Annotated in this window: 55 protein-coding genes (2 of these 55 running past the window's edge); 33 read left to right on the top strand and 22 right to left on the bottom strand. The window is 70.1% G+C overall.

Annotation, left to right across the window (positions count from 1 at the left end; genetic code table 11):
* On the bottom strand, positions 1 to 673 hold the 5' portion of the coding sequence (locus ABZW60_RS23875; protein ID WP_355480196.1) for an alpha/beta fold hydrolase. It extends 98 nt beyond the left edge of the window; 673 of the gene's 771 nt are visible here — the first part of the coding sequence; it begins with the start codon at positions 671 to 673; the stop codon falls past the left edge of the window.
* 390 nt (positions 674 to 1,063) lie between these two features.
* Here ABZW60_RS23875 and ABZW60_RS23870 point away from each other — a divergent pair, with 390 nt between their 5' ends.
* The 5 genes from ABZW60_RS23870 to ABZW60_RS23850 are packed head-to-tail and all read left to right on the top strand — an operon-like array spanning position 1,064 to position 5,621.
* Positions 1,064 to 1,762 carry a lysophospholipid acyltransferase family protein gene (locus ABZW60_RS23870; protein WP_355480194.1) on the top strand — a complete coding sequence of 233 codons (699 nt, stop codon included), beginning with the start codon at positions 1,064 to 1,066 and terminating at the stop codon, positions 1,760 to 1,762.
* 12 nt (positions 1,763 to 1,774) lie between these two features.
* Complete coding sequence (locus tag ABZW60_RS23865; RefSeq protein ID WP_355480192.1) at positions 1,775 to 2,167, top strand: DUF2237 domain-containing protein; 393 nt, start codon at positions 1,775 to 1,777, stop codon at positions 2,165 to 2,167.
* A 43-nt stretch (positions 2,168 to 2,210) separates the two neighbouring features.
* On the top strand, positions 2,211 to 3,584 hold the full coding sequence (locus tag ABZW60_RS23860; RefSeq protein ID WP_355480190.1) for a class II 3-deoxy-7-phosphoheptulonate synthase: 1,374 nt from the start codon (positions 2,211 to 2,213) through the stop codon (positions 3,582 to 3,584).
* Complete coding sequence (locus tag ABZW60_RS23855; protein ID WP_355480188.1) at positions 3,581 to 4,606, top strand: GntG family PLP-dependent aldolase; 1,026 nt, start codon at positions 3,581 to 3,583, stop codon at positions 4,604 to 4,606. Before ABZW60_RS23860 ends, ABZW60_RS23855 begins: the two co-directional genes overlap by 4 nt.
* 37 nt (positions 4,607 to 4,643) lie before the next feature.
* Positions 4,644 to 5,621, top strand: a complete 978-nt coding sequence (locus ABZW60_RS23850; protein WP_355480186.1) for a ribose-phosphate diphosphokinase — start codon at positions 4,644 to 4,646, stop codon at positions 5,619 to 5,621.
* A gap of 365 nt (positions 5,622 to 5,986) precedes the next feature.
* On the opposite strand, the gene ABZW60_RS23845 is transcribed toward ABZW60_RS23850, so the two are convergent.
* The gene (locus tag ABZW60_RS23845; RefSeq protein WP_355480184.1) at positions 5,987 to 6,337 is read right to left on the bottom strand and encodes a hypothetical protein; all 351 of its coding nucleotides are present in this window, start codon (positions 6,335 to 6,337) and stop codon (positions 5,987 to 5,989) included.
* Positions 6,338 to 6,445: 108 nt separating this feature from the next.
* Here ABZW60_RS23845 and ABZW60_RS23840 point away from each other — a divergent pair, with 108 nt between their 5' ends.
* Complete coding sequence (locus ABZW60_RS23840; RefSeq protein WP_355480182.1) at positions 6,446 to 7,129, top strand: hypothetical protein; 684 nt, start codon at positions 6,446 to 6,448, stop codon at positions 7,127 to 7,129.
* 114 nt (positions 7,130 to 7,243) lie between these two features.
* Here ABZW60_RS23840 and ABZW60_RS23835 read toward each other — a convergent pair whose 3' ends face one another.
* From ABZW60_RS23835 to ABZW60_RS23825, 3 genes are read right to left on the bottom strand one after another with little or no spacing between them, the layout of a single operon-like run.
* Entirely contained in the window at positions 7,244 to 8,047 is an 804-nt protein-coding gene (locus ABZW60_RS23835) for an ABC-2 family transporter protein (protein ID WP_355480180.1), read from the bottom strand.
* Positions 8,040 to 8,810: an ABC-2 family transporter protein gene (locus ABZW60_RS23830; protein WP_355480178.1), complete on the bottom strand. Its 771-nt coding sequence runs from the start codon at positions 8,808 to 8,810 to the stop codon at positions 8,040 to 8,042. The genes ABZW60_RS23835 and ABZW60_RS23830 overlap by 8 nt, the downstream gene beginning before the upstream one ends.
* Positions 8,811 to 8,866: 56 nt before the next feature.
* On the bottom strand, positions 8,867 to 9,847 hold the full coding sequence (locus tag ABZW60_RS23825; protein WP_355480508.1) for an ATP-binding cassette domain-containing protein: 981 nt from the start codon (positions 9,845 to 9,847) through the stop codon (positions 8,867 to 8,869).
* Between the two features lie 238 nt (positions 9,848 to 10,085).
* Between ABZW60_RS23825 and ABZW60_RS23820 the strand changes: the two genes are divergently transcribed.
* The gene (locus ABZW60_RS23820) at positions 10,086 to 10,250 is read left to right on the top strand and encodes a hypothetical protein (RefSeq protein WP_355480176.1); all 165 of its coding nucleotides are present in this window, start codon (positions 10,086 to 10,088) and stop codon (positions 10,248 to 10,250) included.
* A 110-nt stretch (positions 10,251 to 10,360) separates the two neighbouring features.
* Positions 10,361 to 11,470: a Gfo/Idh/MocA family oxidoreductase gene (locus ABZW60_RS23815; RefSeq protein WP_355480174.1), complete on the top strand. Its 1,110-nt coding sequence runs from the start codon at positions 10,361 to 10,363 to the stop codon at positions 11,468 to 11,470.
* A 21-nt stretch (positions 11,471 to 11,491) separates the two neighbouring features.
* Here the strand turns inward: ABZW60_RS23815 and ABZW60_RS23810 are convergent, their stop codons facing one another.
* On the bottom strand, positions 11,492 to 14,626 hold the full coding sequence (locus ABZW60_RS23810) for an amidohydrolase family protein (RefSeq protein WP_355480172.1): 3,135 nt from the start codon (positions 14,624 to 14,626) through the stop codon (positions 11,492 to 11,494).
* A gap of 235 nt (positions 14,627 to 14,861) precedes the next feature.
* Between ABZW60_RS23810 and ABZW60_RS23805 the strand changes: the two genes are divergently transcribed.
* Positions 14,862 to 15,335 carry a hypothetical protein gene (locus tag ABZW60_RS23805; RefSeq protein WP_355480170.1) on the top strand — a complete coding sequence of 158 codons (474 nt, stop codon included), beginning with the start codon at positions 14,862 to 14,864 and terminating at the stop codon, positions 15,333 to 15,335.
* Positions 15,336 to 15,500: 165 nt separating this feature from the next.
* Positions 15,501 to 16,571, top strand: a complete 1,071-nt coding sequence (locus ABZW60_RS23800) for a glycoside hydrolase family 172 protein (RefSeq protein ID WP_355480169.1) — start codon at positions 15,501 to 15,503, stop codon at positions 16,569 to 16,571.
* Here ABZW60_RS23800 and ABZW60_RS23795 read toward each other — a convergent pair whose 3' ends face one another.
* From ABZW60_RS23795 to thiO, 5 genes are all read right to left on the bottom strand, one after another.
* Entirely contained in the window at positions 16,572 to 17,762 is a 1,191-nt protein-coding gene (locus tag ABZW60_RS23795; RefSeq protein WP_355480167.1) for a glucoamylase, read from the bottom strand.
* 22 nt (positions 17,763 to 17,784) lie between these two features.
* Positions 17,785 to 18,675 (bottom strand): DMT family transporter, encoded by an 891-nt coding sequence (locus ABZW60_RS23790; protein WP_355480165.1) that lies wholly within the window; start codon positions 18,673 to 18,675, stop codon positions 17,785 to 17,787.
* A 34-nt stretch (positions 18,676 to 18,709) separates the two neighbouring features.
* On the bottom strand, positions 18,710 to 20,662 hold the full coding sequence (pknB, locus tag ABZW60_RS23785) for a Stk1 family PASTA domain-containing Ser/Thr kinase (protein WP_355480163.1): 1,953 nt from the start codon (positions 20,660 to 20,662) through the stop codon (positions 18,710 to 18,712).
* Between the two features lie 73 nt (positions 20,663 to 20,735).
* Positions 20,736 to 21,695 carry a LysM peptidoglycan-binding domain-containing protein gene (locus ABZW60_RS23780; protein WP_355480161.1) on the bottom strand — a complete coding sequence of 320 codons (960 nt, stop codon included), beginning with the start codon at positions 21,693 to 21,695 and terminating at the stop codon, positions 20,736 to 20,738.
* A gap of 168 nt (positions 21,696 to 21,863) precedes the next feature.
* The gene (gene thiO / locus ABZW60_RS23775; protein WP_355480159.1) at positions 21,864 to 22,991 is read right to left on the bottom strand and encodes a glycine oxidase ThiO; all 1,128 of its coding nucleotides are present in this window, start codon (positions 22,989 to 22,991) and stop codon (positions 21,864 to 21,866) included.
* A 43-nt stretch (positions 22,992 to 23,034) separates the two neighbouring features.
* Here thiO and thiE point away from each other — a divergent pair, with 43 nt between their 5' ends.
* From thiE to ABZW60_RS23760, 3 genes are read left to right on the top strand one after another with little or no spacing between them, the layout of a single operon-like run.
* Positions 23,035 to 23,682, top strand: a complete 648-nt coding sequence (thiE, locus tag ABZW60_RS23770) for a thiamine phosphate synthase (protein ID WP_355480157.1) — start codon at positions 23,035 to 23,037, stop codon at positions 23,680 to 23,682.
* Positions 23,679 to 24,107 carry a ribonuclease gene (locus tag ABZW60_RS23765; RefSeq protein WP_355480155.1) on the top strand — a complete coding sequence of 143 codons (429 nt, stop codon included), beginning with the start codon at positions 23,679 to 23,681 and terminating at the stop codon, positions 24,105 to 24,107. Before thiE ends, ABZW60_RS23765 begins: the two co-directional genes overlap by 4 nt.
* Complete coding sequence (locus ABZW60_RS23760) at positions 24,104 to 24,529, top strand: barstar family protein (RefSeq protein ID WP_355480153.1); 426 nt, start codon at positions 24,104 to 24,106, stop codon at positions 24,527 to 24,529. Before ABZW60_RS23765 ends, ABZW60_RS23760 begins: the two co-directional genes overlap by 4 nt.
* Here ABZW60_RS23760 and ABZW60_RS23755 read toward each other — a convergent pair.
* Complete coding sequence (locus ABZW60_RS23755) at positions 24,515 to 24,850, bottom strand: DUF4180 domain-containing protein (RefSeq protein WP_355480151.1); 336 nt, start codon at positions 24,848 to 24,850, stop codon at positions 24,515 to 24,517. The genes ABZW60_RS23760 and ABZW60_RS23755 overlap by 15 nt on opposite strands.
* Positions 24,851 to 24,926: 76 nt before the next feature.
* On the opposite strand from ABZW60_RS23755, the gene ABZW60_RS23750 reads away from it, so the two are divergent.
* On the top strand, positions 24,927 to 25,346 hold the full coding sequence (locus ABZW60_RS23750) for a helix-turn-helix domain-containing protein (protein WP_355480149.1): 420 nt from the start codon (positions 24,927 to 24,929) through the stop codon (positions 25,344 to 25,346).
* On the opposite strand, the gene ABZW60_RS23745 is transcribed toward ABZW60_RS23750, so the two are convergent.
* The gene (locus ABZW60_RS23745; RefSeq protein ID WP_355480147.1) at positions 25,347 to 26,417 is read right to left on the bottom strand and encodes a polyprenyl synthetase family protein; all 1,071 of its coding nucleotides are present in this window, start codon (positions 26,415 to 26,417) and stop codon (positions 25,347 to 25,349) included. It abuts the gene before it with no gap.
* 58 nt (positions 26,418 to 26,475) lie between these two features.
* Between ABZW60_RS23745 and metF the strand changes: the two genes are divergently transcribed.
* Entirely contained in the window at positions 26,476 to 27,393 is a 918-nt protein-coding gene (gene metF, locus ABZW60_RS23740; protein ID WP_355480146.1) for a methylenetetrahydrofolate reductase [NAD(P)H], read from the top strand.
* Positions 27,394 to 27,397: 4 nt separating this feature from the next.
* Positions 27,398 to 27,937 carry a histidine phosphatase family protein gene (locus ABZW60_RS23735; RefSeq protein WP_355480144.1) on the top strand — a complete coding sequence of 180 codons (540 nt, stop codon included), beginning with the start codon at positions 27,398 to 27,400 and terminating at the stop codon, positions 27,935 to 27,937.
* Here ABZW60_RS23735 and ABZW60_RS23730 read toward each other — a convergent pair.
* The 3 genes from ABZW60_RS23730 to ABZW60_RS23720 form a co-directional block, all read right to left on the bottom strand.
* On the bottom strand, positions 27,934 to 30,156 hold the full coding sequence (locus ABZW60_RS23730; protein WP_355480142.1) for a UvrD-helicase domain-containing protein: 2,223 nt from the start codon (positions 30,154 to 30,156) through the stop codon (positions 27,934 to 27,936). The two genes, ABZW60_RS23735 and ABZW60_RS23730, sit on opposite strands and share 4 nt — an antisense overlap.
* Before the next feature lie 91 nt (positions 30,157 to 30,247).
* Positions 30,248 to 31,555, bottom strand: coding sequence for an NAD(P)/FAD-dependent oxidoreductase (locus ABZW60_RS23725; RefSeq protein WP_355480140.1), 1,308 nt, complete (start codon positions 31,553 to 31,555; stop codon positions 30,248 to 30,250).
* Complete coding sequence (locus tag ABZW60_RS23720) at positions 31,555 to 32,163, bottom strand: DUF4126 domain-containing protein (protein WP_355480138.1); 609 nt, start codon at positions 32,161 to 32,163, stop codon at positions 31,555 to 31,557. The genes ABZW60_RS23725 and ABZW60_RS23720 overlap by 1 nt, the downstream gene beginning before the upstream one ends.
* 147 nt (positions 32,164 to 32,310) lie before the next feature.
* Here ABZW60_RS23720 and ABZW60_RS23715 point away from each other — a divergent pair, with 147 nt between their 5' ends.
* Together ABZW60_RS23715 and ABZW60_RS23710 are read left to right on the top strand one after the other, a co-directional pair.
* Positions 32,311 to 34,239 carry an N-acetylmuramoyl-L-alanine amidase gene (locus ABZW60_RS23715; RefSeq protein ID WP_355480136.1) on the top strand — a complete coding sequence of 643 codons (1,929 nt, stop codon included), beginning with the start codon at positions 32,311 to 32,313 and terminating at the stop codon, positions 34,237 to 34,239.
* Positions 34,240 to 34,249: 10 nt separating this feature from the next.
* On the top strand, positions 34,250 to 34,984 hold the full coding sequence (locus ABZW60_RS23710) for a nucleotidyltransferase domain-containing protein (protein WP_355480134.1): 735 nt from the start codon (positions 34,250 to 34,252) through the stop codon (positions 34,982 to 34,984).
* Positions 34,985 to 34,988: 4 nt separating this feature from the next.
* Here the strand turns inward: ABZW60_RS23710 and ABZW60_RS23705 are convergent, their stop codons facing one another.
* Positions 34,989 to 35,459: a YbaK/EbsC family protein gene (locus ABZW60_RS23705; protein ID WP_355480133.1), complete on the bottom strand. Its 471-nt coding sequence runs from the start codon at positions 35,457 to 35,459 to the stop codon at positions 34,989 to 34,991.
* 9 nt (positions 35,460 to 35,468) lie between these two features.
* On the bottom strand, positions 35,469 to 36,068 hold the full coding sequence (locus tag ABZW60_RS23700) for a DM13 domain-containing protein (RefSeq protein ID WP_355480131.1): 600 nt from the start codon (positions 36,066 to 36,068) through the stop codon (positions 35,469 to 35,471).
* A 328-nt stretch (positions 36,069 to 36,396) separates the two neighbouring features.
* Between ABZW60_RS23700 and ABZW60_RS23695 the strand changes: the two genes are divergently transcribed.
* The 4 genes from ABZW60_RS23695 to ABZW60_RS23680 are packed head-to-tail and all read left to right on the top strand — an operon-like array spanning position 36,397 to position 39,102.
* Positions 36,397 to 37,080, top strand: a complete 684-nt coding sequence (locus ABZW60_RS23695; protein ID WP_355480129.1) for a DUF6504 family protein — start codon at positions 36,397 to 36,399, stop codon at positions 37,078 to 37,080.
* The gene (locus tag ABZW60_RS23690; protein WP_355480127.1) at positions 37,077 to 37,550 is read left to right on the top strand and encodes an SAV_6107 family HEPN domain-containing protein; all 474 of its coding nucleotides are present in this window, start codon (positions 37,077 to 37,079) and stop codon (positions 37,548 to 37,550) included. The genes ABZW60_RS23695 and ABZW60_RS23690 overlap by 4 nt, the downstream gene beginning before the upstream one ends.
* A gap of 36 nt (positions 37,551 to 37,586) precedes the next feature.
* Positions 37,587 to 37,835 (top strand): hypothetical protein, encoded by a 249-nt coding sequence (locus ABZW60_RS23685; protein ID WP_355480126.1) that lies wholly within the window; start codon positions 37,587 to 37,589, stop codon positions 37,833 to 37,835.
* Between the two features lie 52 nt (positions 37,836 to 37,887).
* The gene (locus ABZW60_RS23680) at positions 37,888 to 39,102 is read left to right on the top strand and encodes a DUF480 domain-containing protein (RefSeq protein WP_355480124.1); all 1,215 of its coding nucleotides are present in this window, start codon (positions 37,888 to 37,890) and stop codon (positions 39,100 to 39,102) included.
* Between the two features lie 85 nt (positions 39,103 to 39,187).
* Here ABZW60_RS23680 and ABZW60_RS23675 read toward each other — a convergent pair whose 3' ends face one another.
* The gene (locus ABZW60_RS23675; protein WP_355480122.1) at positions 39,188 to 39,547 is read right to left on the bottom strand and encodes a cupin domain-containing protein; all 360 of its coding nucleotides are present in this window, start codon (positions 39,545 to 39,547) and stop codon (positions 39,188 to 39,190) included.
* A gap of 174 nt (positions 39,548 to 39,721) precedes the next feature.
* Here ABZW60_RS23675 and ABZW60_RS23670 point away from each other — a divergent pair, with 174 nt between their 5' ends.
* The 3 genes from ABZW60_RS23670 (at position 39,722) to ABZW60_RS23660 (ending at position 41,641) form a co-directional block, all read left to right on the top strand.
* Complete coding sequence (locus tag ABZW60_RS23670) at positions 39,722 to 40,468, top strand: methyltransferase domain-containing protein (RefSeq protein WP_355480120.1); 747 nt, start codon at positions 39,722 to 39,724, stop codon at positions 40,466 to 40,468.
* 230 nt (positions 40,469 to 40,698) lie between these two features.
* The gene (locus tag ABZW60_RS23665) at positions 40,699 to 41,100 is read left to right on the top strand and encodes a DUF3040 domain-containing protein (RefSeq protein WP_355480119.1); all 402 of its coding nucleotides are present in this window, start codon (positions 40,699 to 40,701) and stop codon (positions 41,098 to 41,100) included.
* Positions 41,101 to 41,206: 106 nt separating this feature from the next.
* On the top strand, positions 41,207 to 41,641 hold the full coding sequence (locus ABZW60_RS23660) for a GNAT family N-acetyltransferase (RefSeq protein WP_355480117.1): 435 nt from the start codon (positions 41,207 to 41,209) through the stop codon (positions 41,639 to 41,641).
* A gap of 9 nt (positions 41,642 to 41,650) precedes the next feature.
* On the opposite strand, the gene ABZW60_RS23655 is transcribed toward ABZW60_RS23660, so the two are convergent.
* From ABZW60_RS23655 to ABZW60_RS23645, 3 genes are read right to left on the bottom strand one after another with little or no spacing between them, the layout of a single operon-like run.
* Positions 41,651 to 44,014 carry a DUF3488 and transglutaminase-like domain-containing protein gene (locus ABZW60_RS23655; RefSeq protein WP_355480115.1) on the bottom strand — a complete coding sequence of 788 codons (2,364 nt, stop codon included), beginning with the start codon at positions 44,012 to 44,014 and terminating at the stop codon, positions 41,651 to 41,653.
* Positions 44,011 to 45,297 carry a DUF58 domain-containing protein gene (locus tag ABZW60_RS23650; protein ID WP_355480113.1) on the bottom strand — a complete coding sequence of 429 codons (1,287 nt, stop codon included), beginning with the start codon at positions 45,295 to 45,297 and terminating at the stop codon, positions 44,011 to 44,013. Before ABZW60_RS23650 ends, ABZW60_RS23655 begins: the two co-directional genes overlap by 4 nt.
* A 3-nt stretch (positions 45,298 to 45,300) precedes the next feature.
* Positions 45,301 to 46,206, bottom strand: coding sequence for an AAA family ATPase (locus ABZW60_RS23645; protein ID WP_355480506.1), 906 nt, complete (start codon positions 46,204 to 46,206; stop codon positions 45,301 to 45,303).
* 600 nt (positions 46,207 to 46,806) lie between these two features.
* On the opposite strand from ABZW60_RS23645, the gene mraZ reads away from it, so the two are divergent.
* The 8 genes from mraZ to murD form a co-directional block, all read left to right on the top strand.
* Positions 46,807 to 47,238, top strand: a complete 432-nt coding sequence (gene mraZ / locus ABZW60_RS23640; protein ID WP_355480111.1) for a division/cell wall cluster transcriptional repressor MraZ — start codon at positions 46,807 to 46,809, stop codon at positions 47,236 to 47,238.
* Between the two features lie 230 nt (positions 47,239 to 47,468).
* Complete coding sequence (gene rsmH, locus ABZW60_RS23635; RefSeq protein ID WP_355480109.1) at positions 47,469 to 48,434, top strand: 16S rRNA (cytosine(1402)-N(4))-methyltransferase RsmH; 966 nt, start codon at positions 47,469 to 47,471, stop codon at positions 48,432 to 48,434.
* On the top strand, positions 48,434 to 49,087 hold the full coding sequence (locus ABZW60_RS23630) for a hypothetical protein (protein ID WP_355480107.1): 654 nt from the start codon (positions 48,434 to 48,436) through the stop codon (positions 49,085 to 49,087). Before rsmH ends, ABZW60_RS23630 begins: the two co-directional genes overlap by 1 nt.
* A gap of 202 nt (positions 49,088 to 49,289) precedes the next feature.
* Positions 49,290 to 51,326 (top strand): penicillin-binding protein 2, encoded by a 2,037-nt coding sequence (locus ABZW60_RS23625; RefSeq protein ID WP_355480105.1) that lies wholly within the window; start codon positions 49,290 to 49,292, stop codon positions 51,324 to 51,326.
* 137 nt (positions 51,327 to 51,463) lie between these two features.
* Positions 51,464 to 52,933 carry a UDP-N-acetylmuramoyl-L-alanyl-D-glutamate--2,6-diaminopimelate ligase gene (locus tag ABZW60_RS23620; protein ID WP_355480504.1) on the top strand — a complete coding sequence of 490 codons (1,470 nt, stop codon included), beginning with the start codon at positions 51,464 to 51,466 and terminating at the stop codon, positions 52,931 to 52,933.
* Positions 52,930 to 54,321, top strand: coding sequence for a UDP-N-acetylmuramoyl-tripeptide--D-alanyl-D-alanine ligase (murF, locus tag ABZW60_RS23615; protein ID WP_355480103.1), 1,392 nt, complete (start codon positions 52,930 to 52,932; stop codon positions 54,319 to 54,321). The genes ABZW60_RS23620 and murF overlap by 4 nt, the downstream gene beginning before the upstream one ends.
* Positions 54,318 to 55,400: a phospho-N-acetylmuramoyl-pentapeptide-transferase gene (mraY, locus tag ABZW60_RS23610; protein WP_355480101.1), complete on the top strand. Its 1,083-nt coding sequence runs from the start codon at positions 54,318 to 54,320 to the stop codon at positions 55,398 to 55,400. The genes murF and mraY overlap by 4 nt, the downstream gene beginning before the upstream one ends.
* Positions 55,397 to 55,533: the 5' end (the start) of a UDP-N-acetylmuramoyl-L-alanine--D-glutamate ligase gene (murD, locus tag ABZW60_RS23605; protein ID WP_355480099.1), read on the top strand. 1,300 nt of this gene lie beyond the right edge of the window; the window shows 137 of its 1,437 coding nt (coding positions 1-137); the start codon lies at positions 55,397 to 55,399; its stop codon lies off the right edge, out of view. The genes mraY and murD overlap by 4 nt, the downstream gene beginning before the upstream one ends.

Genomic DNA, 55,533 nt, shown 5'->3' with positions numbered 1-55,533 from the left:
CCTCGAGCAGGGTCTCGGTCACGTCGCGGGACGAGATCGAGGACAACACGGTCCGCCCCGAGCTCGGCTCCACCACATGATCGACAGTACTGCGGAACAGCAGGACCGGCTGCGTGATCTTCGCCAGATCATTCCGGGTGACCGTCCACAGCTGTGACAGTGAGTGCAGCGCCCGGAGCGGCATCCGGTCGTAGGCGCCCTCCTCGACGCCGGGCTTCTTGATGTCGTTCGAGATGCCCGGGAACGACGGGACCAGCCGGGCGAGCACCGGCAGCAGCGCCAGCCGCTTGTCGTCGGTCCGCACCGACGGGTTGATCAGGACCAGACCGGAAACGTCGGCGCCGCGCTGCTCGGCGAGCCGCAGCACCAGACAGCCGCCCATCGACAGGCCGGCCAGGAACACCTGGTCGTGCTCCTTGCGCAGCCGGTCGAACTCGTTGTCGAGTACGGCGTACCAGTCCGGCCAGGAGGTCTTGTTCATCTCCTGCCAACTGGTCCCGTGACCGGGCAGCCGCGGAACCGCGACGCCGTACCCCTCGGCGGCCAGGTGCGCGGCGAACGGCCGCATGGACCGCGGCGAGCCGGTGAACCCATGGCTCAGGAGCACGCCGACGGCGGCGTTCTTCCCGGTGCCGGGACTGCGAAACTCCTCCGCGTGGGCTTGCACTGGCACGCTCGACTCCTCGCCGCTCACGGTCCTCACAACCGCGCCCCGAAGGCGCGTGACAATCGTCGCATCTGGGCTGCGTCCAGTCTGCATCCAGGTGACAACACGGTGAGCAACACCCGCATTCCTGGCGGTGACATTGCCTGAGAGGGAAGCTGGAACGTAGTGTCCGCACCGGAAGGTGGCGCGCCGGAGTTGTCGCGTGACCGCCACCGGCGTGCACTGGTGCCGGAAGTGGGTACGGTCCGACCATGGCTGGAAAGGCCGTGGCGGGTCCAGCGTGAGTGCTGTCGGGTGAGTGTGTCGGGCGAGTGACGGAGGTCGAGGCGGATGCTGTACCTGTTCCTCAGACGGTTCATAGTCGCACCACTGGTCAAGCTGCTCTTCCGTCCCAAAGTGAGCGGGCTGGAGCACGTGCCGACCGAGGGTCCGGCGCTCCTGGTCTCCAACCACCTCGCGTTCTGCGACTCGATCTTCCTGCCGGTGTCGGTGCCGCGGCAGATCGTCTTCCCGGCCAAGTCGGAGTACTTCACCGGCCCCGGCCTGAAGGGCAAGCTGGTCGCGACCTTCTTCCGGTCCGTGGGCCAGATCCCGATCGACCGCTCCGGCGGCCGCGCCTCGCTGGCGGCGCTGAACACCGGTCTCGGGATCCTCGAGAAGGGCGGCCTGTTCGGGATCTACCCCGAGGGCACCCGCTCGCCCGACGGCCGGCTGTACAAGGGCAAGACCGGCGTCGCCCGGATGGCGATCGTGGCCGGCGTCCCGGTGATCCCGGTCGCGATGATCGACACCGAGAAGCTGCAGCCGCCGGGCCGGATCTGGCCGAACTGGTTCTACCGCGAGAAGGGCCGGCTGCTGCCGCGGCTGGTGCGTCCCGGTGTGGCGTTCGGCACGCCGCTGGACTTCTCCCGGTACGAAGGCATGGAGCGGGACCGTTTCGTGCTGCGCTCGGTGACCGACGAGATCATGTACGCGCTGATGGACCTGTCCGGCCAGGAGTACGTCGACATGTACGCCGACAAGGCCAAGGAGCTGATCAAGGCCGGCGAGTCCGTCGACGAGCACATTCGCCTCGGCGACACGAAGGCCAGCTGAGCGCCTGCCCCGATGGACAGCGACCTGAACGTGCTCGGTGAGCCGCTCGAGGAATGTGGGACCGATCCCGTCACCGGGTTCTACCGCGACGGCTGCTGCACGAGCGGTCCCGAGGACCTCGGCAGCCACACAGTGTGTGCGGTGATGACCACGGAGTTCCTGACTCATCAGTCGTCGGTCGGCAACGACCTGGTCACACCCCGCCCGGAGTACAGCTTCACCGGGCTCCGGCCGGGCGACCGCTGGTGCGTCGTGGCGGCCCGCTGGCTCCAGGCGTACCACGACGGCGCGGCCGCTCCCGTCGTCCTGGCGTCCACGCATGCGCGGGCGCTGGAGACGATCCCGCTGTCGGTGCTGCGCGCGCACGCGGTCGACGTACCGCCGGACCCGCGCTCGCTGGCCTGAGACGTTCACGCTGCGTTCGGCCGGTTCGCCTAGAGTTGGCTCCATGCAATTCGCGACGTTGACGGCTGGGCAGGTTCCCGGGGTTCCCACGCTGGACGAGCTGCGCGGGCTGAAGCCGCTGCAGCAGCCGGAATGGCCGGATCGAGAGGTGCTGGAGCAGGTGATCGCCGAGCTCCGGACGCTGCCGCCGCTGGTGTTCGCCGGCGAGTGCGACGACCTGACCGCGAAGATCGGGGCGGTCGCCCGCGGTGAGGCGTTCATCCTCCAGGGCGGCGACTGCGCCGAGACGTTCGCGGGCGTGACCGCGGAGAACATCCGGGCCAAGCTGCGGGTGCTGCTGCAGATGTCCGTCGTCCTGCAGTACGCCGCCAGCGTCCCGGTCGTGAAGATCGGCCGGATCGCGGGGCAGTACGCGAAGCCGCGGTCGTCCGGCGAGGAGACCCGCGAGGGCGTGACGCTGCCGTCGTACCGTGGTGACGCCGTGAACGGCTTCGACTTCACCCCGGCGTCGCGGATCCCGGACCCCAACCGCCTGCGCGGCGTCTACAACGCGGCCGCCGCCACGCTGAACCTGACCCGCGCGTTCACCACCGGCGGGTACGCCGACCTGCACCAGGTGCACGCCTGGAACACCGACTTCGTGAAGTCGTCGCCGGTCGGTGTGCGCTACGAGCAGCTGGCGTCCGAGATCGAGCGCGCGCTCGCCTTCATGCGGGCCTGCGGCGCGACGTCCGACGAGTTCAAGACCGTCGACTTCTACGCGTCGCACGAGGCGCTGATCCTCGAGTACGAGCACGCCCTGACCCGGATCGACTCGCGCACCGAGCAGCCGTACGACGTGTCCGGCCACCTGCTCTGGGTGGGGGAGCGGACCCGGCAGCTGGACGGCGCGCACGTCGAGTTCCTCGCCTCGCTGTCGAACCCGCTCGGCGTGAAGATCGGCCCGACCACCACCCCGGAGTACATCCGGGCCCTGATCGACAAGCTGAACCCGAAGGGCGTCGAGGGCCGGCTCACCTTCATCACCCGGATGGGCGCAGGCAAGATCCGGTCGGCGCTGCCGCCGCTGCTGGAGGCCGTCCGCGACCACGGCTCGCCGATCGCGTGGGTGTGCGACCCGATGCACGGCAACACCTTCGAGACCCCGAACGGGTACAAGACCCGCAACTTCGACGACGTGATGGACGAGGTGCAGGGCTTCTTCGACGCGCACGAGCAGGTCGGGACCTGGCCGGGCGGCGTCCACATGGAGCTGACCGGCGACGACGTCACCGAATGTCTCGGCGGCGGCGAGGAACTGGTCGCGGAGGACCTCGTCAACCGGTACGAGACCGCCTGCGACCCGCGCCTGAACCGGCACCAGTCGCTCGAGCTCGCGTTCCTGGTCGCGGAGCGGTTGCGGGGCGCGCAGGCATGACCATCGATCTGCGGTCGGACACCGTCACACGTCCGTCGGCGGAGATGCTGGCCGCGATGACGTCGGCCCCGGTCGGCGACGACGTGTACGGCGAGGACCCGACCGTCAACGCGCTGGAGGAGCGGGTCGCCGGGCTGCTCGGGCACGAGGCCGGGCTGTTCACCGTCACGGGCTCGCTGGCGAACATGCTCGGCGTCCGGGCGCTGGTCCCGCGCGGCGGCGAGGTGCTGTGCGAGGCCAGTGCGCACATCGTCCGCGCCGAGCTCGGGTCGCACGCCGTGTCCGCCGGAGTCACCACGCGGACCTGGAGCGCTCCGTCCGGGCAGATCGACCTGGAGCAGATCCGGGCGTTGATCGCGCCCGACCTCGGCCCGTACTTCGTCGTCACGTCGGCGGTCTCGGTCGAGAACACGCACAACTTCGGCGGCGGCGCGATCCAGCACGGGTACGACGCCCTCGCCGACGAGCTGGACGCCGCCGGGCTGCCGCTGCACCTCGACGGCGCCCGGCTGTGGAACGCCGCGGTCGCCACCGGGCGTACCGTCGCGTCCTTCGCCTCCCGGGCCGCCGCCGCGAGCGTCTGCCTGTCGAAGGGCCTGGGCGCGCCGGTCGGCTCCGTGCTGGTCGGGTCGACCGAGCTGATCCACGAGGCGCGGATCTGGCGGAAGCGTCTCGGCGCGGGCTGGCGGCAGGCCGGCGTACTGGCCGCGGCCGGGCTGTACGCCGTCGAGCACAACGTCGAGCGCCTCGCAGAGGACCACGCGAACGCCCGCGCGATCGCCGCCCTGATCGCGGACGCCGCGCCCGGCTCGGTGAAGCCCGACCAGGTCGAGACCAACATCGTCGTGGTCGACCTCGCCGGCACCGGCCACACCGTGCCCGAGGTGGTGGCCGGCGCGCGCGAGGCCGGCGTACTCGTCGGCGGGGTCGGGGCGACGCAACTGCGGATCGTGACGCACCTCGACGCGTCGGCGGCCGACTGCCGGACGGCCGCGGAAACCCTGGCGGGACTGATCGGTTAGGGTTCTGCTGTCGGGGTCGCAGCGTTCGGGGAGAGCCGTGCGAGAGATCGTCGTGTTCAGCGGAAGTGCCCACATCGAGTTGGCGGAGCAGATCTGCAAGGATCTCGGCGTACCGCTTTCTCCGGTCGAGATCCATCGTTTCAGCAACGACTGCCTGCAGGTCCAACTGCAGACGAACTGCCGGCAACGCGACGTGTACATCGTGCAGCCGCTGGTGCCGCCGACGCAGGAGCACCTGATGGAGCTGCTGCTGATGATCGACGCCGCACGCGGCGCGTCGGCGCAGCAGATCACCGCGGTCATCCCGCACTACGCGTACGCGCGGTCCGACAAGAAGGACGCGTCCCGGATCTCGATCGGCGGCCGGCTCGTCGCCGACATGCTGACCACCGCCGGCGCCCACCGGGTGCTGACGATGGCCCTGCACGCGCCGCAGGTCCACGGCTTCTTCTCGGTCCCGGTCGACCACCTGACCGCGATCGGCGTCCTCGCCGACCACTTCCGCGGCCGCGACCTGTCCGACACCGTCGTCGTCAGCCCCGACCTCGGCAACGCGAAGACCGCGACCCAGTTCGCCCGGCTGCTCGGCGTACCCGTCGCCGCGGGCAGCAAGCAACGCCTGGCCGACGACCGCGTCGTCATCGACGCCATCGTCGGCGACGTGGCCGGCAAACGGGCCATCATCCTCGACGACGAGATCGCCACCGGTGGCTCCATCATCGAACTCCTCGACCGCCTGAAGGACCGCGGCTGCACCGCCGCCGCCGTCGCCTGCACCCACGGCCTGTTCGCGGGCGCCGCCGTCGAGCGCCTCCGCAACCACCCCTCCATCACCGAAGTCATCAGCACCGACACCGTCCCCCGCCCCGACGGTTTCCCCGAACTCCAGATCACCTCGGTAGCAGGCCTCTTCGCCGAAGCCATCACCCGAATCCACGACGGCGAATCCGTCAGCAGCCTCTTCGACGGCGTAGACCCCACCCACGCCCCACCCCAACCCAAACTCCCGTTCTAGTACCAGTACTCGGGGACTTGTAGAGCTGGGGAGTTGTGGCGACTGGTGGGGTGGTCTGACCCACGCGTGCTACGCGGCCGCTCCGTCGCTCCGCTCCTCCCGCGACCGCTACGCGCGCTCCCACCCACCCCCGGCTCAGCGCCGGAGCATCAGCTTCCGGCTACCGCCGGGAGTTCCGGCTTGCGCCGGGGGTTCCGGCTTGCGCCGGGGGTTCCGGCTTGCGCCGGGGGTTCCGGCTTGCGCCGGGGGTTCCGGCTTGCGCCGGGGGTTCCGGCTTGCGCCGGCCAGCTGCGGGCTGGCGCCCGTGGTGACCGCCGGCTCAGGTGGCCGCGACGACGCGAACCGTGCCGTCGGGCTCGCCGGGGCTAGCCGGTCAGTTGCCCGACCTCGATGCCGTTGCCTGCGAGCGTGGCGAGAATCCACCGTCGTTGCAACGGGCTTGCTGTGGCGAGGAGGTACTGCACGGCGTCAGTTGCCCGTTGTTTCCGCCCTCCCGCCACGGACGGCCGTAAGGACGGCGGCAGGTTGTGACAGGCGTCCGCCACCGATCGCATCCATTCCATGACATCTACGTCCACGGGGCCCACATCGGATGCTGACCGCACCTGCCCCGTGTAGGCGCTGCCCCGGATGGCCAAGAATGCTTCGTAGCAGAGGACGGTCACGGCTTCGACGGCGAGACGTTCACGCCGTCGCCGAGCGAAAGGCAGCGACATGGCTGACATTGTGCCTGTCCGGACCCCCTGACATGGATGCCAGCACGACAGCCTGGGCGCCCGACACAACGCGCCCGCTGATCAATTGCCCGGTGCAAGAATGTTGGTGTGGCACGTGACGGGGCTGGTGTGCGAAAGCTTGTTGAGGTGGGGGAGTACTCGGGCGAGTCTTCCGTGGTGATTGCCGCGACTCAGCTCGGCACGGCCTACTCGGAGCGGCGTAAGCGGCAGGTTGTGGACGAGTGGGTCGAGTTCCTGGCCGCGGGGCCGAGTCCGATCCGTTCGCTGTGTTTCACGACCAGGACGCCCAAGCGGCTCTTCGATGCGTTGGGCGCGCAGAGCCAGTTGACCTCGCTCGACGTGAAGTGGGGCGACTACGAGGACCTTTCCGTGCTGAGCGGCATGTCCGGCTTGCGAACGTTGCTCCTCAGAGGGGCATCCAAGGTGCGGGACTTAGCTCCTCTCACAACCCTCCAGCACGTCGAAGCACTTCAGGTCGAAGGCCTGCGGGGGCTCGTCGACGCGAGTCCGGTCGGGGAGATGCGGGCCGTCAGAGATCTGGAGCTCGGCGGCAACTGGATGACTCCGCGCAACGTACGCCTCACGTCGATCGCCTTCCTCGCCCGGATGCCCCAACTCGAGCACCTCCTGCTCCATACCTTGATCGTCGACGACCTGGACTACCGTCCGCTGCTGTCCCTTCCGAACCTGAAGCAGGTCCGCGTCATGGCGGCCCGGGGAATGACGCCGACGCACGAGGAGCTCAAGCACCAACTGCCCTGGAGCGGTTGAGCAGCATGTACACCGGTCTGCACATCGCCACCACCCCTCCGTCATCGAAGTCATCAGCACCGACACCGTCCCCCCGCCAACGCCCAACCCCAGCCAAACTCGCGTTCTGATGATTCAGGAGCCGGGGCTGGAGTAGTGGCGGGACTGGTGGGTGAAGAAGGCGATGCTCGCTGCCATGCAAGCGACTCCTACCGCTGGGCTCAGCCAACCCAGCCACGCCGGGAACCACAGCGAGTCCTCCCGCCCGGTAACCATGGCGGCTGGGATCCAGGCGACGAAAGCCAACGGCAGGGGGATGGTGAACAGGACGGATCCGACCGGGCCGAAGATCTGCAGCGGGAAGTTGCCGTAGGTTCCGAAGACGGCGTCGATCAGACCGGTCAGCGACTGGGTGTTCCGCAAGCGGAACGCCAGGGCGCCGCGTGCCAGCTGGAGCCCGCCCTCGAGCATGCCGCCGGCGGCGATCGCGATGATCAGCCACAGCACGAGGAGCGGATGCCAGGTGATCGAGGCTTGGGGCAGGGCCAGCGCCAGGATCGCACCGGCGATGATCACGTCGCCGATCTGCTGCAGGTTGAAGCGGCGCGTCAGTAGTTGCAGGAACGGATTCGCCGGACGCAACAGGTAGCGATCGAACTCGCCCGTGTGCACGATGAGGTCGACATCGACCGTCCTGCGGAAGAAGAAGGCGTACGTGCTGTGACTCGCCATCCGGATGCCGAACAGCACCATCACCTCGGCCTGGGTCCAGCCGCCGATCGATCCGAAGGCGTGCAGCAGCACGCCGATGAAGAGAAGCTGTCCGGCGTTGAAGGCCAGCGCGCCGAGGACGGAGATGAAGAGATTGGCCTTGTGCTCGAGCTCGGTCAGCCACGCCACGCGCAGCAGGATGCGGAAGTCCCGGATCAGTTCAGCCACCGTTGATCACGACCTTTCGCAAGGCACGCCACGTGACGAGGGCAACGATGGCCGCGACCGCCACGAGCCAACCGGCCTGGAGCGCGAGGACACCGCCGAGCCCGCCGAGCGGCTCCTGTCCCTGCCAGAGTTGCAGCGGTGCGAAGACCTGTAACCCGAACGGCAGCGCATCGAGAATCGGGCGCAGCGAAGCAGGGACGAACCACAGCGGGACGAGAGCGCCGGAGGCGAAACTGGCGATGGCTCGGTAGACGTAGAACGGTCCGCGCGTATCGGTGGTCCAGAACGTCACCATCGAGACGGCGAGATTCAGCAGCGTGGCGAGCAACCAGCCGAGCACGGCAGTGAGGAGGAAGCCGAGGAGTGCACTCGTTGTCGCCGGCGGCGTCAGGCCTCCCACCGCAAGGGCGATCGCGATGCCTACCACGACTCCCGGGATCGCGCCGACGATTCCTCCGACGGACTGCAGGAGGCTCTGACCCACCACCCCGATGGGACGGATGAGGTCTGTCGCGATCGTTCCTTCGCGCACCCGTTCGGGGATCGACGACAGCTGCCACGGCAGCGCGACATGCCACAGCAGCATCGCGATCACCGCGTAGCTGACCGCGTCGGACTCGCTGATACCTGCGACCGCGGTGCGGTCGGTGTAGACGGCACGCCAGACCGTCACGAGCAGGATCGTCTGCAAGGCGACCGAGACCATCGACAGCGCGACGTTCGCCCGGAAGAACAACGCGTTCCTGGAACCGAGCCGAACCATCGACCACGGCGTGACCCAAGCAGGGCGTTCGGAGCGCGCGACCCGGGACGCCCCGCTCACCGCTCTGCCTCGGCGTAGATCAGCCGAACGACGTCCTCCAGCTTGGGCTCCTTGACGTGCAGGTCGGCGATCTCCGCGGCCAAGGTGGCCTGGGCGATCACGGCGGCGGCGCTGGTCCGTTCGGGATCGAAACGAAGTGAGATCGTGCCGTCGGAGTTCTCCAGCCGATCGACGTGCTCGGCTCGGATGGACGTCGCGTCCGCACCCTCTGCCGGAGTGATCACCACCTCGCGGAACGGCAGGTACCGGCGCTTCAAGGTCTCGAGGTCGCCGTCGTAGACCACCCGCCCGTCGTCGATCATCACGATGCGTCGGCAGAGTTGCTCGATGTCGTCCATGTCGTGCGTGGTGATCATCACCGTGGTGGCGTGAACCCGGTTCTGCTCGGCGATGAAGTCACGCAGAGCTTGTTTCGCGACCACGTCCAGGCCCACGGTGGGTTCGTCCAGGTACAGCACCCGCGGGCGATGCAGCATGGCTCCGGCCAGGTCGCCCCGCATCCGTTGTCCCAGCGACAGGGACCGGATCGGCGTGTCCAGGAAGTCCTTGATCTGAAGGACCTCGTCGAACTCGTCGATCCGTGCGGCGTACTCGGCCGGGCTGACCCTGTAGAGGTCACGAATGGTCTCCAGTGAGACGCGCAGCGGCAGGTCGAACCAGAGCTGGGTCTTCTGCCCGAAGACGACGCCGATGTTGTGCGCATGTTTGCGGCGATCCGCCCATGGCACCAGACCGTCGACCCGCACCGTGCCCGAAGTGGGTACCACGATCCCGGTGAGCATCTTGATGGTGGTGGACTTGCCGGCACCGTTGGCGCCGAGGTAGCCGACCATCTCGCCCCGGTCGACGGCGAAACTGACCTGGTCGACCGCACGTACGACGCGTCTGGGGGCCCACAGTTGCCTGAGACCGGCGAGCCGGCCGGCCGTCGGTTGCGGTTTGCTGAACTCCTTGATCAGACCAGAGACCTCGATCATCGGCACGCAGTCCAACTTAGAGCAAGCATCTTGCTAGTGTCTGCGTATGGCGACTCACAATATGGTCCTGGCCGTAATGTGCCGGCACTGCTGAGGAACGAGCGGTATCCGCGGTCGGCCGGGTACTCGGCCCGGTGGATGATCGACGGGGCGATGGGGCCCAACCCGGTGTGGCAGGCCGAGGCGTTGAGTGGTGGCATGCGGCTCGAGCCGGGTATGCGGGTGCTCGACCTGGGGTGTGGGTGTCGCCGACCGGCTGCCTGACGGATGGCGCGACTGGCTGCAGTGGAACGAAGCCTGCGACCAGGACAGCGGTACGCCGGGAGTCGAAGCAGAGATGCTCCGCACCGACGCCGGCCGCGCCCTCGGCTTCACCCGGGTCATCGCCCGCCGCAACGACTAGTCGATCCGTACGGCAGCGCACCAGCCGCGCGCAGGGCCCGCGTGGGACGACGCACGCCAAGAGACGCGCAGGCCCGGCAGGGGACGACGTACGCCAATAGAATTGTGGGCATGGCCGATACCGTGCGGATGGGTGTTGTCGGGGCGGGGAGTATTTCGGTGCGGGGGCTGCTGCCGCATCTGTCGCAGCCCGATCTGGCCGATCGGGTGGTGCTCGGGGCGGTGTGTGATCCGGTGCCGGGCCGGGCGGACGCGGCGGCGGACAAGTTCGGCGTCGGCCAGGCGTTCACGGCGTACGAGGACCTGCTGGCGCACGGCGACGTCGACGCGGTGACGATCGCGTCGCCGATCGGCCTGCACTACGAGCAGGGGAAGCTCGCGTTGCGGGCCGGGAAGCACGTGCACTTCAACAAGACGATGACGGTGACCGTCGCGGAAGCCACCGAGCTGATCGAGCTCGCGGCGGCGAACGACCTGCGGATCGTCGCGTCGCCGGGCGAGATGCTGCGGCCGCATCATGTCCGCACGCGGGAGTTGATCCGCGACGGCGCGATCGGGACGCTGTCGTGGGTGAGCTGCGGCGCCGCGTTCGGCACCTACCACGAGGACGAGTCCGTCCGCGGCGGCAACGACGTACTGAGCAACATCGATCCGTCGTGGTACTTCCGCAAACCCGGCGGCGGGCCGCTGTACGACATGACGGTGTACGCGCTGCATTCGGTGACCGGCATCCTCGGGCCGGCGCGACGTGTCACCGCGATGTCCGGCGTACGCATCCCGGTGCGGGGCGACGTACAGACCGAGGCCGACGACAACACCGTGATCCTGATCGATTTCGGCGACAACCTGTTCTGTGTCGCGACCGGTACCGCCGCGGGCGGCATGCGCGGTGGCTTCGGCGGCGCCTACTACGGTACGGCGGGAACGATCGACGGACTGCTGCTCAACGACGAACCGTTCGACTTCCCCGGCCGCAACCCGGCGGAGCTCTCACCGCGCGGACCGGGCAACCAGGCGCTGCTTCCGCATGTCACCGGCGTCCACCGGGAGATCGAAGAGCAACACGTCTACGAAGACGTCATGCAACTCGTCGACTGGGTCCGCGACGGCAAGCCCTCGATCGTCACCGCCGAGCACGCGCGCCACGTCATCGACATCATCGAATCCGCCTACCGCGCATCCGCGACCGGCCAGACCCAGGACCTGACGACGACGTTCTAGCTGTACTGCTTGATCGTCACGTCAGCCCTCGCAGCAGGCTCGGTGGAGCCACTCCGGCTCGTGCCACCAGTAGTCGAGGTTGTCAGCGTGGGCCTGGGCGCGGGTCAGGGGTTGTGGGGCGTTCGGGGTGTGGACGGCGGGTTGGGTGCGGGCGCCGGATGCGTACGGTGCCAGCAGGTCGTCGATCGTGTGGAGGTGGCCGGCGATCATGACCTGTTCGACGGCGGCGGCCGCGCGGATGTCGGCCAGCGGGTCGCCGGTGACGAAGGACAGGTCGGCCTGGGCTCCCGGGTGCACGACGCCGAGCTTGTCCTCGAGGTTGAGCCACTTCGCCGGATTGTGCGTCGCCGTGGTGAGCGCCTCGTACGGCGTGAAGCCGCCCGCGACCATCGAGCGGAGGTTCGCGTGCAGTGACACGGCCATGTTGTCGAGCGGGGTGTCGGTGCCGGAGATGACCAGGCCGCCGCCGCGGTGGATCCGGAGCACCATGTCGACGTTGCCGCGGAGCAGTTCGCGGGTGGTGACGCCGGCCGGGCCGCGCGCGGTGTTCACCTCGGTGATCAGGGCGTTGTACTCCCAGGACGGGTAGAGCGTCGTCGTCCGGCGGTCGGTCAGCAGCGACGGATCGTCGACGTGCGCCATCGTCGAGTTGAACAGCGTCGGCGTCACCGACAGCCCGGCCCGCGTGAACAGCGTCACCACGTCGGCGTACGCGCGTCCGAGTCGGCTGACCGTGTGTGAGTACCCGAGCCGGTTCGTCGCGCCGGTGTGTTCCATTCCGTCCATCCCGAGATGCTCCGCGGGATACAGGTAATGCGACGACAGTTGCAGCCCGAGCTGGTGGACGAGCGCGATCGCCCGGCGCTGGTACTCGATGGGCAGGCGCACGTACGTCTTCACCAGGTCGTACGCGAGCCCTTCCACCCGATCGATCTCCAGCCCGAGCTGCCGCAGCGACAGCGTCGGCCGCATGAAGTTGTAGTACACGCGCGACCCGTCGATCGCCTCGCCGGTCGCGAAGTACCGCGGTCCGCGCAGCGCCCCGCTGACGAGCGCCTCCCGCGTCTCCTGCATCTGGTACACCGGATCACCCGGCGAGCGGGTCGACGTGATGCCGTACGCGAGCCAGAGGTTCCCCTGCCGCGCACCCCACGCCCGCCCGCGCAGATGCCAGTGGTTGTGCGCATCGATCAACCCTGGCATCACGGTCAGCGTGGACGCGTCGATGTCGGCACGGCCGGTGTGCGGGCGTACGGCGGCGATGCGCGCGCCGTCGATCACCACGTCGACGTCCCGGCGCAGCGTGGTCGCGCGTCCGTCCCACAACGCACCGGCGTGGATCGTCACGTGCTGGTTGACGGTCGCGCGGCGGTACCGCAGGTCGAGCTTGACCGTCTCGGGCCGGCCACCGGTTGTCCGGCGCAACGTTCCGTTGTGCAGGTACAGCAACGTGTCGTTGTCCTGCCAGACGGGGGAGTCCGTCACTTCGTCGGTGACCGCGCGCGGCTCGGCGGTGAAGCGGCCTCGGGCGTCGACCGGTACGACGTACAGCAGGCTCTCCACGACGAAGGCCAGGTGTGCACCGTCGGGCGAGAACACCGGGCCGTCGTCGCCGCGGGTCGCGAGCGAGCGGAACGGCATCGGCTGGACGTACTCGAGCGCGGCGGTGGCGACGTCGACGTACAGCAGTTGGCTCGTGCCCTCGCGGAACCGCTTCGAGAACGGCTTCACCGCGGCCAGGACGAGCGTCTTGCCGTCGCGCGACCAGCTGACCCGGCCGGGCTGGAACAGCGTCGGCGTGACCTGGCGGACCTCGCCCGACGCGACATCGAGAAGCCAGGCGATCCCGTCCTGGTCCTGGTACGCGATCCGCTGCCCGTCGGGTGCGAAGCGCGGCGCGGTCTGTGCGCCGGGGAGACCTGACAGCTTGGTGTCCGTACCGGTCGCCAGGTCGTGCAGCCACAGGTCCGCCGTGCCGTTGCGATCGCTTGCATAGAGCAACTTCCGGCCGTCCGGCGAGAAGTCCGGGTCCGAGTTGAAGTAGCCGTCGGCAACCACCTTGCGGGGCTCGGCCTTGCCGTCGGTCGACGCCAGCCAGAGCGCGTTGAGTGCGCGGAACGCGAGCCACTTCCCGTCCTGCGAGACCGTCGGACTCGCGATCCCACGCACCGTCCGCCGGCTCGTCGACTCCAGGTCGGGCGCCTTCGGCCGCGGCCGTCGCGACGTGATGGGGACAGCGGCGGCGAACGGTACGACGGTGTGCTCGCCGCCGGCGCGATACCGGCGGACGGTTCCGTCGGCCGTGTAGAACAGGTCGGCCCCGGCCCAGGACGGTGGGACCGCGAAGACGTCCTGTCCATTGGTCACTTGTTGACTGTCGACAATCAGATCGCAGGTCGGTCCGGTCAGGCGGACGTACGCGAGCGTGCCGGTCGGGGCGTACGACGGCCCGAAGAGGCTGATGCCTGGTTGATTGTCGACAATCGTCGTGCGGACCTTCGACGTGAGGTCGAGCTCGACGATCGAGCTGGTGTCGACGGTGAACGCGATCTTCCGGCCATCGGGCGAGACGGTCGGCTCGGCCTCCTCGCCGGCGTCGTCGGTGAGCGCAACGATCGCGCCGGTCGCGAGATCGAGGCGGTGGATGCCGTAGCTGCCCGCGACGCCGCCGGGACCGTGCAGGTCACCGCGGTCGGACGAGAAGACGATCGAGCGGCCGTCGGGGGTGACGTGCGGCTCGCGGTGGTCGTACCGTCCGCTGGTCAGCTGCCGGAGACCGCTGCCGTCGGGGCGGATCGACCACAGGTGGAAGTTGCCGTCGCGGTACGACTGGAACACGATCGACCGGCCGTCCGGAGACCAGCGCGGGCGGGTCGCGTCCTGCAGGTCGTCGGTGAGGCGGCGCGACGTACCGCCCGCGGCCGGCGTCACCCAGATCGCCGTCGCCAGGTCGAACGCCAGCCACTTCCCGTCCGGCGACACAGACACCATCAGGTTCGTGCCCTCCCGCAGCACGGCCTGACTGCCGCCGGCGGTGTCGGTGCCGGCCTCGGACGGCAGGACGGGAAGCTGTACGGCGCCGACGGACGCGACACCGCCGCCGAGTTGCAGCGCGCGCCGCCGCGAGATGCTCCAGGAACCAGGGTTCTCGGTCACGTCATCGGGTCCAATCCCTAGGGGGCGGTGGGACCCTTAAGAATCTGCCAGCACCGTCCGCCACACACGATCCTGACCGGCGCGCCCCGCGCCCAACGGCCACTCTCGTGCGACGAACGGCCAGGTGTGCGCGTCAGGCCATGTGGTCGGCGAGCATCGGCGGGCGTCTATCGTCTGCGGCATGCAATCTCTGTCTCCACGGGTTCAGGCGTTGGGTGCGGCTGGGCTCTGTCTGGTGGTCGCTGTCGGGGCCGGGTTGGCGGTTGACGTGCGGCTGGATCGGCATTGGATCCTGCGGGCGGTCACGCTCGTGCTCGCGGTCTGCTGCGCTGCCCTGCTGCTGACCGACCAGTCCCGGCGGCTTCGGCAGATCGTCACGGGGGTCGGGCTGGTGATGTTCGGGCTGGTCATCCCGGTGACGCAGACGATCTGGTCGAAGCCGCCGGAGATCGACTTCGCGCTGCAGGTCGCGACTGATGCGAAGGGCGCGGCGCAGAAGAACGGAGGGAGCGCGGTGACGGTCGCGGATGTGAAGGCCGCGGCCGAGGCGCGCGGGGGAGCGGTCGGCTCGTTCCCGACCGAGAAGGCGCCGCAGGTGCGCGGCGCGGACGCGTACCCGCTGATCGTCCGAGCCCACCGCGACCAGGGCCGCCCCTGGGCCTGCCTCACCTTCGTCCACGGCCTCGACGCCGAGGTCCGCCCCTGCTGATCGCCGAGGGGTTGACCCCTCAGATGGTGGCTTGCCCCCTCGGATTCTGAGCGGGCAACCCTCCAGCCGAGGGGTTGACCCCTCAGATGGCGAGGTCGTGGGATGGGGTCCATTTGATGGGCAATCGATTTCTTACCGGACCTGGGCGGGCCTAAGGTCGCGGGTATGACTCTTGGGAACCTCACCGGCATCAGCGCGCTCGCCGACGTCGAGACGCGCTCCATCAGTGCGGAGAACCCCACCGGCGAGCCCGGTCAGGGTGGGCGGCGGACCGAGGGGACCGGTGCACGCGCGGCCCGCGACCTCGGCCAGGGGTGGAAGGTTTCGCCGTCGATCGAGATCGCGGCGGGGGAGACCGTGACGCTGGCGGACATCACCGGCTCCGGCTGCATCACGCACATCTGGCTGACCACCCACGTCGACCACTGGCGCCGTCTGGTGCTGCGCGCCCACTGGGACGGCGACCAGGCGCCGGCGATCGAGACGCCGGTCGGTGACTTCTTCTGCTCCGGCTGGGGCAAGTTCGCGCAGGTGAACTCGCTGCCGGTCGCGGTGAACCCGAACGGCGGGTTCAACTGCTACTGGGAGATGCCGTTCCAGTCGCAGGCGCAGCTGACCCTGGAGAACACCCACGACGAGCCCGTGGTCGTGTACTTCCAGGTGGACTACTGGCTGGGCGCAGTACCGGACAAGTCGGCGTACCTGCATGCACAGTGGCGTCGCAGCAACCCCCTGCCCTCCAAGACAGTGCACACGCTGCTGGACGGCGTTGAAGGACCGGGCCACTACGTCGGCACCTACTTGGCCTGGGGCGTCAACAGCACCGGCTGGTGGGGTGAGGGGGAGGTCAAGTTCTACCTGGACGGTGACGACGAGTTCCCGACCATCTGCGGCACCGGGACCGAGGACTACTTCGGCGGCGCGTGGAACTTCGACGTACCCCATCTGGGCGGCTACACCGAGTTCAGTACGCCGTACCTCGGGATGCCGCAGGTGATCCGCCCGGACGGGCAGTACCAGAGCCAGCAGCGCTTCGGGATGTACCGCTTCCACCTGCCGGACCCGATCCGCTTCAAGGAGCGGCTGCGCGTCGACGTCCAGGCGCTCGGTTGGCGCTCCGGCGGACGCTACCTGCCGCTCCAGGACGACATCTCGTCGACAGCGTTCTTCTACTCGGGCAAGACGAGCACCGCGCGCCCGGACGCGCCGACGCATGACGTGATGGAGATCTGCTAGCTACGGGATCGGTAGCGGGTTCTGGAGAGCTGTGTCGGTGAGGACGACCAGTGCGGCGGTCCACGCGAGTGGGGCCTCACCGGCCGGCTCCAGGTCCCGGTTGACCTTCTCGGGGAGCGCGCCGGTGCTGGTCCGGTGCTGGTCCAGCCAGGTGATCAGCGCCTCGGCGCCGGTACGGTCCCCGCGCGCGGCGGCACTCAACGCGAACAGCGCGGTCTGCGGTGTCCAGGACACGCCGTCCGCGCGCCATGACTCGCCAGGCGTCACACCACCGTTGGGCTGCGTGAGTACGCCGTGCGCCCGGTCGATCGCCGTCGACACGACGTCCCGCGCCGGAGCGAACGGCGGCCCCAGCACGGCCACGAAGGCGTCCGCTCCACCGCCAAGACTGACCGGTGCGACACCGGGCTCGACGAAGCTCGTGGCGCGCGCCGGGGTCCGCGGGTAGTCCGGCCCGAAGACCCGATCGGTTGCTGCGGACAACTTGTCGAGCGCCGCCTGCCACCGCGTCGCAGCCTCCGGGCGGTTGTGTTCGGTGGCCATCCGGACGGCGGATCGCAGCCCGGTCACCAGCGGTGCGACCGTTCCGATCGTGAGCTGCTTCTCGGACCGTTCCCAGTAGTCAGGTGAAGGCGCGGGCAGCCCGTCCGGACCGAGCTCGCGGACGATCTGGTCAGCGGACTCCTCGACGAGGTCCCAGTACCGGTCGCCGGAGCGGCAGAACCAGGTCGCCCAGAGGACCCAGCCGGACGCGTCCAGCTGCGGCTCGCGCCCGTCGTCGACCCGGCCGCCCGTCTCGGTGTACCGCGCTTGCCAGCGTCCCGTCGACGGCCGGACCCGGTCCAGGAACGACAGTACGTCGAGGGCCTTGTCGTGTTGGCCGACCGCACACCGGGCGACGGCGACGAACGAGGCGTCGCGCGGCCACACGTACCGCCAGGGGCCGTTCCAGCCGGCCAGGGTCGCGCCGTTGGACAGCGTGAGCCCGTCGAGATCGGCCAGCGCGTGGCGGACCAGATCGTTGTGTTCCAGCGAGGACTGGGCGTGCGGCCGGCCGGGGAGTCCGTCGGCGACCAGCCGCGGCTGCGGGTTGCGGACCAGGTTGCTGATCGTCCCGGCAGCCAGGGTGGCGAGCAGGACAGCGATCACGACATACGGGAACCACGCGTCCCGTCGCCGGTTCTCTCGCATGATCCCCCTCACCGGAATGAAACTACTGGGCCAGATGCTGCACTTCCGCCTCGAACTTACGCCGCGGCGCCAGCTCGACCAGGTACATGGCCGACACGACCAGTGCGCCGCCGACCAGCATCCGCCACGTCAGGTCGTCCGAGCCGAACAGCACCGCGAACCCCGAGGCGAACACCGGCTCCATTGTCATCGCGATCGCGGCCCGGGTCGGCGTCAGGTGCGCCTGCGCCCAGGTCTGGACGATCAGCGCCAGGGCCCCGGCGACGAGCGCCATGTAGACGACGCTGATCCAGTCGCCGCCGGTGGACGGCACCGAGAACCCGCCCGGGATCGCGCCGACCGCGCACACGCAGGTGATCACGATCATCTGCAGCGACGACAGCCCGAACGCGTTCCGCGACGTCGACCAGGCGCCGAGGCCGATGATGTGCAGCGCGTAGAGCCCGGCGGACGCGAGCGTCAGCAGCTCCCCGGTGCCGAGGCTGAGGCCGCGCAGCGACAGGACGCCGAGGCCGGCCGTGGCGAGGATCACGGCGAACCACGCCCACCGGCCGATCTTGTGCCGCAGGATCACCGCGCCGAGCAGCGGCGTGAACACGACGTACATGCCGGTGACGAAACCGGAGACGCTCGCCGAGGTGTGCCGCAGCCCCTCGGTCTGCAGCAGCTGCGCGATGCCGTAGGTGATGCCGAGGGCGACCGCGCGGCCGCGGTCCAGACGGCTCAGCCGGGCGATCGCGGGCGGGTGGACGAGCACCAGCGCGACCGACGCGATCAGGAACCGCAACGCCAGGTAGTCGGCGACGTCCATCCTGGTGAGCAGGTCCTTGGTCAGGAAGAACGTCGATCCCCAGGCCGCCGCGACCGACAGCAGGGCGAGCACGGCAAGGCGGGGGTGGTTCACGCCGGACATCAGATCAGACGCGTTCCCTGCAAGGCAAAACAGCTCAGAGCACGGTGATCACGATCGTGCTGCCGGGTTTGACCTTCTTGCCCGCGCCCGGGCTCTGCGCGGCGACGATGTTGAGCCCCAGGTTGAACGGGGCCTTCTCGACCCGGACGACGAAGCCGGCGTCGCCGAGGATCTTCTGCGCCTCGGCGGTGGTCTTCCGCTTCACGTCCGGCACCTCGCGCAGCGGCGGGCCGAGCGAGACGACCAGCGAGACCTTGTCCTTGGCGAACAGCGTGCCGCTGTTCGGGCTCTGGCTGATCACGTTGCCCTCGGCGACCTTCTCGTCGTACTGCGTGCTGCGCCCGACGACGAACCCGAGCTTGCGCAGCGTCTTGTTCGCCTCCTTGTACGACTTGCCGGTCAGGTCCGGCACGGTGATCGGCCGCTTCCCCTTGCTGACCGCGAAGTTCACCGCGGTGCCCGGCTTCACGACCGTGTTGAACCTCGGGCTGATCGCGATCACCCGGCCCTGCGGCACGGTCTCGCTGTACTGCTCGTTGATCTGCCCGGTGATCAGCTTGATCGGCGACAGTGCCTGCTGGGCGGCGTCGAGCTGCAGGCCGACGAGCTGCGGCACCTGGTACCGCTCCGGTCCCTTGGAGACGGTGAGACCGATCTCACCGTTCTTCCGGATCCGGTCGCCCGCCTTCGGGTCGGTGCTCAGGACGTGACCTGCCTTCACGTCCTCCGAGTAGTCCTGGTTGTCCAGGACCGTGCGCAGGCCGGACTCCTCCGCCTTCGCCGTCGCGGCGGCGGGCTCCAGGTTCACGAGGTCGGGCGCGGTGGTGTAGCGCTGAATGCCGTAGTACCAGGCTCCGGTGCCGATCGCGATCGCGGCGGCGATGATCGCGATCAGTGCGATCGGGCCGCGCGCCTTGCGCGGTGGTGGCGCCTTGACCGGAGGTGGCGTCTTGGCCGGCGCACCGGTCGGCCGTCCGTGCTGCACCGGTACGACGATGGTGTCGTGGCGGATCTCACCTGACGGCTCTCCCCGCGTGTAGCCGTCGTCGTACCCGCTGTCCTGCCGGATCTGCTGGATCGGCACGGTCAGGTCGCCGGTCAGCTCCGGGTCGTCCGGCAGCCCTTCGTCGAGCGCGCTGCGCACCCGGTGCACCTGCCGGCTGAACACCCGCGCGTCGGTCGGCCGCAGGTCCCGGTCCCGGGCGGTCGCGCGCTGCACCAGCGCGTCGACGTACGGCGGGATACTCGGCTGCTCGAGCGACGGAGGGGGTACGTCGGCGTGCACGTGGGCGTACGCGACCTGGATCGGGGTGTCGCCGGAGTGCGGCTTGTTGCCGGTGAGCATCTCGTACAGCAGGATGCCCGCCGAGTACACGTCCGAGCGGGCGTCGGCGCTGCCGTCGGTGACCAGCTCCGGTGCCAGGTACGACACCGTGCCCATCAGGAGGCCCTGGGTGGCGGTGTTGCCGCTGGCACTGACCGCCCGGGCCAGACCGAAGTCGGCGACCTTCACTACGCCCTTGTCGGAGATCAGCACGTTCTCGGGCTTGATGTCACGGTGCACGATGCCGGCGTCGTGCGCTGCCGACAGTGCGGACAGGACCGGGGTGAGCAGATCGAGCGCGCGGGCGGGGGACAGCGGCGCCTCGTCGCGGATGACGTCGCGGAGTGTGCGGCCGCGCACATACTCCATCGCCAGGAACAGGGTGCCGTTGTCGTCGCCCTGGTCGAAGACGGCCACCACGTTCGGGTTCGACAGGCGGGCCGCGGCGCGGGCCTCGGCCACGAACCGGCGGGTGAACTGGGCGTCGTCACCGAGCCCGTCGTGCATCACCTTGAGCGCGACGGTCCGGTCCAGGCGCATGTCGAGCGCCTGGTACACGGTGGCCATGCCACCCTTCGCGACACGCGCGCCCACGCGGTACCGGCCGTCGAGCACTCGCCCGACGAGGCGGTCGCTGACCTGCGTGTCCACGTCGTCCGTCACCTGCCGTGAGCCGCCTCTCCCCAAATCGTTCTGCAGAGAGTGTAGATAACAGCTCAGCGTCACTGGCTCAGGCTCACCGCAGGGGGTCCCACCCGCGTTCGAGCTGGGCCTTGATGCGCAGGACGTTCTTCACGTAGAGCTTCGTGTCGGGGTACATGCCGTTCTTCTTCACGCCGCCGAGGCCCTGGTAGTAGCCGGCCACCGCGATGTCGAGCCGGGCGGCGCCGGTCAGGCGGCTCAGCAGGACGACGCCCGCGGTCACGTTGTCACGGGGCTTCAGCAGGTCCAGCTCGCGGCCGACCAGCCGGGACGCGAACCGGCCGGTCGACGGGATCACCTGCATCGCGCCGATCGCGTTCGCGGGGGAGACCACGCGCTGCTTCCAGCCGGACTCCTGCCAGCTGACCGCCAGGGCGAGCTCCGGGTCGACGCCGTACCGCTTCGAGGTGCTCACGATCAGTGACCGCATCTGGGCGCGGGTCGGCAGCTTGCGCTGCTTCAGGACGGCCCGGTTGCGGTTGGCCTGCGCGACGATGTGGTCGGCGTACGTCCGGCCGGCGAAGGTGTTGTCGGTCCGGGCCTTCGGGCGGATCTTCACCGGGACCTGCAACGGCTTGCCCGCGTAGATGCGGGCGCCGGACTTCAGCCCGTTCGCGGCGAGCAGGTTCGCCTGTGAGCACTTGAAGCGCTTCGCGATCCCGGACACGGTGTCGCCGGGCTTCACGACGTACGTCACCCGGCCGAGCTGGGAGCGTTTCGCGGGCGTCTTCGCGGTGCTCTTCGACGAGCCCTGCCTCGAGCCCTTGGCGGGAACCTTGAGGACCTCGCCCGCGTAGATGGCGTTGCCGTTGCCGGGCAGGTGGTTCAGCGCGACCAGTGTCGAGACCGTCGTGCCGTAGCGCCCGGCGATGTGGCTCAAGGTGTCGCCCTGCTTGACCTTGTAGGCACCCCAGCCCGGCGAGCCCGCCGTGATCACCGCCGCGGTCAGCACCGGTACGGCCAGTCCGCTCAGAATCCGTACGACGTTGCGCATCGCAACCAACTCCCCGTGTGAACGTCACTTGACCGTATGTGCTGGTACGGATGTGACAACAGGGGCGAATGGGGTTGGTGTTACGCCTGTAACGCAAAGGTTACAATTCAAGGCTGAACTACATTGTTGTCGTTCACAATCTTTCCGGTTGCTGCGGGCAACCGTGAGTCAGTGCCGGAAGCGGTCGGCGAGGAAGGGTTTCCCGAGATCCGGCAGCGTTCCGGTGCGGACGGTCTCGGCCAGCACCTGCGCGGTGACCGGCGTCAGCAGTACCCCGTTGCGGTAGTGCCCGGTTGCCCAGAGCAACCGATCCAGGCCGGACGGTCCGAGCACCGGTGCGTTGTCCGGCGTCGCCGGCCGCAGCCCGGCGATCGCCTCCACGAGCTCGAGCTCGTCGGTGACCGGCAGCACGGTCCGCGCATCGCGGAGCAGTGCGAACACGCCACCCGCCAGGACGCGGGTGTCGTAGCCGAGCTCGGTGCTCGTCGCGCCGACGACCAGTTCGCCGCCGGGCCGGGGGACCAGATAGACGGAGAAGCCGCGAGCTGTTGCGCGCACGGTGTGGTGCAGCGCCGGCCGGTACGCCTCCGGTACCCGCAGCCGCAGTACCTCGCCCTTCACCGGGCGCACCGGCGGACGGAGCTCTTCAGGTACGCCGCCCAGCTGCGACGACCACGGCCCTGCTGCCGCGATGATCTGCCCCGCATGCACCGTGTCGCCGTTGTCGAGCTGTACGCCGGTTGCCGTCGTACCGGAGGTGATGACGCGCGTGACGCGTTGCCGGATCAGCTCGACGCCGGACAGCTCCACTGCGCGCAGCAGTGTGGCCACGGCCTGCCGGTTGTCGACGGAGTGGTCACCCGGGACCCAGACGCCACCGGACACACCTGTGGCGAGCATGGGCTCGCGGCGGCGAGCGTCACGAGCTGACAGCTCCTCCACTTCCAGCCCGAGCCTGCGCTGGTAGTCGGCGACCCGGCGGAGCATGGCCATGTCGTCGACGTCGTAGGCGACCGACAGCGTGCCGGTCCGGTGCAGCCCGGCGGGTTGCCCGGTCAGTTCCTCCAGCTCCGCCGCGAAGCCGGGCCAGGCGTCGACGGAGGCGAGATTGAGCGCCAGCAGGTCGTCCTCGCCGAACTCGACCTCGGTGACCGGAGCCAGCATGCCGGCGGCGACGTTCGAGGTCTGCGCACCCGGCGTTGGATCGCAGATCGTCACGCGAACCCCGTCCACGGCCAGCCGCCACGCTGTCGCCAGCCCGATCAGTCCGCCACCGATAACAACCACATCAGGCATGCCCTCAACCCTACGTCCGGGCGGACATGGCAGGCTTTGGGGTGTGACTGACCACACCGACCGTCTCGCGGATGCCCGGCTCTACCTGTGCACGGACGCCCGGGAGAAACAGGGTGACCTCGTACAGTTCCTGGACGCCGCGCTGGCCGGCGGCGTGGACATCGTGCAGCTCCGGCAGAAGGACATGGAGGCCGCGGACGAGCTGGCCGCGCTGGAGGTGTTCGCGGACGCGTGCAAGCGGCACGGCAAGCTGCTGGCCGTCAACGATCGCGCTGACATCGCGTTCGCCGCCGGCGCCGACGTCCTGCATCTGGGGCAGCGGGACCTGCCGGTGCACGCCGCGCGCGCGATCACCGGCCCCGGGCCGATCATCGGGCGTTCGACGCACACGTTCAGCCAGGTGAACGCCGCGGTCGACGAGGTGGGGTCGGACTACTTCTGTGTCGGGCCGACCTGGGAGACGCCGACCAAGCCCGGGCGCCAGGCCGCCGGTCTGGACCTGGTGGCGTACGCCGCCGGTCGCCGGCAGACGAAGCCGTGGTTCGCGATCGGCGGCATCGACCTGCAGCGGCTCGACCAGGTCATCGACGCCGGGGCCACGCGGGTGGTCGTCGTCCGGGCGATCACCGAGGCCGACGACCCGGAGGAGGCGGCCGCCGAGTTCAGCCGGAGACTGAGGGTGGCTGGGTGATCAACAACCCGAAGGCCGCACGGATCGTCGCGGTCGTGGTGATCGCGATGCTGGTGATCACCCTGGCGGCGTCGCTGTTCGGGTGTGCGGCCGGTAGGGCCGACGAGAAGACCGGTGTCGACGCGGAGAGCGGCCTGCGGATCGTCGGCACGGCGGACCTGCCGAAGGAGGCGCAGGACACGCTGCAGCTGATCGACCGGGGTGGGCCGTACCCGTACAGCCGCGACGGTGTGGTGTTCGGCAACCTGGAGAAGATCCTGCCGAAGCACGACCGCGGCTACTACCACGAGTACACCGTGAAAACACCGGGCGAGAAGGACCGTGGTGCCCGCCGGATCGTGACCGGGAACGCCGGTGAGCGTTACTACACGGACGACCACTACAAGTCCTTCCGCCGGATCGCGGAAGACGGGGGAACTTCATGAGTGAGCTGCGTGCGTTGCTGGAGAACGGGTTGCGGCCCGGGGTCTACCGGTGGCCGACGGCTCCCGATGCCGACGACGTGCGCCGCGACGCCCTGGCCGAAGGGTTCGGGTTCGTGCTGCTCGACACCGGCGAGATCCACGACAAGGCCGGCTTCCTCGACCTGTGCGCGACCGCGTTCGACCTGCCGCGCTGGTTCGGCCGGAACTGGGACGCGCTGGCCGACTCACTCAGCGACCGCTCGACCGGCGCACCCGAGGTCGTGCTCTGGACCGGCCTGGGCCACCTGCTGGAGCACGACCACGACACCGTCGACGTCGCGCTGCAGATCTTCGCCGAGGACACCACGAACTCCGGCCAGCTCCGGGTCCTCATCGCCGAGTCCGACACCAACGACCTGCTCGGCTCACTACCGGTCCTGTAACTGCTCGGCCAGCTCGTCCAGGTCCGCGGCGAACAGCAGGTTGCGGCCGCGGTTGCTCTCCCGCACCCAGTCCGCGAGTGGCTTGCTCGCCGCCACCCGCTCCGAGATGTCGCCGACGACGGCCAGCCCCATCTGGTACATGACGAACTTCTGGGTGATCGCGCCGGCCCGCCCGGTCCGCAGCTCGAAGAAGTCGTCGCCGACCTGCTCCGGTGTGAACGCGATCCACTCGGCCTCGTGCGCGTAGTGCGCGTCGACGATGAGCTGGACGACGTCCTGCTCGTCACCGAGCGCCGTCTCACTGACATGTACCCGTGGCATGTTCCCGAAAATACCCTAAGTGCCTGAATCTGACCATTTATAGGGAATTCTAAGGAACGTGCCTTACGCTGAGGAGATGGCCCAGGAGCTGTACTCGGTGGAGCAGGTCGCGAACCGCCTGGGCCTGCACGTCCGCACGATCCGCAACTACGTCCGTGACGGGCGGCTGAAGGCGGTGCGGATCGGGAAGCAGTACCGGATCACCCGCGAGGAACTCGAGAAGTTCACTGGGACGACGGCCGCGGCCGTCGAGGTGGACCGCTCCGCCCGGCATGTCGAGGCGTCGAGCATCGTCCACATCGACGCCGTCGACCGCGCCACCGCCGACCGCCTCAGCACCCACATCCACGGCGCGCTCAACCAGCCCGAAGCCGTGCACCTCAAGGCCGAGACGATCTACGACGAGGACCGGGCCGTCCTGAAGGTCATCGTCCTCGGCAGCCTCCCCGCCACGGCCGACCTCCTGCGGCTGATCAACCTGCTGGCCGACCAGTAGCTACACGACGCGCGAGGTGGCCGCGACGGCCAGGTCGGTGAGTGCCTTGCGGGCGACGTCGTCGGCCAGGGACGCCTGGTCGAGCGCGTAGAGGGCGTCCTCGGTGCGGTCGGTGATCAGGTCCTCGCAGGCCTGCACGGCGCGGGAGTCCTGGAGGATCTCGCGCAGCAGCTGGATCTCGTCGTCGTCCAGGTCCGGACGGCCGAACAGCCGGTCGAACTCGTTCAGCTGGGTCTCGGAGGCGTGGTCGACGGCGTACGCGATCAGGACCGTCCGCTTGCCCTCGCGCAGGTCGTCCCCGGCCGGCTTGCCGGTGACCGCCGGATCGCCGAACACACCGAGCAGGTCGTCCCGCAGCTGGAACGCCTCGCCCAGCGGCAGCCCGTACCCGGACAGGGACGCGATCAGCCGCTCGTCGGCGCCGCCCAGTGCGGCGCCGATGTGCAGCGGCCGCTCGATCGTGTACGTCGCGGACTTGTACCGCAGGACCCGCAACGCCAGATCCATGTCCGACTCGCCACTGGCCTGCGCGAGCAGGTCGAGGTACTGGCCGGCCGTCACCTCGACCCGGACGGCGTCGAAGTACCGCTCGGCCCGGGCCAGCGCGGCCGCGTCGAAGCCGGACGTGTGCAGCAGCTCGTCGGCCCAGATCAGGCACAGGTCGCCGAGCAGGATCGCGGCGCCGACGCCGAAGCCGACCGGATCCGCGCCGTGCCCGGACTGCGCGGCGCGCTCCCGCTGCAGCGCCTCGAACCGGCGATGCGCGGCCGGCGCGCCCCGGCGTACGTCGGAGGAGTCCATCACGTCGTCGTGCACCAGCGCGCTCACGTGCAGCATCTCCAGGCTCGCCGCCGCGGCCAGGATCGGCTGCGCCGGGTCACCGCCCGCGGCCCGGAAACCCCAGTAGCAGAAGGACGGCCGCAGCCGCTTGCCGCCGCTGGTCGCGTCCCGCGCGGCCTGCACCTGCTCGGCCAGCTCCGGCCCGATCGCGGTCAGCCGCTCCTCCTGCCGGTCCAGGAACCGGCTCAGCACCTGCTGGATCCCGGCCGGGACATCCACATCGCCATCCACGTCTCGGAGCGTAGTCGGTGGGCAGACGGCGGCGCTCACCGCGGGTAACCTGAACGCCATGGCGAACGGACTTCCCTCGACGCTTCCCGGCGGTGCGCCGACCATCCGTGAGCTGCTCGCGTCCGGGGACCGGTCGTTCTCGTTCGAGTTCTTCCCGCCGAAGACGCCCGAGGCGGAGGAGGTGCTGTGGCGGTCGATCCGCGAGATCGAGCAGCTGCGCCCGACCTTCGTGTCGATCACGTACGGCGCCGGCGGGACCACGCGGGACGGCACCATCCGGGTCACCGAGCGGGTCGCGCAGGACACCTCGCTCACCCCGCTCGGCCACCTGACCTGCGTCGCGCACTCCCGCGACGAGCTCCGCTCGGTGATCGGCGCGTACGCCGGATCGGGCGTCCGGAACATGCTCGCGCTCCGCGGCGACCCGCGGGGCGGCCCGAACCAGCCGTGGGTGGCGCACCCCGAGGGCCTGAATCATGCGATCGAACTGGTCGAGCTGATCCGTGCGCTGGGCGACTTCTGCGTCGGCGTCGCCGCCTTCCCCGACAAGCACCCGGAGGCGGCCTCGCTCGAGGCCGACGCGCAGGTGCTCGCCGCCAAGGCGCGGGCCGGCGCCGACTACGCCATCACGCAGATGTTCTTCGGCGCCGACGACTACTTCCGGCTCGTCGACCGGGCGGCCGCCCTCGGCTGCGACATCCCGGTGCTGCCCGGCATCATGCCGGTCACGAACATCAAGCAGATCCAGCGGATGGCCGACCTCACCGGCATGGCGCTGCCGGCCGCGGTCACCGACCGGCTGCTCGCGGTCGAGGACGACCCGGCCGCCGTCCGCGCGGCCGGCATCGAGATCGCGACCGAGTTGTGCGAACGTTTGCTCGCCGGCGGCGCACCCGGGATCCACTTCATCACCCTGAACAGATCCACCGCGACGCGGCAGGTCTTCCTCAACCTCAAGGCGTCCGTCGTATCCTGACGCAATGGCTGACCCGTCGGACCTGTTGATCGACCGCACGCTCGTCCTGCTCCGGCACGCCAAGGCGGTGCCCGCCGAGACGAGGCCGGACCTGCCTGATCTGGACCGTCCGCTCGCGGACCGGGGCCGCGCCGACGCGGGCGCGGCCGGGCGGCATCTGGTTGCCCAGGGCATCGAACCGGACCTGGTGCTGTGCTCGCCGTCGAAGCGCACCCGCGAGACCTGGAAGTACGTCGCCGAGGCCGGCGTCGTCGCCAAGGACGTCTGGTACGACAAGCGCGTCTACAACGCCGACAGCGAGGGCCTGCTGGACGTCGTCCACGAAGCCCCGGCCGAGGCCCGCACGGTGGTCGTCGTCGGCCACGCGCCGGGCATCCCGTGGCTCGCCGACGAGCTCGCGCTGGACGGCACCAGCCCCGAGCGCGTCGAGCTCACCCAGAAGTACCCGACCACCGGCCTGGCGATCCTGCATCTCACCTGCCACTGGACCGACCTGTCCGCCAACGACGCCGACCTGGTGTCGTTCGTCGTACCGCGCGCCTAGGCCCTGTCCGGCAACCAGCGGGTGCTGCTGTTGACGGTGATCAAACGCTGGGTCGCCCGGGTCAGCACGACGTAGAGCGCCCGGACGCCGCCCAGGGTGTCGCTGACGATCCGATCCGGTTCGACGACGACGACCGCGTCGTACTCGAGGCCCTTGGAGTCGAGTGGGCTGACGGCGACGACGCGGGGGTCGTTCAGCTCGGCCAGGACCGGGTCGACGACCGGGCGCAGCGCCGGCGGCACGATGACGCCGACGGTGCCCTCGACGAGCTGCAGCAGCTCGACGGCCGCGTCGCCGGTCGCCTCGGAGACCTTGCCGGCGTCGAAGACCCGGTGCTCCGGCTCCACCCCGGTACTGCGGACCGCGTTCGGCAGGTCCGCGTCCGGGATCGACTGCCGGATCACCTCACCGGCGAACGAGTAGATCTCGGCCGAGTTCCGGTAGTTGGTGGACAGCCGGAACGCGTGCCGCTGCAGGTGCGACAGCATCGAGTCCATCGCCGCCCGGGCCTCGTCCGGGTCCGGCCACGAGCTCTGGGCCGGGTCGCCGACGATCGTCCAGCTGGCCTGCGGTCCGCGCCGGGTGACCATCCGCCACTGCATGGGGGAGAGGTCCTGCGCCTCGTCCACCAGGACGTGCGCGTACTCGTCCGGCTCCTCCGCCTCACGGGCGGCCGCGGCCCGGGCGCGACGCTCCGAGCTGGTCAGCACTTCGTTGACGCCGTCCGACAGGCCTTCGAGCCAGTCGAACTCCTCGTCCTTGTTCTCGACGATCGGGGGGCGTCCCAGGAAGGTGCTCAGCTCGTCCAGCAGCGCGACGTCGGCGATGGTGAACTCTGCCGTCGTCCGGATCGCCGTGGCGAGCGTGTCGACCTCTGCGGGCGTCAGCTCGTTGCGGGCCCAGCGCTGGAGGCGGCGTGCGTCACCGAGCCAACGCAGGACCGCCTCCGGCGTCAGCACCGGCCACCACTGGCTGAAGAACGTGCGGAACGCCGGGGTGTCGGCAACGCGGTCGCCGAAGGCCTCACGGTCGCCGAGAGGCCCGGTGCGCAGGTCTTCCGGGAACCGCTGCCACAGCGCGGCGATCAGGCCCTTGCGTGCCTCGGTGGCCGCCCGGTTGCGCGCCGTACGGCGAAGGGCGTTGCGGCGGACGTTGTCGAGCTGGTTCGCGTCGAGCTCGACCGTGGCACCGCCGAGGAACACGCGGAGCGTTGTCGGCGCGTTCGGCACCCGGTCACGCGCGGCGCGCGACAGCACGCCGCGCATCCGCAGCGAGCCCTTGATGGCAGCAGCAGCCGCATCGTCGACCGCGGTCGCCTTCACGCCGTCAACCAGCTCACCGACGGCCCGCAACGAGACCGTGTTCTCACCGAGGCTCGGCAGCACCCGCTCGATGTAGGCCATGAACGCGGCGGACGGCCCGACAACCAGGACGCCGCCACGCTCGAAGCGCCGGCGGTCGCTGTACAGCAGGTAGGCCGCCCGGTGCAGGGCGACCACGGTCTTGCCGGTGCCCGGTCCGCCGCCGATGACCGTGACGCCACGGGCTGGTGCCCGGATCGCCTCGTCCTGCTCGGCCTGGATGGTGGCCACGATGTCGCGCATCGTGTGCCCACGGGCCCGTGACAGCGACGCCATCAGCGCGCCCTCGCCCATCACCGGCAGGTCCTGCGGCGCGCGCTCCGGTGCCAGCAGGTCGTCCTCGAGACCGACGATCCGGGACCCCTTGTTCCGCAGCACGCGGCGCCGGACGACCTTCTGCCGGTCCGTCGCCGTGGCGCGGTAGAACGGCTCGGCCGCGGGGGCGCGCCAGTCGATCACCAGCGGTTCGTACTCCGCGTCGCGGACCCCGATGCGCCCGACGTACAGCTTCTCGAGGTCGGCCGCGGCCGCGGCGGCCGGCTCGTCGTCGCCGCGGTCGGAGTCGAGCCGGCCGAACACCAGGCCCTCGTGCTCGGCGTCCAGCTCGGCGATCCGGCGGGCGGCGGCGAACACCAGCACGTCCCGCTCGTACAGACCGGTCTGCTCCTCCTCGCGGACCCGGCCGACATTCTGCGCCTGGCCGCGCTGGTGGCCCTCGACCGCGATCCGGGACGCCGACCGCGCGGCCTCCTCGACCCGGCCGTACACCCGGTCGACATGTTCTTGCTCCGCCGCCAGCTCAGCCCGCTCCACGGTCTCGTGGTGGTCGTGATCGGCCGATGTGGGGGTTTGATCCACCGAGGTCCTCTCTACGGCCGGGACCCGCCCCGACTCAGAACACAGGAACAGCCAATCTTAGTTGGCTTCCCTGTCCAACCCCACAGGGGTCTCAGGCCTTCCCGATGGCGTCCGCCACGATCGCGGCACCCAGGGTGGTGGCGGGCACACCGGAGCCCGGGTGCGCGCCCGCGCCGACGCAGTACAGCCCCTTCACCGGCGACACGTTGGCCGCCCGGCGGCGGGCGGTCCGGTAGCCCTCCCAGGCCACTCCGGCCCACCAGGACGGCGACGTCTGCCGCGACACGACGTTGTCCCGGACGTGCAGGCCACGCGCCACCAGGAGGTCCAGGACGTCGTCGGTGGGGTAGCCGTGGACCAGCACGGACCACGCCTGGTGCCCGGCCGGCGCGCTGCCGCCGGTGCGGACGACGACGGTCGGACTCCCGTGCAGCACGGTCTCGAACGGCAGTTGCGGCACCGGGTCCTTCAGCCCGAGATGGACGACGTACGCCGCCTGGGCCTGGTGTGTGGACAGAATCCGTTTGCGGACCTTCTTGGCCGCCGGGTCGTCGACGAAGGACTCGTAGAGGACGCGGGGGTCTATGTCGCTCACGACGATGTCCGCGCGCAGCTCTTCACCGTCAGCGAGCCGTACGCCGGTCACCGCGCCGCCGGACGTGTTGACGGCGACCACCTCGGCGCTGGTGCGCACCGTGATCCTCCGCTCGCCGGCCCGCTGTACGAGAGCGTCGGCCAGGGCGCCGAAACCGCCGGGGATCGTCCAGCGGCCGAAGGTGCGCTCCAGATACGACCAGACACCGACGTACCCCGGTGTGAGGCCGGCGTCGGATCCACCTTGAGCTGCGAAGTGCCGCAGGACCGCACGGGCGCGCTCGTCGGTCAGCTCGCGCCGGGCGACCTTGTCGAGCGACTGCCAGGGCTTGAGGGCGCGGATCGTCTTGATCGGCAGCTTGTGCTCCAGCGGCGGCTCCAGCGAGGTCTTCCGGAGGATCTGCCACGTGTCGCCGTACGCGTCGACCAGAGCGGTCCACTGCGCGGCCACGGGGGCACCAGCCAGATCTGTCCACGCTTCTTCCTGCGCACCGCGGTCGCTGACCGGCAGGTCGAGGACGGAGCCGTCGGTGAACATGTGTCGACGCGGCTCGGACACCGGGTCCAGCTGCACCAGACTCTCGATCGGGCGGCCGCTCTTGCGGAACAGGTCACGCAGCGCGGCCGGCAGCGTCGTACTGGCCGCTCCCGCGTCCCAGGTGAACCCGTCGGCCTCGACTCGGCCCAGGGCACCACCGAGGTGCTCGTCGCGTTCGCAGACGGTCACCTGGTGGCCGAGCTTGGCCAGCCGCACAGCACTCGCGAGACCGGCCAGGCCGGCCCCGACGACAATCACATCGGCCATCAGACAGCACTGCTCCCCGTCACAGGACTACGTTTGTCGCGCCAGGCCTTGAACCTGGCATAGCCGCGCCGGATGAACCGGAACGCGAAGTACACCGCGATCAGACCGAGGACCAGCAGGACGCCCGCGATGACGAGCGCGATCTCCGGATGGAACGCGGCCAGCGACACCACGCCCGCGACCGCGACGTCCTCGCCGGACGACGCGGCGATGTTCGTGACCGGCTCGGGGGAGGTGTTGATCGCGAGACGCAGACTCGACTTCACCGCGTGCGAGAGCAGCGCCACCACGCCGCCGGTCGTCGCGATCAGCGCCTGCTGCAGCGTGCCCGCCTCGCCGGCCAGCAGCGCCGCCAGGATCGCACCGATCGTCGGCCGGATGACGGTCGAGATCGCGTCCCAGGCGGAGTCGATGTAGGGGATCTTGTCAGCGACGAACTCGAACGCGAACAGCGCACCCGCCGCGATCAGCACCGGCGTGGTGGTCAGCGCGTGCGGCACGTCGCCGGCGCCCGCGAACCGGCCCAGCAGGCCTAGGATCAGCACGCAGGCGTAGGCGTTCACCCCACTGGCCCAGCCGGTCGTCACCGCCAGCGGCAGCGCTTCCATCGTCGTACTCCGTAATCCCTCTTCGTCAGTATCGAACCCGACGACGTGAGTTTTGGTTAACCGTTGACATCCGCGTCGCCTCGACCCACAGTGACTAGGCTGCCAGTCTGTGTGACCGGCACCCGCCCACGGGTTCAGGAGAACATCATGCTGCGTCGTCCGAAGATTCTTGCCGCACTCGCTGCGGTAGCGCTGCCGGTCGCCCTGACCGGCGTGTCGTTGGGAGGTCCACCCGCCGAGGCGTCACAACAGGGTGAGCCGTCCACGTCGTCAACAGTCGCCGCGTCGGCCTACAGCGCGGCCGCCGCGAAGTACGGCGTACCGGAGTCGGTCCTGCTGGCCGTCTCGTACGCGGAGTCCCGCTGGGACGACCACGCCGGCGCGCCGAGCACGTCCGGCGGCTACGGCCCCATGCACCTCACCGCACTCGGTGCGTCCGAGGTGGCGGACCTGTCCGGGAAGCAGAAGGTCGCGACCGCCGACTCGCTGGAGACGCTGAAGAAAGCGTCGGAGCTGACCGGCCTCGACCAGGGCGCGCTGCGCACCGACGTGACCGCCAACATCAACGGCGGCGCTGCGGTGCTGGCGTCGTACCAGAAGTCGCTCGGCCTGCCGGTCGGCGCGGACACCTCACCGGCGGCCTGGTACGGCGCGGTCGCGTCGTACGCCGAGGCGGGGGACAAGGCCGGCGCCGCAGGGTTCGCCGACGACGTCTACTCGATCATGGCCAAGGGCGCGGCCCGGACCACCAACACCGGCCAGCAGATCGCCATGCCGGCCGTCGCGGTGACGCCGGACAAGTCGCAGCTCGGCAAGCTGTCGCTGCCGGCCGGTGTGCAGCCGACCACCTCGGACGTGGAGTGCCCGGCGTCGCTCGGCTGCGAGTGGCTGCCGGCACCGTACTCGGAGTTCGGTGACGGCGACTACGGCAACCACGACCTCGCGAACCGGCCGAAGACCGGCAAGATCGACTACATCGTCATCCATGACACCGAGGGCGGCTGGCAGGGCGTACTGAACCTGGTCCAGGACCCGACGTACGTGAGCTGGCAGTACACGATGCGCTCGTCGGACGGCCACATCTGGCAGCACGTGAAGGCCAACGACGTCGCTTGGCACGCCGGCAACTGGTACGTGAACATGCACAGCATCGGGATCGAGCACGAGGGCTTCGCGGCCCAGGGCGCGACCTGGTACACCGAGGCGCTCTACCGCAACTCGGCCAAGCTCGTGCGGTACCTGGCGGTCAAGAACGACATCCCGCTCGACCGCGCGCACATCATCGGCCACGACCAGGTGCCGGGCACCGTCCCGTCGACGGTCCGTGGCATGCACTGGGACCCGGGACCGTACTGGGACTGGGAGCACTACATGGACCTGGTCGGCGCGCCGATCTGGGGCAAGTCCGTGTTCCCGGTGAAGGCGGGCTCGATCGTCACGATCAAGCCGGGCTTCGAAGGCAACGTCCAGGTCATCAACAGCTGCACCACGCCCGGCACGCCGTGCACGCCGCAGGGCACCAACTTCGTCTACCTGCGCCAGGCGCCGGACGACAACGCTCCGCTGGTCAAGGACCTCGGTCTGCACCCGGACGGGTCCAACGGCACCATCGAGGTCTCGGACATGGGCTCCCGCGTCGCGGCGGGTTCGGAGTACGTCGTGGCCGAGCGTCAGGGTGACTGGGTCGCGGTCTGGTACTTGGGTGCCAAGGGCTGGTTCAAGAGCCCGGCGTCCGCGCCTGACGCGTTCGCCAAGCCGGGGCTGGTCGTGAAGCCGAAGGCGGGCAAGGCGTCGGTGCCGGTGTACGGGCGCGCGTACCCGGAGCAGTCGGCGTACCCGGCCGGCATCCCGTACCAGACCGTGACGCCGCTGCAGTACTCGATCGGCGCCGGGCAGGCCTACCCGGTCGGTGACCTGAGCATCGAGACCGACTACTACCGGGCCGTGACGTTCGCCGGAGAGCCGCCGGCGGACCACGTCCAGGTGCTCGGGAAGGACAAGTACTACCAGATCTGGTTCGGCCACCGGATGGCCTACGTCCGGGCTGCCGACGTAGACGTCCGGCCGGCCGTCTAATCTGGCTGTCGTGTTCGACGAAGCCGTCCAGCCTCTGCTGGACGGCTTCGTTGCGTCTGTGCGCGAAGTCGCCGCTGTGGAAGCGATCTGGCTGCACGGCTCGCTGGCGCTCGGGGACTACCAGGTGGGGCGTAGCGACCTGGACGTGGTCGCCGTCGTCTCCTCACCGCCGGCCCCGGCCGTGGCGGAGCTGCACCAGCAGTTGATGCGCTCGGACCCGCTGGCAGCCAAGCTGCACTGCTCCTACCTGCTGTCGTCGCAGCTGGCCGATCCGTCCGTCCGGCACCCGACGTTCGCCCAGGGCCGGTACTTCGACCGTCCAGTGACGCCGGTGACCCGCCGGGAGCTTGCCATCGGCAACCGAACGCTCTTCGGCCCGGCTCCCGCCGAGCTGCTGCCGCCGACGACCGACGACGAGCTGTTCGCGTTCATCCGCGGCGACCTGCGGAAGTTCTGGCTGCCGGCCACCCGGAAGCGGTCGAACTGGTACGCCGACATCTGGGTCGACCTCAGCCTGCTCACGATCGCGCGCGCCCACGTGACGCTGGCCACCGGCGACCTGATCACCAAGCGCGCCGCGTTCGACGTCCTGCCCCGTCTCGGAGCTCCCGCGGACGTCGTCGAGGACATCTGGCGCCGCCGCTACGGGCCGGAGTTCCGCACCGGTCCCTGGCGGCGGCACACCCGCGCCGGGCTGACCCGGCGCTTCGTGCGGACCGCGATTCCCGCCGTCCTGGGTCGGTAGGCGCTCAGTTCACGGTGATCGGCGTGCCGTCGGTGAGCTTCAGCAGCTCGCCGTACGTCGTCGGGAACACCGAGTGCGGGATGCCCGCGGCGGCCCAGATCACCGGATACTGCTCCAGGGCGGTGTCGACGAACGTCGGGACGCGGCCCGGGTGCCCGACCGGGGCGACGCCGCCGATCGACTGGCCGGTGTGCTCCTTGACGAACTCCGGCGTGGCCCGCTTCAGCTTCCCGATCCCGAGCTCGGCGGCGACCTTGGCGGTGTCCACCCGGTGCGCGCCCGAGGTGAGGATCAGCACCGGGGCGCCGTCGCCGGCGAAGATCAGGCTGTTCGCGATCGCGCCGACCTCGCAGCCGAGCTCGGCCGCGGCGGCCGCCGCCGTCGGCACCGCCTCGTCGAGGATCACGATCTCGCCGGTCGCACCGGCCGCCGCCAGCGCGTCGGCCACTTTCTGCACATTGGGATGACTGCTCACGCCGAGAGCTTAGGCGAGTGCGGCGGCGCCGAACGAAACATTGAACCGGTCGCACCAGATGACGGCACTGCGGAAGTCCTCGAGCCGGACGGCGCCGGGGATCGGGTAGTTCTGGTTGCCGTGGTTGCCTTTCAGGTCGCCCAGGGACCGGTACCGGCCGTCGTCGAAGACGTGCCAGCCGGCCTTGCCGGAGATCACCTCGGCGTCGCTGAGCCAGACCTTGAGGTCGGGGCCGTCGGAGGTGTCCAGGTTCTCGATCCGGAGGAACCGGCTGCCGTCGGGGAGGGCGAGCACGGAGACCGTGCCGGAGGTGCCGTGTTCGTGCGAGATCAGCTTCCCGGTCAGGAGAACCCTTGCCGGTGGTGACGTGCTCGGTGCCGACTGTGACGCCGGCCGTGACGCCTGCCGTTCCGGCTGCCGTTCAGGTGTGGCGGAAATTGTCGGTGGCGTCGTCGACGATGAGGTCGTGGAGATCGGAACAGCGCCGGGCACCGCCTCGTCGACGACCTTGTCGGTGACGAGCCGCCACGGCTGGAAGAGCGGCAGCGCGACCGCTGCCACCACGACGGCGACCGCCGCCGCGGCGGTTCCGGCTGTCCGTTTCCGCATCGTCCGTCCCTTCGTTCCGGAACTCCCAGTCTGGCGCCCGGAAGCCGCCGCGAACGGCGCGCCGGGCTTACGGAACGTTGACGACTGTCGGCGGGCGGCGATACTCTTCCCTTGTTCGAACAGATGTTCGATTACCTCGGGCCCGGTTTCGTCGGGAGGCCGGACCGGGGTGGACCGGACAGCTGGACGGCTCCGGTGCGGAGTTGCGGCCGCATCGGAATCCGGTGGTCCCGGCGGGCCGGGCACCGGGGTGGTCCTCGACCCCCACCCCGTGCCCACCCGCCGGGCCGCCGACTCGGGGCCGGCGGTGATCAGGAGGCGATGGGACATGTGGGAGTTCGACGACGCCGTCGAGGTGCACTCGGTCGCGGTGGACGGTGTGCAGGTCCCCGACCAGTTCCTCTGGCGCGGCCGGCTGTGGCGGGTCCGCGCGGTCAGGTCCCAGTGGACCGAGACCGCCGCCTGGTGGGAGCGAGGCGTCATCGGCACCGGCGACACCCACGACCCACTGGCCACCCGCACCGACCCCACCGGCACGACCTACGCCTACGACGCCCGCGCCGACCGCACCTTCGACCGGACCGACTCGCACACCGACCGCCGGGGCGACCGGCGGGGCGCGGGGGCTGATTCGTTGGCGCGGATCGACGCGGCGACCGTCGCCGAGGCTTGCTCGGCGGCGCGCGCCGCGTCGCGTCCGGCCCGGACGCACACAGCCGGCGTGGCAGCGGCGGCCAACCCCCGCTCGCGCCCCGCTGCCACGCTTCCCGCCCCCGCGCTCTCCACCCCGCTGTCCGGCTCCCCGTCCGGCCCTCTGCCGGGCGCTCTGTCGGGCACGCTGTCCGCCGCCACCCCGGCGGCCGTCGGGGTGCTGGATGCGGACTGGGGACCGGAGCGCTCGGTCTTCCGGGTGGAAGCCGGCTGCGGGCGGTCCGGCCGGCAGGAGATGTTCGACCTCGCCCACGACCCGCACTCGGGCCGTTGGCAATTGGAAAGGGTGACCGACCGATGACTGTTTCACCGGTGTCGCCGGCCGCGGCCGGCGCGGCCGGCCGAGAGCTGTCCCGTGCCCGCGCCGCCCTGGCCGAGGCGACCGAGACCAACGACCACCTGATCCGCTACTCGAGCGCCCACGTCGCGGCGCTCCGGGTCGCGGCCGCGGTGCTCGCCGTCCGCGCCCGCCCGGTCCGCTCGGGCAGCCGCCGGCGGGTCCAGCGCAACGCCTGGGTGCTGCTCGCCGAGGTCGCGCCCGAGTTCGGCGAGTGGGCCACGTTCTTCGCCGCCGGCGCCGCCCAGCGCGCCGCCGCCGAGGCCGGGCTGGAGCGCGCCGTCACCACTCGCGAGGCGGACGACCTGATCCGCGCCGTCGAGACCTTCTACACCCAGGTGGAAGCCAGCCTGCGGCTGTCCACCACCCCGGTGCTCACCGCGACCACCGACCCGCAGTCCGTCCTGACCCAGTCCTGGATGCGAGCCAGCTGAGGCGCGCATCCGCCCAGCGTTGAGGAGATCCCGACCGTGACCGAACCCTCCAGAGGACTCGGCAAGGACCTGTGCGGGCGTGTTCACGCCCTCACCGGCGTCGAGTGCTACCTGCCGGACACCCACTACCCACGTCCGCACCAGGCGCTGTCCGGCGACTCCTGGCACGACGGCCTGTGCACCCAGTGCGCCGGCTCCGGCCTCCAGACCGACATCCTCTGCCCGGCGTGCAACGGCACCGCCTTCGAGCCGCTGACCCTGCCCGACACCTACCAACCCGGCTGAGCCGACCGAAAGGTGTTCATCGGTCGGCCGGGAAGCGTTTAGGGTCGGCGGGGTGAGTGGACTTCCGGTGTTGGATGTCGAGGAGCAGCGGGTTCTCGGGAGCCTGCTGGAGAAGCAGGTCACGGTGCCGGCGTCGTACCCGTTGACCGCGAACGCCCTGCGCACGGCGTGCAACCAGACCAGCAACCGGGATCCGGTCGTCGACTACGACCAGGGCACGGTGGAGCGAACCGCGCGGGCCCTGCGGGACCGGGAGCTGCTGCGGATCGTCTGGGCGGATGTCGGGCGGCGGACGCTGAAGTACCACCAGATCCTCGACGAGAAGCTCGAGCTCGCTGAGGACGAGCGGGCGCTCATCACCGTGCTGCTGCTCCGCGGGGCACAAGCGCCGGGCGAGTTGCGGACGCGGACCGAGCGGCTGCACGCGTTCGGGGACCGCGGCGACGTCGAGGCCTGCCTGCAACGGATGGCGGCGCGGCCCGACCCGCTGGTCCGGGAGCTGGAGCGGCGCGTCGGGCAGCACGACCGCCGCTGGATCCACCTGCTCGGCCCGGTGCCCGAGGCGGAGGCAACCGTCGCCGTCGAGAGCGTCGACCGTGACACGGTGATCGCCGAAGGAGCCGACGAGCGTGACGCCCGGGTGCGGTCGGCCTATGACGCCGTCGCGGCGACGTACGCCGACGAGTTGCTCGACGAGCTGGACGCGTTGCCGTTCGAGCGGTGGCTGCTCGACCGGGTGGTTGCCCACGCCAACGGTCGCCCGGTGGTGGAGGTCGGCACCGGTCCGGGCCACGTCACGGCGTACCTGGCCGACCGGGGCGCGGAGGCCACCGGCATCGACCTCGCGCCCGAGATGATCGCCGAGGCCCGCCGCCGGTTCCCGCACCTGACGTTCGAGGTCGGCGACCTGCGCCGGCTCGGCCGTCCGCCGGCGAGCTCCGGCTGGGCCGCGGTCCTCGGCTGGTACTCGCTCATCCACCTGGCCGCGTCGGAGCTGCCCGGCGCGATCGCCGCCCTGACCCGTCCGCTCGACCCCGGCGGCTGGCTGGTTCTCGCGCTGCACGCCGGTGAGGAGGTCCGGCACGTCGACGAGCTGCTCGGGCACGAGGTCAGCCTCGACTACGTCCTCCACGACCCGGCGTACGTCGTCGGCGCGGTCGAAGCCGCAGGCCTCACCGACACCGAGTGGTACCTGCGCGGCCCCCTGACAGGGCGCGCCGAAACCACCCGGCGTCTGTACGTCATCGGCCGGGCGCCCTCGCAGTAGAGCGCCGACGCCCTCGCAGTGCAGTGCCGGGTCCCGGTGAGGCCGCAACCCCTCCGGTGCTGCCTCAGCCGGACCGGCCGCCGGTTCAGGCCTTGGCGTACGTCTCCGCGGCCAGCGACTCGAACTCCAGGCCGACCGCCGGCTCGTCGCCGACCACCCAGGCGTCGTGCCCCGGCTCGATGACGTAGGCGCTGCCCGGCGCCAACCGCGCCTTGCTCCCGTCGTCGTGGACGATCTCCACCTCGCCGGAGAGCAGGGTGCCGACGTGGCGGACCTGGCACGAGTCGCCGCCGGTGACCGGACGGATGCAGTCGGACCAGCGCCAGCCCGGCTGGATGGTGATCCGGGCGACGCTGGCGCCGGGCAGATTCACGACGTCGACGCTCGTCTTGTCCGGTGTACGTCGCTCGTCGGGCTCGTCGAAGGACTTGCTGAAGATGGCCATGATCCCTCCCTGGTGATCGCATCTCCCCTTGTCACGAGAGTGCGCCGATCGCCGCCGCGGCGACAGATGCCAGGACTTATCGAACGCTTACGCCGGGCGGGGGCCGGACCGCGTGTCCGGTGGAAGTAGGGTGTGGCGCGGTGGGGTGGCGATGGGGGACCGGCTGGAGGGTTGATGGTGGATCGGCGGCGGCGCGGCGTACGGACGGCGTTGGTGGGCGAGGCGCTGCGCGTTGCGTTGGCGGGACGTGAGCGGACCGATCCCGGCGCCGGCCTGGACATCGTCGACCTCGGCGGCGGCACCGGCGGCTTCGCGGTTCCGCTGGCGGTCGAGGGACACCGGGTGACGGTGGTCGACCCGAGCCCGGACGCGCTGGCCTCACTCGAGCGCCGCGCCCGGGACGAAGGCGTGAGCGAGCTCGTCCGCGGCGTCCAGGGCGACGCGGCGGAGCTGCCCGGGCTGGCGGGGGAGTCGAGCGCCGACGCCGTCCTGTGCCACGGGGTGCTCGAGGTCGTCGACGACCCGGTCCAGGCGTTGCAGGCGATGGCCTCGGTGCTGCGCGAGGGCGGCGTACTGAGCCTGCTGGTTGCCCAGCGCAACGCCGTCGTGCTGGCGCGGGCGCTGGCCGGTCATCTGGCCGAGGCGCGGATCGCGCTGCAGGACCCGGACGGCCGCTGGGGCGCGACCGACCCGATGCCGCGGCGGTTCGACGAGGCCGGGATCACCGGGCAGCTGGCGGACGCCGGCTTCCTGGTCCACACGGTGCACGGCGTCCGGACCTTCGCCGACCTGGTGCCGTCCGCGTTCGTCGACTCCGAGCCGGGCGCGGCCGATTCGCTGGCCGAGCTGGAGCGCGCGGCCAGCCGGCACCCGGCGTTCCGCGCGCTGGCGACGCAGCTGCACATCCTCGCCACCCGCTGATCCCTGCGACGGAGGGTGACCAGAGCGCTACCTCCGGCACGCCTGGGCGGACGCTTGCTGTGAACCGGCTGTGAGCGACACGCCGAAGGACACGGGTTTGGGACCCTCCTGGCCGGGGCAGTTGCGGGACCGTGACGCGCTGGACAGCCGGTCAGGGTTTCGTGTGACGCGGGCGCGGCCTAGACTGGAGGCGGCCTATCGAGATCGCGCTCATCATGGAGGGATCGACGGTGCCCCTCTCGGAAGAAGAGCAGCGCCAGTTCGAGCAGCTCGAACGTGCCCTTGCTGCGGAAGACCCGAAGTTCGTTTCCGCCATGCGTGGGACCAATGTGCGCTTGTACTACAAGCGCCGGGCAGTGCTTGCCGGCGTTGGATTCGTGCTGGGCATCGCGGTGCTGATGACCGGTGCGATCATTCCCAACACCATCATCGGAGTGATCGGCTTCGTGATGATGGTGGCTTGCCTGTACATCGCGGCGCTGAGTATGAAGCGGATCAGCAACGCGGGGGAGTCCGACGACATCCCGCCGCCGCCGCCGACGAAGCGGCACCGGACCAAGCACGACTCGTCCGGCAGCTTCATGGAGCGCATGGAAGACCGCTGGCGGCGCCGCCGCGACGAGGATCTCTGACCGCTCCGAGCGCATCTCGACGTTCTCGAGACTTTTCGGCCGCACCCGTGCCCTGGTGGGACGGGTGCGGCCCTTTCTAGGCCCTCTGGCGTGACACCGTTCGTCCATGCTCACCATCGGACGCCTGGAAGACACTGACCGTGCCGTTTGGCAGACCCTGTTCGCCGGCTACAACGAGTTCTACGGCCGCACGATGCCGGACGAGTTCTTCGAGCAGGCGTGGACCAGGTTCCGGCACGACGAGGAGATCCACGCGCTCGGCGCCCGCCTGGACGGGCAACTGGCCGGCATCGTGCACTTCCTGACGCACGCGAGTACGACGGCGCCTGACTCCTGCTACCTGCAAGACCTGTTCACGGCGCCGGAGGCCCGCGGCCGGGGCGTGGCGCGGGCCCTCATCGACGCCGTCACCGACTGGGCCCGCGAACGTGCGTGCGGACGCGTGTACTGGTCCACGCACGAGTCGAACGCGACCGCCCGCCGGCTCTACGACCAGGTGGCCGAGAACCGGGGCTTCATCCTCTATCAGATCTCGCTGTAGGGCGGGTCGTCAGTTCGTGCGCGGTCGCTTCGGGAGGATCAGCGACCGCAGCCGGGCCAGGAGCAGGTCGAACTCGTCGAGCAGGTCGGACGCCTCGGTCGTACCCCGGCTCAGGTACCAGCGCCACGAAGGCGGCAGCAACCGCGCCCGCCAACGCCGGCGGAGCCGGGCCTGGGACCAGAGCGCCTTGCGTACGGCGGCCGCGTCGTCGCGCAGGTCCAGCTCGCGATGCGCGTCCCCGGCGTACCGCAGCGCCTCGATCCCGCGGGCCAGCCGGCGCGCGGCGTCGTGGGTGTCGCCGGGAAGCTTGGACACCAGCCACTGACCGGCCTGCCGCGGCGTCGCGATGTCGGACCAGTCCAGGCCCAGGTCACGTGACGTGTCCCGGATCTCGGCCCACAGCCCTTCGGCCGCGGCGCGTCCCGGTGGCCGCAGGAAGCGCCGGCGCCGGGTCAGCGTCCGGATCAGCCAGGGGACGCAGAGCAGCAGGACGGCGCCCAGGCCGCCGGCGATCGCCTTGCCGCCGCCGTTGGTGAACCAGTTGCCGGAGTCAACGATCACGGTGCCGCTGTCGTTCGGCAGGTTCGGGTCGTTGCGCGGCCGGGTGGCCCCGGGGGTCTCCCGGTCGCCCGGCGTGGTCGGCACGTTGGTCGGCGCGGTCGTCGGGTTGGTCGGGTTCGCGTTCGCGGCGATCGTCCAGCCCGGCGTGGCCGCGACCCGGGCGGACGGCGTCGGCTCGAACCGGACCCAGCCGATGCCCTGGAAGTACAGCTCCGGCCACGCGTGCATGTCGTGCATCCTGACCGTGTACTCGCCGTCCTTGCCGGACGACCCGGGCAGGAAGCCGATGCCGACCCGCGACGGGATCCCGATGATCCGGGCCATCAGGGCCATCCCGGTGGCGAACTGCTCGCAGTACCCTTCCTTGTTCGTCAGCAGGAAGTCCTCGAGGGCCGCCATCCCGCTGCCCTTGGCGTTCTGCGTGCTGTAGGTGAAGCCGCCGCCGCTGCGGAACCAGTTCTGGATCAGCACGGCCGCCTCGAACTTGTTGTCCTTGGCCGTGGCGGTGATCTCGTACGTCTTCTGCTTGATGTCGTTCGGCGTCCGCTGCGGCACGACCGACGTGTACTGGTCGGGTGCGCTGGCGGTGATCGCGTCGTGCAGCTGCTCCGGGCTCGGCTGCACGTCGTACGACGTCAGCTTGTACTTCTTGCCGCCGACGATCGACCCGTTCGACGAGACCACGTCCAGCGAGCCGGCGTCGTAGCGCCAGTCGCGCTTCAGCGAGATCGAGCGCAGCGGGTACGGGACCGGGGCGAACTGGGAGCGGAACGTGCGGGTGACGTCGATCTCCATCGAGGTCTGCTGCACCTTCGACAGGTCGCCGGAATAGCCGGGCGGCGCGGACAGGTCACCGCCGTTCAGCTTCTGTCCGGGGGACCGCGGCGCGATCCGCCAGGTGTTGCCGTCGAACAGGTCGAGCGCGGTCAGCCGCAGGTACGTGCCGCCGGCCGGGCCGCCCTTGTACGTGAGCGCCACGACGTTGTCGCCGCGCTTGAGGTTCTTGCCCATGTCGAGCATCGGGTCGGTCGACGAGATGCTCGCCCCGATCCCGCTGCCGGTGCCGCCGCCGGCCAGGCCGTTGCCGATGACACCTTCCGGCAACGTCGGCAGCAACGCGGGCAGCAGCGCGGCGATCGCGACGACGGTCAGCCCGATCCGCCGGCCGGCCTGCCCGAGCGCCGACGCCTCGACGGGCTCGGCCGCGTCGAGGTGCGAGACACCCGAGATTCGGCGGCCCCAGCGGCTGAGGCGGCTGCGACCCTCGGCGGACAGCAGCAGGATGTACCCGATCGCGGGCGGGATGAACAGCAGCCACGGCAGTCCGCCGTGCACGGTCGCGGCCGGCACCGTGTACATGATCAGCAGCAGCAACCCGGACCACGCGGCCTGCCGCAGTTGCACGGCGATGACGTGGATCAGGAAGCCGGCCGCCGAGATCACCGACACCGCGAACAGCGTCAGATGCGAGTCCTGCGGCAGGGGTGCGCTGAACCGGTTGATCGAGTCCATCGCGTCGACCAGCTGCGCGTTGAACTCGAGCGCGGTCGCCTTCAGCGGCAGCAGCCCGAACTTCATCGTGTCGTGCAGGAAGAACAGCGACAGCAGCTCGATCAGCACCACCAGCTGGACGATCGGTACGACGATCCGCGGGGCGCGCAGGTTCTGCAGGAGGACGCCGACACCCGTCATCAGCGCGCACAGGAACGCGCTGATGAACAGGAACGGCCCCGAGAACACCGGCGTGAGGACCATCGCCCCCAGCACGGTCGCGCCCCAAGCGGCAAGCGAGATCCTGGCGTGTCCGGTCATGCGATTCGTCCGCTCCGTAGTCCCAGTCCGGACCACACGGTCGGGAGATGGTCGCCGCGGCGGACCCTGGCGACCCGCCAGCCGTTGCGGCGCAGCTCGTTCTCGGTGGCGTCCGTGGCGGCGGTCAGGCGGGCCGCCTTCTCGGTCGCCTCGGCGCCGACCGCCCAGCTCGCGGCGTCCAGCACCAGTGCGACACCGGTCGCCTGGCTGGTCCGCCACCGGTTCAGGGCGGTGACGTCCTCGCTGCCGCAGGCACCGACGATCGCGATCACGAGGCTCGGATCCTGTGCGTGCCGGTCGACCGTCAGCAACGGAGCGAGCTCGGCGTACTTGTGCTCCTCGACGGTCGCGCACTCGGTCAGCAGCTGCTGCTGCGTGAGCGGCTGGTGCACCGCCGCGGACGTCCGGTGCGTGATCGCCGACAGCGTGGTCGGCCCGCCGAGCATGGTGGTGACGTAGCCGCGCCGCATCCGGTCGATGCCGATCGACGCGGCCGCGCTGACCGCCCACTCCAGGCTGGACGACGGTCCGTGCCCGTGGTGCGAGATCGTCCGCGCGTCCAGGAACAACGCGCACCGGCTCTGCCAGGGCTGCTCCTCGCGGCGGACCATCAGCTCGCCGCGGCGCGCGGTCGACCGCCAGTGCACCCGGCGCAGGTCGTCGCCGTCGCGGTACTCGCGAACGGTCGCGTCCTCCTCGCCGGCGGCCGCGATCGCCCGCGGCCGGTTCTCACCCGAACCGGCGCGGTCCGCGCCGAGCCGGATCTCCGGCAGCTTGTAGACCCGCGGCGTGACCAGCAGGTGCTGGCTGCGGGTGAACGTGCGGCTGGTCTCCACCAGCCCGAACGGGTCGGCCACGGTCAGCATCAACGGGCCGACCTGGAACAGTCCGCGCACGTCGGACTTGACCGGGTAGGTGACGGTCCGGCGCCAGTTCGGGCTGACCCGGTCGACCACGAACCGCGGGCGGTGGCCCAGTACATAAGGAATACGGTCCTCGAGCAGCAGCAGCCCTGCGGGCATCCGGCCCTGGTTGCTCAGCGCCAGCTCGACGGTCGCCTGCGTCCCGACCGGGACCTGGTCCGGCGCGAGGCTGCGCCGCACCTGGAGGCGCAGCCGGGTCCGGCCGACGACGAGCGCCGCCACGATCGGCAGCGCGGCCAGCAGGATGCCGACGCGCAGCAGGTCCTTCTGGCCGAGCAGGAGGGCGCACAGCGAAGCCGTCAGACCGGCCGCGACGAACGCCCGCCCCCTGGTGGTCAGTCCGCGCAGTGCCTGCCGCATGGCTCAGTCCCGGCGGGTGCGGGGGAGCGGCACGCTCGCCACCAGACCGGAGATGATGTCGGCCGCACCGCGCCCACCGAGATGCGCTTCGGCCGCCGGCAGCACGCGGTGCGCGAGTACCGGCACCGCGAGCTCCTGGATGTCGTCCGGCAGCACGAACTCACGCGAGTCCAGTGCGGCCGCGGCACGCGCCGCACGGATCAGGTGCAGCGTCGACCGCGGGCTCGCGCCGAGCCGGAGCTCCTGCGAGCGGCGGGTCGCGCCGACCAGCGCCACGGCGTACTCCTTCACCGACTCCGACACGTGCACCGACTGCACCGTCTTCACCAGCCGGAGGATCTGCTGGCCGTCGGTGACCGGCTGCAGACTCTGCAGCGGGTCGTCGGCCGCGTGGCCGTCCAACATCCGCAGCTCGGCGGCCGGCTCCGGGTAGCCCATCGACACCCGCGCCATGAACCGGTCGCGTTGCGCTTCCGGCAGCGGGTACGTGCCTTCCATCTCGATCGGGTTCTGCGTCGCGATCACCATGAACGGCGCCTCGAGCTGGTACGTCGTGGTGTCGACGGTGACCTGACGCTCCTCCATCGACTCCAGCAACGCGGCCTGCGTCTTCGGCGAGGCGCGGTTGATCTCGTCGCCGACGACGATGTTCGCGAACACCGCGCCGGGCTTGAACTCGAAGTCGCGGATCTCCTGGTTGAAGACCGAGACACCGGTGATGTCGGACGGCAGCAGGTCCGGCGTGAACTGGATCCGTCGCACGCTGCAGTCGATCGACTTCGCCAGCGCCTTGGCCAGCATCGTCTTGCCGACGCCCGGCACGTCCTCGATCAGCAGATGTCCCTCGGCCAGCAGAACCGTGACGGCGACCTCGACGACGTCGGACTTGCCCTCGATCACCTGTTCCATGGCCCGCCGGACTCGGCCCGCCACCTCGGACAGCTCGTCGAAGTCCCCGGCTCCTGCCAGCGGCGAGCTGGTCGCGGTGCTGCTCACTCTGTGTCCTCCCCATTCGTTGACTGCCGACACATTCTGTCCCGCGGCAGGGGTCGGGCCTAGAGTCGCGGGAGTTTCGTTACCTGGCGTTTCGGTGTCCATCGGCGCACGCCCTCACGGCGGGGTCGGAAAAGTCTTCCCCCCAGCGTACGGGCGGTGAAAGCAGTGTGCGGGGCGTACGACGCTGCCAGCCACTGCCTGGTTCACGGTTCCGGGCCGCGAAGAGTTCACCGGCGGCTCCTCCACTTTCCTCCACCGCGTCCTCCACTTCGCTCCACACCGTCCTCCACTTCGCTCCACAGCCGCTTGAAAGCGCCTCGAACAGGCGGGTCGCGGCAACGGTTGAGGCGGCAGCGACACGCGGGCGCTGAGCGTGAATTCAGGCGGCACAGGGGTGGATCGGGGCGGAAGTTGGTTGACGGTGGTGGAAAGTGGAGTAAGGTGGAGCGCAGTGGAACTGAAGTGGTGGAATCACTCGCCTGAGTCGGAGAGTCCGCAACGGGGAGGTGGAGCGTGTTCCTCGGAACTCACTTCCCCAAGCTCGACGACAAGGGACGGCTGTTCCTGCCGGCGAAGTTCCGCGACGAGCTCGCCGACGGCCTGGTGATCACCCGTGGACAGGAGCGATCGCTGTCCGTGTGGCCGGAGCGTGAGTTCGTCCAGCTGACCGAGCAGTTGAAGCAGGCCCCGATCACCAACAAAGGTGCGCGGGACTACCTCCGGATGTTGTTCGCCGGCGCCTCCAACGAGATGCCGGACAAGCAGGGCCGGGTCACCCTCCCGCCGATGCTGCGCGACTATGCGTCACTGGATCGCGACTGCGTCGTCATCGGGGCGATGAATCGGGTGGAGATCTGGAACACGGAGAACTGGAACCGGTACTCCGCGGAGCAGGAGCAGGCGTTCGCCGACCTGTCCGAGGAAGTACTGCCCGGGATCTTCTGAACTTCAAGCTGAACAGTGTGCGAGGACTGGAACACACCGACCGTCCGGTGAGATCACGGGTCCGACTTCCGACCTGGAGTGTTGGCGTCACTTCCCCGGCGCCAAGACCAGCAGGTACTTCCCCGGAAGGCGTACCCGCGATCTGACCGGACGGTGCTGTCTCCGGCCCGTCTACGCACCACATGACCTGCGGGGGCAGGGTCGTCCCCGCGGCGACGGGAAGGGTCGAGATGGACGCTGCGGAGCGGCATGTGCCGGTGATGCTGGAGCGCGTCGTCGCGCTGCTGGCGCCGGCGCTCGCGCGTCCCGGCGCCGTCGTCGTCGACGCGACCCTCGGCCTCGGCGGTCATTCCGAGGCGTTCCTGCGGCAGTTCCCCGAGGTCCGGCTGATCGGCCTCGACCGGGACCCGAACGCGTTGCGGCTGGCCGGCGAGCGACTCGCGCCGTACCAGGAGCGGATCACCCTCGTGCACGCGGTGTACGACGAGTTGCCGCGGGTGCTGGCCGAGCTCGACGTCCCGGCGATCGACGGCATCCTGTTCGACCTCGGCGTCTCGTCGATGCAGCTGGACGAGGCCGGCCGCGGGTTCGCGTACGCGCAGGACGCGCCGCTGGACATGCGGATGGACCCGACCGGCCCGACCACGGCCGCCGACATCCTCAACACCTACAGCGCGGCCGACCTGGCCCGGATCCTGTTCCAGTACGGCGAGGAGAAGTTCGCCCGCCGGATCGCGGACCGGATCGTGCGCGAGCGGGAGACCGAGCCGTTCACGAACAGCGCGCGGCTGTCCGAGCTGGTCCGCAACGCGATCCCGCAGGCGGCTCGGCGGACCGGCGGTCACCCGGCGAAGCGGACCTTCCAGGCGTTGCGGATCGAGGTGAACGGGGAGCTCGAGGTGCTGCGTCGCGCACTGCCCGCCGCGCTCGGGGCGCTCGCGCTGCACGGCCGGATCGTGGTGATGAGCTACCACTCGCTGGAGGACCGGATCACCAAGCAGGCGTTCGCGCCGGGCACGAAGTCCGACGTACCGGACGACCTGCCGGTGATCCCGGCGGGGCACGAACCGTATCTGAAGCTACTGACCCGGGGCGCCGAACGGCCGACCGAGGAGGAGGTCGCGGTGAACCCGCGCGCCGCCTCTGCGCGCGTGCGGGCGGCCGAGCGGATCCGGGAGAGGGGACTGGTGGCCTGATGAGTACTGTCTTCAGCCCGCAGAAGGCGCGGGTGACTCCGGTCGCCGGTGGCACAGCCAAGAAGGCGCAGCCGCGGCTGCGGGTGGTGTACGGCGCGCCCTTCCGGCCGCCGCGGATGCCGTTCGTCATCTTCGTGGTGTCGCTGCTGGCCGCCGGACTGGTCGGTCTGCTGCTGCTGAACACGGAGCTGCAGAGTGGGACGTTCAACATCACCAAGTTGAGCTCGCAGGCCGACCAGCTCCGTGACCAGCAGGAACAGCTGGAGAAGCAGGTCCGGACGCTGGAGTCGCCGCAGAACCTGTCCGACCGCGCGCTGCGGATGGGCATGGTGCCGAACCCGAACCCGGTGTTCCTGCGGCTGTCCGACGGCCGGGTGCTCGGCGTACCGGCCGAGGGCAAGGCCGGCGCCGGTACGGCGATGTTCGGGCCGGGGACGCCGAGCGGTCAGGTGACCGCGAAGCCGCCGGTGAAGCCGGTCACGCCGGTCAAGCCGGTGACGCCGGTGAAGCCGTCGGCCGGCACCACCAAGCCGGGGACCACGAAGCCCGGCACCACGAAGCCGCCCACGACCGCGACGAAGCCGCCGGCCGGCACCACCAAGCCGCCGGCCACGACCACGACGAAGAAGCCCGCCACGACCACACGGGGATGATCGGATGACGGACCGACGGGGAAACGAGCCGCCACCACGCAAGCGTGGTGCCGCATCGGGGAGGGACAACCCACCCCGCAAGGCTCAACCCCGTCGTCCGTCAACTACGGACAGTGGTCGCCCCGAATCCACCCGCGAACGCCTCCTCCGCAAGGCACGCGAGGAGCAAGAACGCGCGCGGGCGGCGGCTGCCCCACGTCCGGTGAAGAAGGCCGCGGCGAAGCGACCTGCGGCCGGTACGTCGAGCCCTCGTCAGCAGGCTCCCACAAAGGGCACCGCGAAGAAGACCACAACGGGCACCGCACAGGGCGCGGCGAAGAAGTCCACGAAGGGCGTCGCGAAGAAGACCGCGAAGCGGCCGGTGAAGAAGACCGCGGCCGCGCGCAAGCGGCCGCCGCAGAATCGGCCTCGGCCGCGGCCGAAGAAGCGGCGGGTGAAGAAGCCGCCGCGGATGTTGCGGCTGGGGCGGCCGGCGTTGCGGTTGCGGATGACGTTCGGGGTGATGGCGTTCGTGCTGTCGCTGTTCGCCGGGCGGCTCGTGCTGCTCCAGGGGGTGGACCCGGACAGCTACGCGCAGGCGGCGACCAAGGAGAACGCCCGCTCGTACACGCTGCACGCCAACCGCGGCACCATCACGGACCGCAACGGCGTCGAACTCGCGGTCACCGAGGACGCGGTGGCGATCACCGCGGACCCGCAGCAGACCAAGCCGGTCGCCCAGCAACTGGCCGCGATCCTGGCGCCGAAGCTCCCCGGGACGACGGCCGCGAAGCTCGTCACCGAGCTGTCCGGCACCGGCCGCTACACCCTCCTCGCACACCAGGTCAGCCCGACCGTGTGGAGTGCGATCCAGGCGGAGATCAAGGCCGCGAACGTGCCCATCGCCGAGCAGAACAAGGGCAAGCCGAAGGAGCAGCAGGCGCCGCTGCTGGCCGGCCTGTACACCGAGGAAGACCCGATCCGCAGCCACCCGAACAGCAGCATCGCGGCCACCCTCGTCGGTGTCACCGGTGCCGACGGCAAGGGCCAGTCCGGCCTCGAGTACAGCCTGAACGACAAGCTGTCCGGCAAGGACGGCCAGGCCATGTACGAGGTCGATGCCAAGGGCAACAAGATCCCGAACGCGAACCACACCGTGCAGGAGCCGAAGCCCGGTCTCGGCGTCCAGCTGACCCTGGACACCGACCTGCAGTACTTCGCCGAGAAGCGGATCGAGAAGGCGGTGCGGGACTACCAGGCCAGCTCCGGCACGGTGGTCGTGATGGACGTGAAGTCCGGCGAGCTGATGGCGATGGCGAACTACCCGACGTTCGACCCGAACAAGAAGGGTTACTCCCCGAAGGACCTGAACAACCCGGCCCTGGAGCGCAGCTACGAGCCCGGCAGCGTGCAGAAGGTGGTCACCATGGCCGCCCTGGCCGACGCCGGGATCATCGACCTGAACACCAAGCTGAAGGTCCCCGGCAGCATCGAGGTGCAGCGCCGGACCATCAAGGACCACTGGTCGCACGACACGATGAACCTGACCATCTCCGGCGTGATCGCGAAGTCGTCGAACGTCGGCACGATCATGGCCGCGCAGAAAATGCCGATCGCGCGGTTCGTGAAGTACCTGCACGACTTCGGGTTCGGCGAGCCGACCGGCCTGAACTTCCCGGGCGAGACCAAGGGCCGGCTGGCGCCGGGCGACGAGTGGCCGGAGATCACCCGCTCGAACGTCGCGTTCGGCCAGGGACTGTCGGTGAACGCGGTGCAGGAGGCCGCGGCGGTGAACGCGGTCGCCAACGGCGGCGTGTACGTGCCGCCGAAGGTGGTCCGCAACTACGTCGACGCGAACGGCAACCAGATCCCGAACCAGACCGCGGCGCCGCGCCGGGTGGTGAGCGAGAAGGCCGCCGAGGAGGTCACCACGATGATGGAGGCGGTGACCGCGAAGAAGGGCACCGCGCCGCAGGCCGCGATCGACGGCTACCTGGTGGCCGGCAAGACCGGCACCGCCCAGCAGGTGGTTCCGGGGACCGGCAAGTACGGCAACTGGGCGACTTCTTTCGCCGGATTCGCCCCGGCCGACAACCCACGGTTCGTGACGTACGTCGTACTGCACGATCCCCAGGGTGCCCGGGGTGGTGGTCTCCAAGGAGGACCGGTGTTCCGAGACGTGATGAGCTACGCACTGCAGAAGTACGTCGTGCCGCCGACCGGCGCGGCGCAGCCGAACATCCCGCTGACGTGGAAGTGACGCCCAGCCTGGTGACGCACAGTCCGGTGACGCAGGGTCAGGTAGGAGTCACGGGGCCTGGAGCGGTAGCCTCAGGGCCCGTGTCCACCCCTACCGCCGCCGGCGGCGCGGTCGCAGCGATCAGGCCACGGCACGTCGTGCCGGTGAGCCTCGCCGACCTCGCGAACGTCGCCCACGCACAGTTGCCGGCAACGTCGCCGGCGACCGTGACCGGCGTATCCCTCGACTCGCGTTCCGTCCTTCCCGGCGACCTCTACGCCGCTCTGCCCGGTGCGGTCACGCACGGTGCGGAGTTCGTCGCGAGGGCCCAGCAGGCCGGCGCGGTCGCCGTACTGACCGACCCGGCCGGAGCCGACCGCGCCGCGGCCACGGGCCTGCCGGTGCTGGTCGTCGACAAGCCGCGCAGCGTGCTCGGAGCGGTCGCGTCCCGGGTGTACGGCGAGCCGACCAGTGCGCTGCGGCTGCTCGGCGTGACCGGCACGAACGGGAAGACCACCACCAGTTTCCTGCTGGACTCGGTTCTGCGGGGGCTCGGCCCGACCGCGCTGATCGGGACGATCCAGACGCGCATCGGCGACGAGGTCGTGAAGAGCGTCCGGACCACCCCGGAGGCCACCGACCTGCAGGCACTGTTCGCGGTGATGCGGGAACGGTCCGTGGCGTGGTGCTCGATGGAGGTGTCGAGCCACGCGCTGGCGATGGGCCGCGTCGACGGCGCCCGCTACGCGGTCGCCGGGTTCCTGAACCTCACGCAGGACCACCTGGACTTCCACAAGACGTTCGAGGACTACTTCCAGGCGAAGGCCTCGCTGTTCACCCCGGAGCGGTGCGATGTCGCCGTGGTGACGATCGACGACGAGTACGGTCGCCGGCTCGCGGCGCAGACCGTCGTACCGACGGTCACCGTGTCGACCAAGGGCGACGCCGACTGGACGGTGGCCGGTCTGCACCGCTCGGAGCACGGCACGACGGTGATCGACGTCCAGGGCCCGGGGGAGACGCTGACTGTCGAGATCGCGCTGCCCGGTGACTTCAACGTGGCCAACGCGCTGCTCGCGACCGCGATGCTGCGGCAGGTCGACGTCCCCGCGGAGACGATCGCGGCCGGGCTGCGCACCGCGAGTGTGCCGGGGCGGATGGAGACGTTCACCCGTGCGGACGGCCTGGCGGTGATCGTGGACTACGCGCACACGCCGGACGCGGTCGCGCTGGCGCTGCGGGCCGCGCGGGGTGCGACGAAGGGCCGGCTGTTCGCGGTCGTGGGTTGCGGCGGCGACCGGGATCCGTGGAAGCGGCCCGCGATGGGCGCCGAGGCGGCGAGGGCGGCGGACGTCGTGATCGTCACCGACGACAACCCGCGCAGCGAGGACCCGGCGGCGATCCGTGCCGCCGCGCTGGCCGGCGCGCGGGACGCCGTACCGGACGTGGACCTGCACGAGATCGGTGACCGGCGCCGGGCGATCGCGTCCGCGATCGAGCTGGCCGGCCCGGGCGACACCGTCGTCGTGCTCGGGAAGGGCCATGAGACAGGCCAGGACGTCGGCGGCGTGATCCACCCGTTCGACGACCGCGAAACCGTGCGTGAGTTGCTGGAGGCAGACCGGTGATCCCTGTCAGTTGCGGCGAGATCGCCGACGTCGTCCGCGGGGAGCTCGTGGGCGCCGAGCCCACGGCTGTCGTGGACGGCCCGGTGGTGATCGACTCCCGGGCGGCGGGACCGGGCGGGCTGTTCGTCGCCCTGCCCGGCGAACGCGTCGACGGCCACGACTTCGTCGGTACGGCGACCGCGGCCGGCGTCACCGTCTCGCTCACCACCCGGCCGGTGGACGGCAGCCCGTGCCTCGTCGTCGACGACGCGCAGCGTGCGCTCGCCGACCTGGCCCGGCACGTGATCGCGAAGCTGCCGGACCTGACCGTGATCGGCCTCACCGGCTCGACCGGGAAGACCAGCGCGAAGGACCTGATCGGCCAGGTGATCCGCCCGTACGGCGAGACCGTGGCGCCGGAAGGCTCGTTCAACAACGAGCTCGGGCACCCGCTGACCGCGTTGCAGGCGACCCGGTCGACGAAGTACCTGGTCGCCGAGATGGGGGCGCGGCACACCGGCGACATCAAGTTCCTGAGCGGGATCACACCGCCGGCGGTCGGCCTGGTGCTGAACGTCGGCACCTCGCACATCGGCGAGTTCGGGTCCCAGGACAACATCGCGATCGCGAAGGGCGAGCTGATCGAGGCCGTCGCACCGGGCGGTACGGCGGTGCTCAACGCCGACGACCACCGGGTGGCCGCGATGCGGAGCCGGACCGGGGAGAAGGTGCTGACCTTCGGCGAGGCGCCCGAGGCGGACGTCCGGGCGACGGACGTGAAGCTCGACGGCGAGGGCCGGCCGGCGTTCACGCTGCACATCGGCGGTTTCAGCGGCGCCGTCCAGCTGCAGCTGATCGGCGAGCACCACGTCTCGAACGCGCTCGCCGCCGGGGCCGTCGCGCTGGCGGTCGGGCTGACGCCGGAGCAGATCGCCGACGGCCTGAACGCCGCGCAGCGGGTGTCCGCGGCGCGGATGGAGCTGACCGAGCGCGCCGACGGCGTGACGGTCATCAACGACGCCTTCAACGCGAACCCGGACTCGACCCGCGCCGCGCTGAAGTCACTGGTCGCGATCGGCCGGTCCCGCGGTGCGCGGACCTGGGCGGTGCTCGGCGAGATGCTCGAGCTCGGCGACACCTCGGCCGACGAGCACGACGCGATCGGCCGGCTGGCCGTCCGGCTGGACGTGAACCGGCTGGTCGTGGTCGGCGAGGGCGCCAAGCCGATCCACCTCGGCGCCTCGCTGGAAGGCTCGTGGGGCAACGAGTCCACGTACGTCGCGACCATCCCGGAGGCGCTGCAGCTGCTGCGTGCGGAGCTCCGCGCGGGTGACGTCGTCCTGGTGAAGTCCTCGAAGGCCGCCAAACTGCGCAGCCTCGCCGACGCCCTGCTGGAGGAACAGCAGTGATCTCGATCCTGTTCGGCGGCGCCGTCGCGATGGTGCTGACGCTGCTCGGCACCCGCTACGCGATCAAGTGGCTGGCCCGGCGAGGCTACGGCCAGGAGATCCGCGACGACGGCGTGAAGTCCCACCAGATCAAGCGCGGCACGCCGACCATGGGCGGCTTCGTGTTCATCATCGCGACCATCGTCGGGTACTTCGCGGCGAAGCTGTTCACGATGACACCGCCGAGCGCCTCGGCGATCCTGGTGCTGTTCCTGTTCGCCGGGATGGGCGCGGTCGGGTTCCTGGACGACTTCATCAAGATCTTCCGCCAGCGCAGCCTGGGCCTGCGCAGCAAGGCGAAACTGGCCGGCCAGACGCTGGTCGCGGTGATCTTCGCGGTGCTCGCGCTGCAGTTCCCGGACGAGCGCGGCCAGCGGCCGGCATCGCCGTTCATCTCGTTCATCCGCGACATCGGCTGGCTGGAGCTGCCGGCCATCCTGGTGATCATCTGGATCCTGCTGCTGATCGCCGGCATGTCGAACGGGGTGAACCTCGCCGACGGCCTGGACGGCCTGGCCACCGGCGCGTCGATGATGGTGTTCGGCGCCTACACGCTGATCTGCATCTGGCAGTTCAACCAGAGCTGCGCGACCGCGCAGGGCGTCGGCGCGAAGTGTTACGAGGTCCGCGATCCACACGACCTGGCGGTCGTCGCGGCCTCGCTGACCGGTGCGCTGTTCGGGTTCCTGTGGTGGAACGCGTCACCGGCCAAGATCTTCATGGGCGACACCGGCTCGCTGGGCCTCGGCGGCGCGCTGGCCGGGATGGCCGTGATGACCCGGACCGAGCTGCTGGTGCTGCTGCTCGGCGGTCTGTTCGTCGTCATCACCGCCTCGGTGATCCTGCAGGTCGGCTACTTCAAGATCACCAAACAGGCCACCGGCGTCGGGAAACGGCTGTTCCTGATCGCGCCGCTGCATCACCACTTCGAGATGCTCGGCTGGGAACAGGTGAACGTGGTGATCCGGTTCTGGATCATCCAGGGGCTGTGCGTCGTGATCGGACTCGGGGTCTTCTACGCGGAATGGGTGACCGGATGAGTCTCGAGACCCGTACCTCCGACGGCTGGGCGACCACCCGGTTCGTCGTGCTCGGCTTCGGTACGGCGGGCTACGCCTGCGCCGACTCGCTGATCCAGGCCGGCGCCGAGCACCTCGTCGTCCTCGACGACCG

The organism is Kribbella sp. NPDC003557 (assembly GCF_040610805.1).
GTDB lineage: Bacteria > Actinomycetota > Actinomycetes > Propionibacteriales > Kribbellaceae > Kribbella.
Note: the sequence above shows the minus strand (reverse complement) of the source record. Positions and strands in the feature narration are given on the sequence as shown.

What these genes read in the sequence shown, in the direction of transcription:
- ABZW60_RS23865 (WP_355480192.1), top strand. Translation starts at nt 1,775, where the DNA reads ATGGACAGCGACCTGAACGTGCTCGGTGAGCCGCTCGAGGAATGTGGG.
- ABZW60_RS23860 (WP_355480190.1), top strand. Translation starts at nt 2,211, where the DNA reads ATGCAATTCGCGACGTTGACGGCTGGGCAGGTTCCCGGGGTTCCCACG.
- ABZW60_RS23855 (WP_355480188.1), top strand. Translation starts at nt 3,581, where the DNA reads ATGACCATCGATCTGCGGTCGGACACCGTCACACGTCCGTCGGCGGAG.
- ABZW60_RS23845 (WP_355480184.1), bottom strand. Translation starts at nt 6,337, where the DNA reads ATGTCGCTGCCTTTCGCTCGGCGACGGCGTGAACGTCTCGCCGTCGAA.
- ABZW60_RS23830 (WP_355480178.1), bottom strand. Translation starts at nt 8,810, where the DNA reads ATGGTTCGGCTCGGTTCCAGGAACGCGTTGTTCTTCCGGGCGAACGTC.
- ABZW60_RS23825 (WP_355480508.1), bottom strand. Translation starts at nt 9,847, where the DNA reads ATGATCGAGGTCTCTGGTCTGATCAAGGAGTTCAGCAAACCGCAACCG.
- ABZW60_RS23815 (WP_355480174.1), top strand. Translation starts at nt 10,361, where the DNA reads ATGGCCGATACCGTGCGGATGGGTGTTGTCGGGGCGGGGAGTATTTCG.
- ABZW60_RS23800 (WP_355480169.1), top strand. Translation starts at nt 15,501, where the DNA reads ATGACTCTTGGGAACCTCACCGGCATCAGCGCGCTCGCCGACGTCGAG.
- ABZW60_RS23795 (WP_355480167.1), bottom strand. Translation starts at nt 17,762, where the DNA reads ATGCGAGAGAACCGGCGACGGGACGCGTGGTTCCCGTATGTCGTGATC.
- ABZW60_RS23790 (WP_355480165.1), bottom strand. Translation starts at nt 18,675, where the DNA reads ATGTCCGGCGTGAACCACCCCCGCCTTGCCGTGCTCGCCCTGCTGTCG.
- ABZW60_RS23780 (WP_355480161.1), bottom strand. Translation starts at nt 21,695, where the DNA reads ATGCGCAACGTCGTACGGATTCTGAGCGGACTGGCCGTACCGGTGCTG.
- thiO (WP_355480159.1), bottom strand. Translation starts at nt 22,991, where the DNA reads ATGCCTGATGTGGTTGTTATCGGTGGCGGACTGATCGGGCTGGCGACA.
- ABZW60_RS23760 (WP_355480153.1), top strand. Translation starts at nt 24,104, where the DNA reads ATGAGTGAGCTGCGTGCGTTGCTGGAGAACGGGTTGCGGCCCGGGGTC.
- ABZW60_RS23755 (WP_355480151.1), bottom strand. Translation starts at nt 24,850, where the DNA reads ATGCCACGGGTACATGTCAGTGAGACGGCGCTCGGTGACGAGCAGGAC.
- ABZW60_RS23750 (WP_355480149.1), top strand. Translation starts at nt 24,927, where the DNA reads ATGGCCCAGGAGCTGTACTCGGTGGAGCAGGTCGCGAACCGCCTGGGC.
- metF (WP_355480146.1), top strand. Translation starts at nt 26,476, where the DNA reads ATGGCGAACGGACTTCCCTCGACGCTTCCCGGCGGTGCGCCGACCATC.
- ABZW60_RS23735 (WP_355480144.1), top strand. Translation starts at nt 27,398, where the DNA reads ATGGCTGACCCGTCGGACCTGTTGATCGACCGCACGCTCGTCCTGCTC.
- ABZW60_RS23725 (WP_355480140.1), bottom strand. Translation starts at nt 31,555, where the DNA reads ATGGCCGATGTGATTGTCGTCGGGGCCGGCCTGGCCGGTCTCGCGAGT.
- ABZW60_RS23720 (WP_355480138.1), bottom strand. Translation starts at nt 32,163, where the DNA reads ATGGAAGCGCTGCCGCTGGCGGTGACGACCGGCTGGGCCAGTGGGGTG.
- ABZW60_RS23715 (WP_355480136.1), top strand. Translation starts at nt 32,311, where the DNA reads ATGCTGCGTCGTCCGAAGATTCTTGCCGCACTCGCTGCGGTAGCGCTG.
- ABZW60_RS23700 (WP_355480131.1), bottom strand. Translation starts at nt 36,068, where the DNA reads ATGCGGAAACGGACAGCCGGAACCGCCGCGGCGGCGGTCGCCGTCGTG.
- ABZW60_RS23695 (WP_355480129.1), top strand. Translation starts at nt 36,397, where the DNA reads ATGTGGGAGTTCGACGACGCCGTCGAGGTGCACTCGGTCGCGGTGGAC.
- ABZW60_RS23690 (WP_355480127.1), top strand. Translation starts at nt 37,077, where the DNA reads ATGACTGTTTCACCGGTGTCGCCGGCCGCGGCCGGCGCGGCCGGCCGA.
- ABZW60_RS23675 (WP_355480122.1), bottom strand. Translation starts at nt 39,547, where the DNA reads ATGGCCATCTTCAGCAAGTCCTTCGACGAGCCCGACGAGCGACGTACA.
- ABZW60_RS23670 (WP_355480120.1), top strand. Translation starts at nt 39,722, where the DNA reads ATGGTGGATCGGCGGCGGCGCGGCGTACGGACGGCGTTGGTGGGCGAG.
- ABZW60_RS23660 (WP_355480117.1), top strand. Translation starts at nt 41,207, where the DNA reads ATGCTCACCATCGGACGCCTGGAAGACACTGACCGTGCCGTTTGGCAG.
- ABZW60_RS23655 (WP_355480115.1), bottom strand. Translation starts at nt 44,014, where the DNA reads ATGACCGGACACGCCAGGATCTCGCTTGCCGCTTGGGGCGCGACCGTG.
- ABZW60_RS23650 (WP_355480113.1), bottom strand. Translation starts at nt 45,297, where the DNA reads ATGCGGCAGGCACTGCGCGGACTGACCACCAGGGGGCGGGCGTTCGTC.
- ABZW60_RS23645 (WP_355480506.1), bottom strand. Translation starts at nt 46,206, where the DNA reads ATGGAACAGGTGATCGAGGGCAAGTCCGACGTCGTCGAGGTCGCCGTC.
- rsmH (WP_355480109.1), top strand. Translation starts at nt 47,469, where the DNA reads ATGGACGCTGCGGAGCGGCATGTGCCGGTGATGCTGGAGCGCGTCGTC.
- ABZW60_RS23630 (WP_355480107.1), top strand. Translation starts at nt 48,434, where the DNA reads ATGAGTACTGTCTTCAGCCCGCAGAAGGCGCGGGTGACTCCGGTCGCC.